Source organism: Bradyrhizobium sp. Rc2d (genome assembly GCF_900099855.1).
Taxonomy (GTDB): Bacteria; Pseudomonadota; Alphaproteobacteria; order Rhizobiales; family Xanthobacteraceae; genus Bradyrhizobium.
The window spans coordinates 56,318-110,826 of sequence record NZ_FNCU01000015.1; the positions used below are offsets into that span (position 1 = coordinate 56,318).

Here is a 54,509-nt window from a genome sequence, read left to right on the forward strand (position 1 = left end):
TTGCGTGAACGTCGCTGGGCGTTCCGTTAACCTCGCGCGTAATCACAAGCGTGCGCCATGCAACGACGTGGCGTCTGGAGGAAACCATGCAGGGATTGATGATGGACATGCCGCTCCTGATCAGCGGCCTGATCCAGTATGCCGCCGACTATCACGGCGAAGCCGAGATCGTCGCGCGCGAGATCGAGGGCGACATCCATCGCTACACCTATGCTGATGCCCATCCGCGCATCAAGCGCATGGCGCTCGCCTTGAAGCGGCTCGGCATGAGATCCGGCGACCGTGTCGGCACGCTGGCGTGGAATACCCACCGCCATTTCGAGATGTTCTATGCCGCGCCGGGCATGGGCTATGTGTTGCACACCGTCAACCCGCGGCTGTTTCCCGAGCAGCTCGTCTACATCATCAATCATGCCGAAGACCGGCTGCTGTTCATCGACCGGGCCACGCTGCCGATCGTCGAGGCGATCGCGCCGCAACTATCGAGGATCGAGGGCTACGTCGTGATGTCCTCGCGCGAGCGGATGCCGCAGACGAAGCTGGCGAACGTGCATTGCTACGAGGAGCTTCTGGACAGGGAGAACGAGGCCGGTTTCGCCTGGCCCGAGTTCGACGAAAAGTCCGCCTCCACCATCTGCTACACGTCGGGCACGACGGGCAATCCCAAGGGCGTGATCTATTCGCACCGCGCCGCGATCTTGCAGACCATGACCTGCTGCAGTTTCGACTTCCTGCCGGGCCATGTCGAAGGCGTGCGCGAGGTGATGATGCCGATGGCGCCGCTGTTTCACGGCAACGGCTGGAACATGCCGTTCACCGCGCCCTATACCGGCTCCAAGCTGGTGCTGCCCGGCCGCAACTATGAGCCCGACAAGCTCTATGAGTTGCTCGAAGGCGAGAAGGTGACGCTGTCGGCGGGCGTGCCGAGCTTTTGGCTGATCCTGCTCGACTGGCTCGGGCGCACCGGCAACAAGTTCTCGACTCTGCGCGCAACCCTATCGTCGGGCTCGGCCCCGCCGCGCGCGATGGTCGAGAAGCTCAAGCGCGATTACAACATCGACTACATCCAGGCCTGGGGCATGACCGAGGCGCTCGGCTGCTCGATGCCGGGCCTGCGGCCGGGCTCGGAGCACCTCAGCGACAAGGAGAAGTTCGACCGGCGCCAGGTGTCCGGCCGCGCTTGTTTCGGCACCGCCTTGCGCATCGTCGATGATGCCGGCAATGAATTGCCGCGTGACGGCAAGACCGTCGGCCATTTGCGCGCTCGCGGCCCGTGGGTCGCCTCCGGCTACATGAAGCTGGAGGAAGGCCTCGACCGCGACGGCTGGCTGATCACCGGCGACATGGCCGTGATCGACAGCCAAGGCCACGTCACGCTGACCGATCGGTCCAAGGACGTGATCAAGTCCGGCGGCGAATGGATCTCCTCGATCCAGCTCGAGGACGTCGCCTTGTCTCATCCCGATGTGCTTCAGGCTGCCGTGGTCGCGATCTCGCACGACAAATGGCAGGAGCGCCCCCTGCTCCTCGTCGTCCGCAAGAAGGGCGCGAGCGTCGACGGCAAGACTCTGCTCGACCACATGCGCCCGAAGATTGCGAGCTGGTGGCTGCCGGACGCCGTCGAATTCCTGGACGAATTCCCGATGACTGGGACCGGCAAGGTGCTCAAATCCGCGCTGCGCGAGAAGTTCAGGGAATACCGCGTCGCTTGAACCGCCGCGCTCGGAACAAATGCCGTCCACCGATCAAGGAGACGAAAAATGCTCTACCCGATGTCGCCAAAAGTCGTCGAGCTCAAGCGCAAGCTCGAGAGCTTCATGGACCGGCACATCTATCCGAACGAGGAACGGTTCTATCGCGAGGCGGAAGAGCTCGGACCGTGGAAGGTCTATCCGGTCGTCGAGGAGCTGAAGCCGCTGGCACGCGCCGAGGGTCTCTGGAATCTGTTCCTGCCGGAGTCGAACCGCGGTGCGGGTCTCACCAATCTCGAATATGCCCCGCTCTGCGAAGTGATGGGCCGCTCGCACCTTGCGCCCGAAGTATTCAACTGCTCGGCGCCCGACACCGGCAACATGGAGGTACTGGAACGCTACGGCACCGAGAAGGACAAGGAGCGTTGGCTGAAGCCGTTGCTCGCGGGCGAAATCCGCTCCTGCTTCGCCATGACCGAGCCGGCGGTCGCATCATCCGATGCGACCAACATCGAAAGCTCGATCATGCGCGACGGCGACCATTACGTCATCAACGGGCGCAAATGGTACACGACCAACGCGACCGACCCGCGCTGCAAGATCTGCATCTTCATGGGCAAGACCGATCCTGACAATCCGGACCGGCACAAGCAGCAATCCATGATCCTGGTGCCGATGGACACGCCGGGCATCGAGGTAAAGCGTCCCCTCCCCGTGTTCGGCTTCTACGGCGTGCCAGACCGCGCCTCCGAGGTGGTCTTCACCAACGTCCGCGTCCCGAAGGAAAACATGCTGCTCGGCGAAGGCCGCGGCTTCGAGATCGCGCAGGGCCGTCTCGGCCCCGGCCGCATCCATCACTGTATGCGGCTCATTGGGCTATCCGAACGCACGCTGGAAAAGATGTGTCGCCGCGTGCGCAGCCGCGTCGCCTTCGGCAAGCCGGTCTCGGAGCAGACCGTGACGCAGGAGCGCATCGCCGAAGCGCGCATCATGATCGAGCAGGCCCGGCTGCTGACGTTGAACGCGGCTTACGCGATGGACACTGTCGGCAACAAGGTGGCGAAGGCCGAGATCGCGATGATCAAGGTCGCCGTGCCCAACATGGCCTGCCAGATCATCGATTGGGCGATCCAGGCCCATGGCGGCGGCGGCACCTCGAACGATTTCGGGCTGACGCAAGCCTACGCCACCGCGCGCCTGCTGCGCCTCGCCGATGGACCGGACGAGGTGCATAGAAACCAGATCGCGCGGTTCGAGCTGAAGAAATACTCGAACGCCTAAGGAGGCGTTCGCTCATGGTGCTGGAGAATACGCATTGAGGATCGCAGTCTAATCGACGCTTGGCGGCTCCTGGGTGGATGCAGACGCACGCGGCTTCGAAATTCCTTCGAGTATCGCTCCGAAGATTATGATCGGCAGATAGAATGCAAGCATGATCGTATTTCCTCCTGCTGTGACAACCTTGACCTACAGGTCAAGTTCCTCAAATTGAAATTCGCCCGCGCCGGAACATTGTCGTCGTTTGCAATAGCTAGCGACCCGAACCGCAGCGAGTATCAGGAACGCATCGCATCAATCGCATGAGCGATCAGAATGACTGCGCTCGCGGCAATGAGAAACGCAAACAACCAACTCACGTCCGCCTCCAATCCCGGAAGTGAACGCGCTCATCCATGCACAGTCAAAAGCCATCGGCCTGGAACCGCTATTCAGCGGCTCGCTGATGCTTCGCAGCAACAAGTGCATCCGCTGTCGGCCCTATCGGCAGAATGCCAAAAGGAGCAACGTGCCGACGACGCAGGTTGCTAGGACTAAAAACCAAACGCCCATACAGCTTCCCCGACTCACATACGCCAGTCAGGATTAGCCCTACGATTTGGCATTGAAACGCTTGTTGCCGGTTTTTCCCCAGCCCAAACGCGATTCCCCTGCTTGCTGCCACCGCGCGATCACGCGAATTAGTCCAATACCTCTACCGTCGCCGAGCGGCCGGCGACGAGCGCCATGTTATCGGGGACATGATCCAGCGCGATGCGCACGGGGACGCGCTGGGCGAGCCGCACCCAGCTGAAGGTCGGGTTGACGTTGGCAAGCAGGCTCGCGCCCTCGGCGCGGTCGCGGTCCTCGATGCCGGCGGCGATGCTCTCGACGTGGCCGGTGAGCGTGACCTTCTCGCCCATCAGGCGGATCTGCACCTTGTCGCCGACACGGATGCGCGCAAGCTTCGTCTCCTCGAAATAGCCTTCGACATGCAGCGTGTCGGTGTCGACCAGCGCCATCACGCCCCTGCCGGCCGTGACATAAGCGCCGGGGCGCAGGTTCATGTTGGTGATCACGCCGTTCACGGAGGCGCGGACCTCGCTGCGATCGAGATTGAGCTGGGCCACCGCACGATCGGCGACGGCCTGATCAAAGGCCGCCTTGGCTTGGAGTTGGGTGGCCAGAACCTGCTCCTGCTTCTGCTGCGACACCGCGTCGGTCGTCAGCGCGCTGTAGCGCTTCAGGTCGGCGTTGGCCTGATCGAGCGTTGCCTGATGACCGGCAACCGGGGCATCGGCCTGCCGCAAGGCCAGTGCAAAACGCTCGCGATCGATGCGGAACAGGACGTCACCGCGATGGACCTTCTGGTTGTCCTTGACCAGCACCTCGGTGACGAAGCCGGACACGTCGGGGGCGACCTGAACCACGTCGGCGCGCACGCGGCCATCGCGCGTCCACGGCGACTCCATGTAGTAGACCCAAAGCTCGCGGCCGACGGCGAGCGCCGCGACGACGACAATGATGGTCAGCGCGAGGCGGGCAAGCCAACCAAGATTCCCTTTCATGGCAGAAACTCCGAGAAATAGACGACGCCGCCGAGGAGGCAGACGAACAGCGCGAAATCGAATAGCGCGCGATGCCAGACCAGCCGGTAGAGATCGAAACGCTGCATGAGCCGGCGAAGCAGTGCGCTCAGCACATAGGCGACGATGATCCACAACAGCAGCGCGGGCACCTGCACACCGTAGATGTCGATCTGATATCTCATGCAGCAACACTCTTGCCTGAGCTTGGCCGATAGGCCGGCGCGTCCGGAAACAGGCCACGCCGGATGCCGACGAGGCCGACCAACGCATCTTCTCGCGCGCGGTCATTGGGGTCCTTGACGGCGCGCGCGAGCGCCCGATCGATGCTCGTCAGCAGCTCGAACGGCATGCCACCGCCCGCATATCTGCGGCAGGCAATGGCGAGCTGATCGAGCATGTCGTCGATGACATGGATGGTCGTTGCGGCGAGGCCATAGCGGGCGCGGCGCAAATCGATGATGTTGAGCCCGATGCGGAGCTGGACCAAGCTGTCGGCGTCGCGGCGATCGCTCTCGGAGAGGAAGGCGATACGCTGCACCAGCAGCCCGAGCCGGTGCAGCATGAGACCTGCAAACTCCGCGCGGTCGCGCTTGCCGCGGCGTTCGGCAGCGACCGCAAGCGTCTTCCAGCTCGATAGCACCAGGCGATTGGCGATCCACTCCGCGCCCACGCCGCGCGCGATCCTGGTTACGAGCTCGGCGATGACCACGCCGACGAAGAAGGCGGCGGCCGAATTGGCGTAGGACGCAAAATCCGCGTTGTAGATCGACTGCAGCGCGAGCAGCGTCGCCGTATTGGCCGCGAGCGCCATGCCGGTTCCTGCCGTTGCCGGTCGTGCGATCAAAAGGCCGTAGAGCAGGAAGGTGGGCGCCAGCGCGATGACCAGGACCTCGATATGGGAGATCGCAGGCACCAGCGCGAATAGGTAGATCGCGACGACCACGATGGCGACCAGCGACCACAGGCCGAAGCTGCGGATGAAGCGTGCGGGTTCGTCCTGCGCGGCGAAGAACGAGCAGGCGACCGCCGCCATCATCGGCGCCGACGCGCCATCCGGCCAACCGGTCCCGATCCAGAACAGGCAGCAGATCAGGATGGCGATGGCCGCGCCAGCCGCCGACCACAGCGCAAGGCCGCGATCCCTGTGGCGTACGGGCGCAGCACCGGCCTCGGAATGGAACGCCACATCGACGGTCGAAATCTTGCGGCTTTCGGCGATCGCCTGGCTGAGCGCGCGGCAATCGCGCGAGAGATCGACAAGCTCGCGCAACCGCAACAACAGGCTCGTGGTGATGATCCGCTCCCAGGATGCGCTGCCGTCGAGCGTTGCCTGCCGCTCGGCGATCGTGGCGCGGATCTGGTCGGCGGGCTGCCGCGCGCTGACGTCGCTGACAATCCATTGTGCCAGATCATCGAGAAGTCGCTTCAGCTCGGGGTGCCGCCGCAAGGCCTCTTCGCCGAGCGCCGCCAGCCGGTCCTCGAGCGAGGCGATCACCGGCAGCAGCATCAGCATGCGCAGCCAGATCTCGCTGAGGCCGCTTACGGCGCTGCTGTCGGTCAACCGGTCATAGGCGAGATGGGTCGACAGCGTGTCGATCTCGACGATGTCGGTCGCAAGCTTGAGGCGCCTGGCGCGGCGCGTCTCACTCGTGCCCTCGCGCAGCAGCACGACCTGGCTGAGGCGGCGGGCATCCGCCAGCCAGGCATCGACGCGGCCGGCAACCGCGGGCGCGACGCTGCGTGGGAATATGATTGTGGAGACGAGGCTGGCGCAGACGATACCGAGGGAGATTTCCTCGAGCCTCGCCACCGCCGTATCGAAGATGTTCCCAGGCTCGGACACGGAGGGAAAGCTGATCAGCGCAACCGTGTATCCGGCCAGCATGAAGACATAGCTGCGCGGCGTGCCGTCGAGTAGCGACAGATACAGGCAGAGCCCGACCCAGAGCGCGATTGCGAGGCACAGGAGTTCGGGCGCATCGATCAGGTTGGGCACCAGCGCCACCGTCATCGTCGCGCCGACCAGCGTGCCCATCACGCGGAAGAACGCTTTCGAGCTCGTCGCGCCCGCCAGCGGTTGCGAGGTGATGTAGACAGTCGCCATCGCCCAATAAGGCCGCGGCAGGTCCATCGCGAGGGCAATGACGAGCGCCAGGATCGACGCGGCGAACGTCTTCAAAGCGAAAATGAGGTCCGCGTGGCGGACCAGGAACGGCTCTTCGGCGCGCATGACTATTTCGCCTCTGGAGCAGTCTTGGCGTCATGCAGGCGGCTGGCCCGCTGCTCGATGCGCTGGAGCGTTTCGAACGTTATCGCAAGTTCTTCAGCTCCGATATCCTTCAACAGGCTCGCCCGCACCCGGCGCAGCACCCGGTTGGTCTCCTCGACCTTGGCCTCACCCGCTTTCGTGAGATGTAGCGTTTTGGCACGCCGGTCAGTCGGATCCTCGCGGCGTTCCACGAGGCCCTCGGCCTGGAGCAGGTCGACCAGGCGGACGAGCGAAGGGCCCTCGATTCCCAATTCATCGGCGAGCACGCCCTGACGGACGTTTTCGCCCTGGCGCGACAGCACCAGCAGCGGGATCGCCGTCGCATAGGACAGGCCATGATCGGATAGCGCCTGGTCGGACTCGCGGCGCCATATACGGCCAAGGCGCGTGATGAGCCGGCCAATCTCGGCGTGGATATGAGCCTGCGAACGAGCCATGCAAATTAGATAGGACACAAACTATTAGCTTGCAACTATATAGCCTGGCATAGGTCGGACGATCACGAGAAAGCGAACGAGAAACAGCGCGATATGGGATCGGGTTCCGCGACGGAGGCACGGGCAGTGATTGCAGGCGAAAGCGCGCTGACGCTAGTCCCGACCTTCGTCGTCGTGGCCGTGGATGCCACCGGGATGGGGACCATCCTGCCGCTCCTACCGTTCTATTCGCAGCGGCTCGGCGCCACGCCGTTCCTGCTCGGCGCTCTGATCTCGGTCTATGCCGTCTGCCAGCTCATCGCCGGCCCCGTGGTCGGCATGCTCTCGGACCGCTATGGCCGGCGAAAGGTTCTGGTCGTGAGCCAGATCGGAACGCTCGTCGGCTTCGTTCTGCTCGCCGTGGCAAGCAATCTGACGATGGTGTTCCTGGCGCGCATCATCGACGGCCTGACGTCCGGCAACATCTCGGTCGCTCACGCCTATGCCGCCGAGCACAGCGGGCCCGCGACCCGCAAGCAGGCGCTTGGCATGACGAGCGGCGCGATCGGAACGGGACTCCTGGTCGGCCCTGCTCTGTCGAGCCTTCTTGTCCACTACGGGGAAACTGCGCCGGTGTGGGCCGCAGCCGCGCTCTCCTTGATCAGCATCCTGGCGACGATCGCACTGCTCCCGCCTGACCATCCGGCGTCCGAGCCGCTCTACCAGCACCGCGTGCCCCCGCCGACGCTGACCCGCTCGATGCTCGGCATGCGCTACGCATGGCGGCTGCTCGGTCTTCTCATCGTGTTCTTCTTCGTCAATTCGATGTTCCTGTCGCAGATCGGCCTGTTCCTGTCGGCGCGCTTCTCCTGGGACGGGCATCCTTTCGGCGCGCGCGAACTCGGATGGATGTTCGCCTATGCCGGCTTCATCAACATGGCGGTCCAGAGCTTTCTGATCACGCGCGCGAACCTCATCGCTTCCGACCGCGGCATCGTCACCGCGGCGTTCGCCTGCATGGGACTGGGATTTGCCGGCCTTGCGGCCGGCAACAGCATCAGCCTGCTCGCGATCGAGCTGACGCTGATCATCGTCGGCACCATGTTCGCCCGCAGCACGCTGACGGCGGAGCTGTCGCGCAGCACCGCGATCAATCGCCAGGGCATGATCATGGGCCTCAATCAGTCCCTGATGTCGGGCGCAAACATCAGCGCCCCGCTCGTGAGCGGCGCGCTGATCGGCCATCGGCTCTTTATCGCCTGGGCGCTGGTGATGGCCGCGATCGCGGCGATCGGCGCGGCGCTGGCGGGGCAGCTGCCCGACACCCCGCGGACGCGCTAGCGCCCTCGCCTCAGTTCACCACATAGACATCAGGATCGGCGCTCGAGCTCGGCTTCTTGAAGGCGTTGCGCAAAGCCGGCGACATCGGGACGTTGTGGTTGAGGCCATTCGGCGGGGTCGGCGATTGCAACCATTTCTTGTAGAGCATCTCGATCTCGGGGCTTGCATAGAGCTCCGCGGTCGCGCGATCGGCGAGCGCCTTGAACGGCGCATCCTCCCGCCGCAGCATGATCCCGTAAGGCTCCGGCTTCGAGAATGCCTCCTCGCTGATCATGTAGAGCTGCGGCTCCTTCGATCGCGCGATCGCGACCGCGAGCTGGACATCGTCGAGCGCATAGGCCTGGGCGCGGTCGGTCTCGAGCAACAGGAAGGCCTCGGCCTGATCCTTGGCCGGCATCGCATTGATGCCGAGATTGCGTTCGGTGTTGACCTTGGCGAGCTGCGTCAGGTTGACCGAGCCGGCCACCGCCGTGACGGCCTTGCCCTTGAGATCGTCGATGGTGTTGATCTTGGCCGCCTTCTTCGCCGCGAATCGCGTCGCGCTGAGGAAGTGCGTGTTGGTGAAGGCGACCTGCTTCTGGCGATCGGCATTGTTGGTGGTCGCCGAGCAATGCAGATCGAGCGTGCCGTTGACCATCAGCGGAATCCGGTTCGACGACGTCACCGCGAGCGTGTCGATGGCGATGTCGGGCATGCCGAGCTGCTTCTTCACGGCGTCGACGATCTTGAGACAGATATCCATGGCAAAGCCGACCGGCTTCTGGTTGCCGTCGAGATAGCTGAACGGGACCGAGGCCTCCTGATAGCCCAGCGTGATCTTCTTCGTCTCCTTGATCTTCTGGAGCGTGCCCGACAGGTCTTCGGCTGGTGCTGCGCCCGCAAGACATGTCAGGGCCAGGATAATTGTGGGTAGACGCATCGGGTGCTCCTCAAGGCGCTCGCGCCTCCATGCCGGGCGCAATCACGAGCGTTGATAGCGCAGGCACGCGCCAGCCGCCAGACGGGCTTGCGACTAGCAGCTATCGCGGCTTTCGATACGATGTGCGGCATTCGCCTTCGCCGAAGCGGCGTCGCCTCCGCCCCCGAGACGGACCTTACGCGTCGATGCCGCGCTGGACCAGGATGCGCTCGGCGCTGTCGTTCCAGACATCCATCTTCGTGATCTTGCCGTTCCGCACCACGAAGCGGTCGACGTAGCGGTTGCCTTCGAAGGCGGTCCCGTCCTTCCATTCGCCATACAGCGTTCCGACGCTGTACACGATGGTCTCGCCATGACCCGGACAGACGTCGAAGCGGTCCATCTTCTTCTTGACCCAGCGGTAGCGTTTGGCATTGAAGGTGGTAGGCCCCCGGGGATGGTCGAACTCGCGGCCACCCGTGAACGTGATGATCGTGCCTGGCGCGACATAGGCTGCCGCAGCATCGGGATCGGGAATCATTGATGCCGTGAGATAGGCTTTCACGATCTCGGCGTCCGACAACGATCCGGTCTGGGCTTCGGCGGTTACGGACATGGCGCGTTCTCCTGGCTTTGCCGAATACTATCGCCGACCTCTCGGAATGCATGCATATATTTTGAACATCTGCTCTGCTGCTCTGGGGCCCTCCGAGGCCTGTGTCGCGATTGACTGCGGCATTCTCCCGCCGCAAAAGTCGCTGCCATGAGCACGCAGACTGCCTTCGACCTGATCCTTCGCCGCGCGTTGTTGCGATCATCCGCCGCACCCGTCGATATCGGCGTGAAGGATGGCCGCATCGCCGCGATCGAACCGCGGCTCGTCTGCGACGCGGTCGAGGTTGATCTCGGCGGCCACCTGGCTTTGCCCGGCTTCGTCGATACCCACATCCATCTGGACAAGGCCTGCCTGCTCGGCCGCTGTGGGCACAATCACGGCAGCGTTTCGGACGCCATCCGCGCCGTTGCCGGGATGAAGCGCGATTTCACGGTCGAGGACATCTATGCCCGCGGTGCCCGGGTGCTCGAACGTGCGATCGTGCACGGCACGACGCGCATGCGCACCCATGTCGAGATCGATCCGCGCATCGCCTTGCGCGGCTTCGCGGCGGTCAAAGCGCTGAAGCGCGATTATGCCTGGGCGATCGACCTGTCGCTCTGCGTCTTCCCGCAGGAGGGCCTGACCAACGACCCCGGAGCTGAGGAGTTGCTGATCCAGGCGCTGCGCGACGGCGGCGAGGTGATCGGCGGCTGTCCCTATACGGACGCCGACCCGACCGCCCATCTCGAACGCATCTTCGATCTCGCGCAGGAATTCGACGTCGACGTCGACCTCCATCTCGACTTCGATCTCGATCCCTCCTGGTGGCACCTCGATGAGGTGTGCCGCCAGACCGAGCGGCGCAATTATGGGGGACGCGTGGCGATCGGTCACGCCACGAAGCTCTCGGCGTTGCCGCCCGAGCGAATGAGGGTTGCCACCGCGCAGCTGGCGACATCAGGCGTTGCCGTCACCGTGCTGCCCGCGACCGACCTCTATCTGATGGGGCGCGAGGCCAGCCACAATGCGCCGCGCGGACTGACGCTCGCCCACAAGCTCGCAGACGACGGCGTGTTGTGCTCGGTCGCCACCAATAACGTGCTCAACCCCTTCACGCCGTTCGGTGACGCTTCCCTGCTGCGGATGGCAAACTTCTATGCCAACGTCGCGCACGCCGCCGTGAGCGATTTCGACACCTGCCTCGATCTCGTGACCGAGCTGCCGGCCCGCCTGATGAACCTTGGCGATTACGGCATCAAGATCGGCAACCCCGCCGATCTCGTCGTGCTCGATACGCGAGACAGCCGCTTCGCCATCGCTGAGCTGCCTGACGTCGTGATGGGCTTCAAGGCGGGCCGACAGACATTTGAGCGGCAGCGGCCGAATCTGTTCCGCCCCCGGAGCTGACGTCGACAGGCAAGGCCAGCTCGCCGCTTCCAGCGGTAAGATTGTCGGGATGCGTGCCTGGCTATTGACGGCTTCCGTTCAATCATACCGCCGGTCCAGCGAGTCCGGTAGAATCCCGGACCGTAGCCCCACGCGTTGCAAGGCCCACCGCGCTGACCATAACTAGGACTTTGCACTGATCATTTGCGTGCGATCGGGAAAGTATGGATATGTTCAGCGCATTCAGCAGCATCGACTATCATTCCATCCAGGCCAGAACGCCCACCGATCGCGCGGTGAAGCGGCTCGACGGCATCGGCCTTGTTCTGTCGGATCTCGATATCTCGGGAATCCAGACTCAGGACGACGTCAACCGTACGCTCTGGACGCTCGACGCTGCCAACAAATGCGTTCGCGCGGTGCTGGCCGAATTCCGCACCCAACCGGCCACGGAGCAGCTCGCCCGCAAAGCACGAAATCTCATCGACTTGATCGAACGCGCCCGCGACCAGGTCGTGAGCTTCCAGGCCGGTGATGCGGTCGTAGGCTGATTATTTTGGGCGATTGATCTTCGCGAGGATCCGGTCCGCCTCGGTGCGCCAATCGGCGCTGCGGGCGAATTCCTTGGTGCCCCTGGCGCCGAACAGCCCTTCATCGGCGAGATCGGCCACCCAGGCCTGCCGCTCAGCCGTGCCCTGCGCGGACCACGGCGTCAGTCCCGCCTCGCGCACGGTCTCGGCGACCTCACGCACTTCTTCGGCGCGACGGCGGCCGTGCTCGATCACGCGCTGGAAGAAATAGGCACCCTGCTTCTCCCAATTGATGCCGGGAAAGGTTTCCGCGAGCGACGCCAGCACGGCATCCTCCACGCCATAGGCACGCGCCGTGGTGAAGCTCTCAATGACCATGGCTTCCAGGCCCTTGATCATGATGCTGCGGCACATTTTCACCGCCGAGGATACACCGAGCTTGTCGCTGGCAACCTTCGCCGCAAAGCCGATCGCATTCAGAAGCGGCTCGAGCTCCTTCGCGCCGGGGCCGCCGAGCAGCAGCGGCACCTTGATGCGGTACGGCGGCACCGAGGTCATGACCGCGCCCTCGACATAGCGGCCAGCAGCGCCATCGATCAGCGCAGCAGCGCGCTGCTTGGCGCCCGGTGAGGCCGAATTGAAATCCAGGAACCAGGTGCCCTGGTTGATCGCGGCCGCGCATGCTTTCGCCACCGGAACAGCCTGGCTTGCCGTGACCGCGGAGACGATGAAATCGGACTTCGCGGTCAGCTCGGCATGGGAGTCTGCAAGCACCACACCGAATTTCGCCGCATGCTCCTGCAGCGGAGCGCCCTGGTCGCCTCCGAGCTTGATATCGTAGGCCGATACCTTGATGTCCTGCTGGCGCAAATCCTCGGCCAAGATCCTGCCGACCTCGCCATAGCCGACCAGGCCGATCTGCCATCGCCTCGGATCCACCATCAGTTCAATCCTCGTGTCGTTTCGTCGAAGAGCTCCTCGACCGCGTAGCGGCGCGGGATCAGCGCCTGCTGGAACGCGTAGTCGACGATCAGCTCCAACGGCTTCCTGTTCGCTTCGATGCCAAACGGAATGAGGTCCGGCGAGGCCGCGGGCCCCGCCAGCTCCTTGTTCCGCTTGAGCAGATCATAGATGCCTGCGACGACGTCGGGACGAGATTTGGCGAGCTGCTCGGTCACGACCACGAGATGATTGACCGGCACGACGCCACGCCGGGCGTACCATTTGGCGGCTTCCGCGGCGGAATCAGGGAATAGCGGCTTCAGCTTGGGATCGTTGGAGGTCTCGCCGAGGACGGCGTCGAGCTCGCCGTCGAGCAGCATCTGCAGGATCTTCTTGTCCTTCGGGGCGCGCTCGGTGGTGTCGACATATTCGGCGACGTGCGGATCCTCGAACGTGACCCAGCGGATACTGTCGAGATTGACGCCGTAGTCGTTGGCGAGGATGCCCCTGATCCAGGCTCCGGTCGTGGTCGTGAAGGAGCGAATGCCGACGCGCTTGCCTTCGAGATCGGAGGGCCTGAGCGTTCCGCGTGCGGGATTGTGGAGCGCGTAGCCATGCTGGAAGCGGCCGAGCATCGTCGCGGGCAGCAGCACCAGCGGCTTGCCGTGCGCCTTCGCCATCAGACAGGTGACGATTGCCATCTCGCAGACGTCGAACGCCTGCTCGCGCACCATCGGTTTGAAGGCCGTGTTGGTCGGCGTGTACTCGATGAAGTCGAGGTCGAAAAGGTCGGAGCGGAATTCGCCGCTCTTCACCGCCTGGACATGGGGGTGACTGCCGAGCACGGCCTTCAGCTTGAGACGATCCATCCGCCCGCTCCCGCCGTTGCCTCAGACGTCCTCGGGATTGTCGACATAGACGAGCCCGGCTTTCGCCAGCGCCTCGCGCATGCTGTACATGTCGAGGCCGAGCTCGCCCGAGGCGAGACGCGTGCGCTTTCCGCCTTCATCCGCATTGCGCTTCTTCGCCTTCTCGGCGACTTCGGCCGCGTAGCGCTTGGGCACCACGACGACGCCGTCGTCATCGGCGACCACGATGTCACCGGGATCGACATTGATGCCGGCGCAGACCACGGGGACATTGACCGAGCCGAGCGTGGCCTTCACCGTGCCCTTGGCCGAGACCGCGCGCGACCACACCGGAAACTTCATCTCGTGCAGCGCTTTGACGTCGCGACAACCGGCATCGATGATCAGCCCCTGCACGCCGCGCGCCAGGAGCGAGGTCGCGAGCAGCTCGCCGAACATGCCGTCGGTATTGTCGGTTGTGCAGCCGACGACGAGGATGTCGCCCTTTTTGCACTGCTCGACGGCAACATGGATCATCCAGTTGTCGCCAGGCTGCGCCAGTACGGTGACGGCGGGGCCGGCAATCGACGCCCCCGCCCAGACGGGACGCAAGTAAGGCTTCATCAGGCCGAGGCGACCATAGGCCTCGTGCACGGTGGAGACGCCGTACTCCGCCATGCCGGCGGGATCGGCGCGCTTGATGTTGCGAACGACGACGGGCTTCATGCCAGCTCCTCCGCTACGGTCGGGAACAGGCGCTGATAGGCCTCGCCGTAAGTCATGGGCACGCCGGTGTTGCGGCTACCCTGGATACCGCGATTGAGCGCGACGCGCTCGTAATAGCCCCACAGATGCTTCTGCGCGGCCAGGATCTGGAACGCCTCGTACTTTTCCTTCCAGACCTCGTCGATCTTGAGGAGAAGGTCCGGCTTGTAATTGCATTGCTCCGGCTGGTGCGGCTCGAACAGGAACACCGGCGGTGCCGAATATTTGTACTGCGCGCCGGGCTTATGGCCCATCGCCTGCGCGACCACGCGGGTCTCCTGCGCGAAATGCGCCGCGTTCGGATGGTCGAAATTGTAGGGGTCTTCCAGTGCGTGCGTCAGCACGAAGCTCGGATTGAGCTCGCGGTAGATATCGACCATGCGGTCGAAATGTGCCTCGGTGAGTTTCAACGGATAGTCGCCGCAATCGAAGAACTCGATCTCGGCACCTAACAGCTTTGCGGCCCGCTCCGCCTCGTCCTTGCGACCGGCCTTGACCGATTCAAGCGTCGCCCCCTTCTCCTTCCAGGCGAATTGGCTCTCGCCGCGCTCGCCGAAGGACATGCATACGATCTTCATGCGATAGCCTTTCTTCGCATGCAGGGCGATGGCGCCGCCGGCGCGCCAGACGAAATCGCCGGGATGGGCGGTGATCACGAGACCGGTTTTCATGGGACAAACTCCCCTCTTTCGTTCGTAAGCATCATAGGCCGTCTGCCTCAGGCAGGAAGCCGGTTCGTCAAGCCGCGACGGCCGCTTGTTCCTCGCCGTCGAGCACACGCCGGAGACGCTCGCCGTCGAGCGCGCCTTCCCATTTGGCAATTGCGATCGTCGCAACCGCGTTCCCGATCAGATTGGTCGGCGTCAGCCCCTGCGACATCAGGCGATGAATGCCGAGCACCAGCGCGACGCTCGTCACCGGAATGGTGCCGGTGGCCGACAGCGTCGCCGCCAGCACGACGAAGGCCGCGCCGGCAATTCCCGCCGCGCCCTTGGAGGTCACGAGCAGGATCAGCAGCAGCTCGATCTGCTCCGCAAGGCCGAACGGCGTGTTGGTCGCCTGTGCCAGAAACACCGAGGCTGCGGCAAGGTAGAGACAGGTGCCGTCGAGATTGAAGGAATAGCCGGTCGGGATCACGAGCCCCACGACGCTCTTCTCGCAACCGGCCTTTTCCAGCTTGGTCAGCATCCGCGGCAATACCGTCTCCGACGACGTGGTGGCGATGCAGATCAGCAGCTCTTCCCAGATGTAGCGGATCAGCTTGAGCAGCGAGAAGCCGCAGAACCGCGCTACGGGGCCCAGCGCCACGATGATGAAGACTACGCAGGTGAGATAGAAGCCACCCAGCAGCTTGCCGAGCGAGGCCAGCGAGCCGACGCCGAACTTGCCGACCGTAAAGGCGATGGCGCCGAACGCGCCGATCGGCGCCGCCCACATTACGAAGCCGACGACGGCGAACACCATCTTGGCAGCGATGTCGATCAGATGGACCAGCGGCGCGGCACGCTCGCCGAGCTGTACCAGCGCGAAACCACACAGTACGGAGATGAACAGCACCTGGAGAATGTTACCCTCGGCAAAGGCGCCAATGAACGTTGCGGGCACGATGTTCATCAGGAACGGCACGAAGCCGATCGCACCGGTCTGCTTGACGTAGGGCTCGATGGCGCTGGCATTGATGCTGGCGGGATCGATGTTCATGCCGACGCCGGGCTTGAGCAGGTTCACCGCGACGAGGCCGATGATCAGCGCGATCGTGGTCATGACCTCGAAATAGACGATCGCCTTTACTGCGACGCGCCCGACGCGCGCCATGTCGGCCATGTGCGCGATGCCATGCACGACGGTGCAGAAGATGATCGGCGCGATCAGCATCCGGATCGCCTTGATGAAGGCATCGCCCAGCGGCTGCATCTTGGCGCCCGCCTCGGGGCTGGCGATCCCAAGCGCGATGCCGGCTGCCATGGCGATGAGCACCTGGATCCAGAGCTCCTTCCACCAGGCGCGGCCGCGCGGTTTGTCGATCGCGAGCGCCGTCATTGGTCGAACCCGAACAGGCGCGCGGGATTGTCGACCAGGATCTTCCGCTGGAACTCCGGCTCCGGCGCGAACAACGGGATCAGATCGACGAGGTCGCCGTCATTCGGCATCGCCTTGACATTGGGATGCGGCCAGTCGGTGCCCCAGATGACGCGGTCGGGCGCGGTCTCGACGATTTTGCGCGCGAACGGCACCGCATCCGTGAACGGCGGACCGGCCGAGGACACACGCTCCGAGCCACAGATCTTGACCCAGCATTTCTCGTCGCGCTGCATCAGCTCGATCAAAATCCTGAACGGAAGCTGATCGAGCCCATCGGAGGCCTTCACCCGTCCCATGTGGTCGATGGTGTAGCTCAGCGGCAGCCTTGTCAGCATGTCGGCATAGTCAGGCAGATCGATTGCATCGAAATGCAGATCGATATGCCAGCCGAGCGGTGCGACCATGGCGATGATGCGGTCGAACACGCCCTTATCTGGGACGCCGCCGAGGTGGCGGACGAAATTGAAACGGCAGCCGCGGAAGCCGCCGTCATGCAGATCGCGCATTCCCCGCTCGGTGATGGTGTCGTCGATGTTTGCGACGGCCCGATAGGCGCCGTTGCTCTGCGCGATGGCATCGAGCGCTACCGTGTTGTCCGTGCCGTGCACGCTGGCATTGACGATGACGGCACGCTCGACGCCGAGCTTGGCATGCAGCGCGCGGAAATCCTCCAGCGGCGCATCCGGCGGCGTGTAGGAACGGTCAGGCGCGTACGGATATTTCGCGCCGGGACCGAAGATGTGGCAATGCGCGTCACACGAAAGCTTCGGCAGCTTGAATTTCGGCGTGCGCGTGTTCGGGTCGGGCGGCGGAATGGTCGGCTTGTACATCATCGTCTCAGGTGAACTTGAACAGGCGCGCGGGATTGTCGACCAGCAGCTTCTGCTGGAGCTTTGCGTCGGCCGCGTAGAGCGGGATCAGGTCGACGATCTCGCCGTCATTCGGCATGACCTTGACATTGGGATGCGGCCAATCGGTGCCCCACAGCACGCGATCGGGCGCGTTGTCGATCAGCGCTTTGGCGAACGGCACGGCATCATGGAACGGCTTGCCGGCCGCTGATGCACGTTCGAGGCCGGTGATCTTGACCCAGCACTTCTCGTCCTTCCTCTGGAGGTCGAGCAAGGCCGTGAAGCCGAGATCGTCGAGGCCCTTCCCCGCCTGCACCGTGCCCATGTGATCAATCACATAGGGCGTCGGCAGCGCGGAGAGGATGGGCGCGAATTCGGCGATCGTACCCGGCTCGAAATAGACGTCGATATGCCAGCCGAGCTCGGCGACGCGATGCACGATGCGCTGGAATTTTCCCATGTCGCCGACGCCGCCGAGGCGCTTGAGGAAGGCAAAGCGGCAACCGCAGATGCCGGCCTTGTCGAGCGCCGCCAGCTCCTTCTCGGTCATCTCGTCATTGACGTTGGCGATGCCCTTATAGGCGCCCTCGCTCTGGGCGATGGCATCGGTGACGACGCGATTGTCAGTGCCGTGAACTGTGGCATTGACGATGACGCAGCGTTCGACGCCGATCTTCTCGTGCACGCTGCGGAATGCCTCCAGCGGCGCATCGGCCGTGTTGTAGGGGCGCTTCTCGGAGAACGGATAGCGAGACGCCGGACCGAAAATGTGGGTATGGCTGTCGCAGGATTTTGCCGGCAGCTTGAGCGACGGCGTTTTCGGACTTGGGTCCGGCGGCTCAATGGTCGGAATCGATCTCTGCTCGCCGCCTTGCGCGCGCGCTTCGCTCGCAAGCGCTGCGCCGGCCAGTCCGGTCAAGAGATGCAAGCATTCCCGCCTGTTCATGTCCTCAACACCCCATCACATGGTCCACTTGCGAGCGGAAGCGCGAGGCGCCTCCGCTCGGGCGGCTTCTTTCAAGTCTTGCTGCTGACGACCGGCCGCCGCCGCGCCGGCGCGGCTTGATCCAGTGCGGGTGCCTGGAACGCGGCAACGGTGGCCTGCACCAATTGCTCGATGGCATTGGCGGCGTCGCCGCCATCAGCTTCGCCACGCGACAGGCGCGAGACGCGCTCGGGCGTCACCAGCGAATAATAGAGTGCGCCGAGCAGGAAATGGCTGCGCCAGACGATGTCGGTGCGCGGGATATGCGGCAGGCTCTCGTGGATCGCGTCGATGAAGGCGTGGCTGGTGTCATCAAAGGTCTGCGCGATGATCTTTCGCGCGACCTCGTTGCCTTCCGCCGACATCACGGCGCGCAACCGCGTGAAGCGCGCCCCGCCGCCGGCGAGATCGCTGCCCGAGGTGAAGGCCGGCACCACATAAGCGCGCACGATCGCCTCCAGCCGGTCCTGGAGATCGCGCACGCGCTTGGCGGCCGCGAGCAGCTCGGATCGGCGCAAATTCATCGGCCCGCAATGGCGCCGGTAGATCTCCAGCAGCAGGCCGTCCTTGGTCTTGAAATGATAGGTCACGCTGCCGGGATTGGCCCCGGCAGCCTGCGCGATGTCGCGTACCGAGACGGCATTGAAGCCGTTGGTGGCGAACAGCTCCTCGGCCGCGGCGAGGATCGCCTCGCGCATGTTCGGCTTGCGGATCGTTTCCTTGCTGGTGGGCTTGCGTACCATGTGATTTGTACTATCGTACAAAAGATCAGGTCTCGTCAACAAAAACCACGGACGGCGTCCGCAATGGCCTGAAGTCCGCCGGCAGGCGCGCGAATGTCCTCAATGAGTGCTGGGAAATGCTGGGTTTGAACAAGAAGATCGGCGCTATGATGCTGGGTGCCGGTCTGCTGCTGGCGGGCGGCGCCGCGCACGCCGCCGAAAGTTACCCGAACAAGCCGGTCCACATTCTGGTCCCCTACGCCGCCGGCGGCGCGGTCGACGTGCTCGCACGCACGCTGGGTCAGGCACTGGCCAAGACCTGGGGCCAGCAGCCGGTGATCGACAACCGCCCCGGCGCCGGCGGCATCGTTGCCTCGCAGGCGCTGACACAGGCCGCACCCGACGGCTACACGCTGATCCTGGTGGCGAGTGGCCATCCGCTCAACCAGTTCATCTATCCGAGCGTGCCCTACGACACCTTCAAGGATTTCACCGGGATCACCGAGGTCGCCTCCTCGCCGCTCGCGATCGTCGTGGCCAAGGATAGCCCGTACGAGACGCTTGGCGATCTCCTGGCTGCGGCGAAGAAGGAGCCGGACAAGCTCTCCTACGGCATGTCCGGCAACGGCACCTCGGCGCATCTCGCCGGCGAGCTGCTCAAATACATGTCAGGCAGCAAGATCGTGGCGATCCCCTACAAGGGCGGCGCTCCGGCGCTCACGGCGGTGATCGCCGGCGAGATTCCGCTCAGCATCAATCCGCTCGCGGAAGCGATCGGCCAGCTCGAAGGCGGCCCGGTGCGCGCACTCGCGGTGACCTCGGCCGAACGCTCCAAGGCACTGCCCAATGTTCCGACCGTCGCGGAAGCCGGCGTGCCCGGCTACGACGTCTCGGTCTGGTGGGGTGTGCTTGGCCCGGCGAAGATGCCGCCGGAGATCGTCGCCAAGCTCGAAACCGACCTCAAGGCGGCGTTGCAGGATCCAAGTGTGCTGTCGACGCTCAGCAAGATCGGCGCCACCCCAGTCGGCTCCTCCGCCAAGGACTTCGACGCCTATATGCATGCCGAGGCGACGAAATGGGAGCCGGTGCTGAAGGCCGCCAACATCCGCGCCCAGTGAGGTTCTTCACATGAAGACCTCATCCGGACGCCTCGCGCGCACCGCCCTGCTCGCGGTCGCCATCGCCAGCCTGTTCGGTGCGCCCGTGCGCGCCGACGGCGAAGCAAAACTCCTGGCACCGGGCGGCACCTTGCGCGTCGGTATCTATCCGGGCAGCCCGACCTCGATGGTGACGGACGCGGCGGGCAAGCCGCACGGCCTCGCTTATGATCTCGGCGGCGAGCTGGCAAAACGGCTCGGCGTCGGCGTCGACTACGTCAGGTTCCAACGTGTTGCCGACGTCATCACCGCCATCCACGACGGTCAGGTCGATTTCACCGTGACCAATGCGACGCCGGCCCGCGCGAACGAGGTCAGCTTCAGCCAGCCGGTGCTGGCGATCGAGCTCGGCTTTCTCGTCCCGGCAAATTCGCCGATCGGAAAGGTCGAAGATATCGATAAGCCCGGTGTAAAGATCGGCGTCACCAAGGGTTCGACCTCCGAGCGCACGCTGCCGGCCAAGTTCAAGAACGCGACCATCATTCCTGCCGAAAGCGTCAAGGTGGCCGTCGGCATGTTCGGCCGTGGCGAGATCGATCTCTACGCGACCAACAAGCCGACCCTGTTCGAGATGTCCGACCAAATGCCGGGCGCAAGGATTCTCGACGGCAATTGGGGCGCCGAGCATATGGCGATCGCAATTCCCAAAGGACGCGAGGACGCGCTCCCGCTGCTCAACCGCTTCGTGGCGGACGAGCAGTCATCCGGCGCGCTCGACACGATCCAGCGGCAGGCCGGCTTGCGCGGCGCGATCAAGGCAAAGCGCGAATAGGCCTTCGATCCGTTGCAACGCGCGCGGGCGCACAGATTGCGACGAGACGTGGCGCGCGCGTGACTCGAATGCCGCAAGCGCATGCGGCAGCGAACTTTAATTCCGGTTGCTGCAAATCATCGCAACAACATGGACAAAGCGTCATTTGTGTTTTGCACGGCTCTGCGCGAGCACGGTCGAAAGAACACTAAGGACGACGAATGAGCCAACCCGCATTATTGAGACTCCATCGCTGGATCACTCTGATCTTCGCCCTTCCCCTGTTCGCGATCATCGTCACCGGTCTGATCCTTTCCATCGAGCCCCTTGTGCAAACGAGTGGCATTGGCGGCCCCGCGATCGAGGCCGGCCGTGTCGTCGAGCTGGTGAAGCGTTACGATCCCGACGGCAAGGCGCGCGGGCTCTCCATCAACGCGGGCAGCCGCAGCATGACGCTGCAGGGCACCAACGTGCCTGCGATTGATCTTGCAACGGGCGAGGCCGCCTCGACCAATTCAATCCTGTCGAATGCCTTCCTCTGGGCGCGGTTCACGCATGAACGTCTCATGGGGCAGGCTTGGCTGGTGACGGCATCCACGTTGGCCATGGTGATCATCCTGCTGCTCGGCATCGTCATGGGATTGCCGCGGCTGCGCAACACGCTCTCGGGATGGCACAAGGGAACCGCCTGGTTCACGCTGCCGCTGATACTGCTCAGTCCGTTGACCGGCCTTTGCATGGCGTTCGGCCTGACTTTTCAGACGGCACCTGCTGCCACCGTGGTTGGTCGCCCCCTCGCCCTGCCCGACGCGATACGCATGGTCGCGGCCTCCCATGACATGTCGCATGTGATCTCGATCGGCACACGCGGAGGCCGCGTCATGGCGCGCATCTATGACGGCGGAGAACTGCGCGCCTATGCCGTGAACTCGTCCGACGTCGCACCGCTGCCGCGCAACTGGCCGCGCCTGATCCATGAAGGAAACTGGTCGGCGCTGATCGCCTCGCCGCTCAACGTCGTGACGTCGATCGCACTGCTCACGTTGCTCTCGACCGGCCTCCTGATCTGGGCGCGGCGGAAATTGCGTAAGCGGCGACCGCGCTCCGAGCGGCAAACCGACGCGGCCGTGGTTGGTGCCGGCTGATCGGCTTCAGTCGCGTGCACTCGCCCGCATCTTCTCCGGTGGCGCGACGCGCTGGAGAAGATCGCCGTCATCGTCGGCCGACGGGATCAGGATCGCGCGATCGCGCGGCAGCGCCTCCGGCATCTCGTCGCGGATGAAGGCCACGAGCTTCTCCCTGATCTCGCAGCGCAGGTCCCAGGATTGCGGCGCATTGCGCGCGCTGACCAGCGCGCGAAGCTCGATGGTGCGCGAATCCGCGTCGATCACCTGGAGATTGACCACCGCGCCATCCCAGAGCTTGGACTGCTTCACCGCCTCCTCGAGCCAGCGTCGGATGCGCGCCACATCGGCACGGTAATCGACATGGAGCACGATGACGCCGATCAGGGAGGCGGTGTCGCGGGTCCAGTTCTGGAACGGCTTTTCGATGAAATAGGAGAGCGGCACCACCATGCGGCGCCAGTCCCATAGCCGGATCACGACATAGGTCGCGGCGATGTCCTCGACCCATCCCCACTCGTTCTCGATGATCACGGCATCCTCGATGCGGATCGGCTGAGTGATGGCGATCTGCAAGCCCGCGATCAGATTGCTCAGCAGCGGCCGCGCGGCAAGACCGACGATGATACCGGCGGCACCGGCGGAAGCGAACAGGCTGACGCCATATTGCTTCACCGAATCGAACGTCATCAACGCGGTGGACACCGAGATGATGACGATGATGGTGTCGGCGACGCGCTTGAACACGCGCACCTGCGTGACGTGCTTGCGCGCGATGAAGTTCTCGGTGACGTCGCGAAAGTTCTGGAGATAGCGCGCCGCACTCATGTCGACGATCCGGATCGAGATCCAGCCGATCAGCGCGATGACGGCCACGAAAAACAGCCGCATCAACGGCGTTCGGATCATGTCGTCGAGCGGCGCGAGCGGCAGCACAAGCGCGACGGCGGCGAGGCAAAGGGCGAGTTGGGCCGGACCGGCGGTCCGGTCGATGAATACGCTCAGAAGCGGCAGACGAGTTCCGAAGGCGCGCTTGAGCAGCCAGGCCGCGAACCGATAGAGAGAAAGGGCAAGCAGGATCGCGCCGGCAACCAGGCTGAGGCCGACAAACCAAGACGGTATCCAGCCGAACATCCCGTCGATGTCGGCCATGAGGGCCTGCCAACTCATTGTTGTCCCCATCACTGCATTCGCGTAGCCCGCTCAACGCCTGCCGGTCAGCTTGGCTCCCCCATCCCGTGCAACGCATCATTCCGCTGATGCAACCGTTGACGAATTGCGCTAGATTTGAGGCACTCATGACTCGACGTACCGGCAGCGCCGATCTTCCTCTCCACACCGGGCGGGTTCCGCCGTGGCTTGCGAGCCGCATGGCTTCCCTTGGCGCGATCGTCACCCAGGCGATCGTTCATCATTACGGCCGTGATGCGTTTCTTCAGCGGCTGTCGCATCCGTTCTGGTTTCAATCATTTGGCACCGTGATGGGGATGGACTGGCACTCCTCGGGCATCACCACCTCCGTGATCGGCGCGCTGAAGCGTGGACTCGGACCGCTCCAGGACGAGCTCGGCATCTATGTCTGTGGCGGCCGCGGCCAGCATTCGCGCAAGACGCCGGACGAGCTGTTGCAGCTCGGCGAGCGCGTCGGCTTCGACGGCGCCAAGCTGACGCGTGCCAGCCGCCTGGTGGCGAAAGTCGACAGCGCCGCCGTGCAAGACGGCTTCGACCTCTATCTCCACGGCTTCTTCGTCACCGCGGACGGCAAATGGACCGTGGTGCAGCAGGGCATGAACGGCGACAAGCGGCAGGCCCGCCGCTATCACTGGCATTCCGAGGCGCTGAAGAGTTTTGTCGACACGCCGCACAGTGCGATCGACGGTCCGCAGCAAGGCGAGATCGTCAATCTCACCGACCATCGCGCCGACGTCTCGCGCACCGCGCAGCTCGAGCTGTTGCGTGGCCTCGGCCCGGATCGCATCGTCTCCGAGTTCGAACGGCTCACCGGCCTCGAGCCGGCGCAAGCCATGCTGCCGCACCTGATCATGCCCGCGCATCACGACGTCCGTCCCAAGGACGTGTTCGCACGTCGCCTGCACGGCACCCTCGCTGCCGCGGCCGAGCGCGGCCCGGTCGATTTCCCGGAGCTGTTGCTGACGCCCGGCGTCGGTGCGCGCACGGTGCGCTCACTTGCGATGGTCGCCGAAGTCGTGCACGGCGCGCCCTATCGTTTCAAAGATCCCGCGCGCTTTTCGCTCGCCCATGGCGGTAAGGACCGGCATCCCTACCCCGTTCCGATCAAAGTCTATGACGAGACTATCCGCGTGCTGAAGGGCGCGATCCAGACCGCCAAGCTCGGGCGCGAAGAAGAGATGCAGGCGATCAAGCGCCTCGACGACCAGGCGCGGCGGCTGGAGCGGACCGCACGAGGTCCCTCGGTCGAAGCCTACATCGCCGGCGAGCGCGCCGCCTCGCCCGATCTCGACGGCCGCTCGGTGTTCGGCTGGGAGCGCGATCTCGCGCCGACAAAAAAGCGGACCGGCTGAACACCGGTCCGCGAGTTGATCGGGAGGAACGCCCCCTATCAGGTCTCGTCAGTCCCAGGCTCTTCGTCGAGCCGGTTGGCTGCGTGATCCTGATACTGCTCGGTCTGGATGAATTTGCCATCCATGCCACGAATGTCCGAATGCTGCGTCTTGTCGCGATTGGACAGCACCATGTTGTCGCCGATCTTGTCCTTGGGAATATCGGCCATGGCGCCAGTGCCATCGCCCTTGCCATGCATGCCCGATCTGAAGTGCGTCTTACTGCCGTTCCCAGCTGGCATCGGTTTCTCCTCTTGCAGTGATCGCCCCCTTTGAAGGCTCACTGTTTCTGTTGTGCCGGCATTGGCTTCGGCGGCTTGTGGCCGCTCTGGCCGGGATCGTTGTGCTTGTTGTGGTCGCTCTCCTGATTGAGGCCGCCGCGACTTACCGCGTATTCGCTGTGCCTGGCGTCCGGACGCGCGTGATGGATGGCAGCGTCCCCGGACTTGCGACCGATCGCCTGATCGAGCTCGCGCGCGTTCGGAACATCGGGCTTGCGCTCGAGGATGCGAACCTGCTGCTCGTGGGTCTTTTTGCCTTGCATGCTCGTTCTCCGAAGCTACCGACCTCTCCGGTGCGCGCCGCCATGTGCGACGTCCTTGTCGATGCCGCCGCCGATGCCGACATCGGTCTCGCGATCGCCTTCGATCGTGTTCTCGCCAAGAGCATCTTCGAGATCGTCGGGTGACACGCCCGCCATAGTGGCCCCCTTCGATCCTCCGATCAGAGGATTGTCACGCATGTCCTTTTCGCTCGGCCTGTACAATTTGGGTTGCTTGCTGCTCATGAACTACCTGCCTCCGCCCTTTCCGGCTTCATCGTGACTGTGATGAGAATCGCGCTCCCCGCCTCCGCCGGAGATCCGGCTATGGCTGCGCTGCAAATCGTCCGCCGGCGGCTTCTTCACCTCCAACGGGGCCTTCGCATTCTCATGCGAAGCGCCAGGTCCGCCCTGACGAATGCTGTTCGGTGTCTTGGTGGATGTCGACATGAATGTCGCCCTCCTCAGCGATCTTGCTGATAGCCTTGATTGGTCGTGTTCTGCTTGATGTTGCCCTGCTGTCCCTGCTGATCCGGATTTTCCACGCGCTGTTGACCGCGCGGGGTCTGATTGGGCGACTCTTGCTTGGTATCGCCGGTTCCCTTCGGGCTCTGATTTTCCGGCGGAACAGGCGGCATCTTGCTGGCCATGATCTTGTCTCCCGTTAAGACGTCGATCTGCGACATGCGGCCAAGGAACTCCCGTCGTCTCCGACGTCCTAATGACAACAGGACCAACGGCACACCGTTCCTGACTGACAGCGCTCGACGAAGATTTTCCGAAAGGAGCTGATCTCAGCCCGCCGCGGTGAGGGAACGATCAATCATCGCTTCCGCGCGCGCCGCCGGTGTTCCGCGACCCTTAGTCGAGACGGGAAGCTTCGCAATCGCGCGCAAACCCGGCCGCCTGCGCCAGCGGACCTCGGCGGGATCGACAGCCAAGCCAAGCCTCGGCCATCGCACGAACAGCGCTTCCAACGCGCACGCGGCCTCGATGCGCGCGAGCTGGTGGCCAAGGCAGAAATGGATTCCTGTTCCGAACGAGAGGTGGCGGTTAGGCTTGCGTTCGAGATCGAGCTTCTCGGGATCATCGTGCACCGTGGGATCCATGTTCGCCGCGGCGAGCATCACCATGACGCGATCGCCCTTCTTCAGGCGCACGCCGTCGACCTCGACATCCCGCCGCACATAGCGCGGCTTGGAGAATTGCACTGGCGAGACGAAGCGCAGGAACTCCTCGACGGCGAGGCCGACGCGGCTCCAGTCCTCTTCGAGCCAATCGCGCAACCCAGGATTCCTGAGCAGTTCGTAAGCCGAACCGCTGATGAGATGCGTGGTGGTCTCCGAGCCGGCCGCGAGCAGCAGAAACACCATCGAGACCATTTCATCCGGCGTGATCTGGCCACCCTCGCGCTCGACCTGGACCAGCTCCGCGATCAGGCCTTCGCCGCCCTGTACACGCGCGATCTGCAACTGCCGTTCGAGGTAGGCGCGCATCTTGCGGAACGCGAACAGCAGGCGGAAGAAGCTGACGACATTGGTCAGCGAGGACATCGCGTTGGCCCAGGCGATGAATCGCGGACGGTCCGCCGGAGGCAGGCCCAGGAGCTCGGAGATCACCGCGAGCGGCAGGATACGCGCGTAGCGCTGGACGAGATCGGCCGGACTTCCGTTCGCAAAGAGCTCGCCGGCGAGACCGTCGGCGATGGCGCGGATGCGCGGCTCCATCGCGACGATGGCGCGCCGACGAAAAGCCTCGTCCACGATGCTGCGCAGCCTGGTGTGATCCGGCTCGTCCATCGTCAGCATGTTGTTGGCGATGGTCCTGACGTATCTCGGCATCCACCAGCGCAGACCGGCGACGTCGCCATCCTCCTTTCGCAGCGTGAAGGTGGTGCTGTCCTTCAGGACCTGCGCGGTGGCGTCATGGGTCGTGGTGATCCAGACGTCGCCGATGAGAGGAAATCGCGTCGCGACTACGGGGCCGGACATGCGCAGCGTCGCGATCGCCTTGGGCGGATCGCGAAAGAAGGCCTCGCTGGTGAAATCGAGGCGCGCTGTCATGGGTTCACCGGAGTGATTGCTGGCGTCTCAACCAGATGGTGCGCGGCGCGGCCGGTGCAAGGGCGGAACGTGCACCTGCTTCGGCCGCAGACGTCGAGACGTGCCTACCCGCGTCCCGGTGAACGCTGCCCGGTCTTGCGCTGCTGTTGGCTGGTGTAGGCGTCCCAATGGCTCCAGCTGCCATTGCTGAGGCTTTGCAGGTCGGTCGCGAGCGGTCGGCGCGTGCGCTTGTCGTGATCGGCGATCACGCGCTCGGACTGCGCGATCTTGCGCTTGAGTTCCGCGATGGTCTTCTGGGTGTCGCCGTTCCGCTTCGACGAGGCGATCTCGCCCATCGTGAAGCGCGCAGTCTCCAGCGCCTTCAACTCGGCGCGGTTCTTCTTCAACTGGACCCGGTGCCAGGCGATGTTGCTGTCGCTGTCCGCAACCATGTGGGAACTCCGCTGATTCGCTCCCATATAGTATCGTGCGCCGAATCGGCGCCGCAACGGGCGGCCGGCGGCGAAAATGCGACCTTATTGGGCAGGAATTACGGGGCCTATAGCGTTTTCGAGCGAAGTGGATACCGGCTCCCGTAAAGGAAACGCGTCAAAACAAGAATCCAGAGCCCCCGTTCCGACTCATCGGAAGGGAAATGGCTCAGCGTTCGGCAAAGGCCTTTTCGACCACGAACTGGGCCGGCTCGCCGTGATTGCCCTCGATGAAGCCGCGTTCGCCCAGCAGCACGCGGGTGTCCGCGACCAGGGCCGGACTGCCGCAGATCATGACGCGGTCGTGGGCGGCTTCCAGGGCCGGCAGGCCGATGTCGGTGAACAGCTTACCCGACGTGATGAGGTCGGTAATGCGGCCGCGATTGCGGAAGGGATCGCGCGTGACGGTCGGGTAGTAGATCAGTTGGTTCTGGATGTACTCGCCGATCAGCTCGTCCTTAGGCAGCGTCTCAGTGATCATCTCGCCATAGGCGAGCTCCTTGACGTGCCGGCAGCCGTGCAGCAGCACCACCTTCTCGAAGCGCTCGTAGGTCTCGGGGTCCTTGATCACGCTCAGGAACGGCGCAAGGCCGGTGCCGGTGCCGATGAGATAGAGGTTACGGCCCTCTTCCAGGTTGTCGATCACCAGCGTGCCGGTGGCCTTGCGGCTGACGATGATCTCGTCGCCTTCCTTCAGGTGCTGAAGCCGCGAGGTCAGCGGGCCGTCCGGCACCTTGATCGAGAAGAACTCCAGCGTGTCCTCGTAATTGGCGCTGGCGACGCTGTAGGCCCGCAGCAGTGGCTTCTCGCCGACCTTGAGCCCGATCATGGTGAATTCGCCGTTGCGGAAACGGAAGGTCGGGCTGCGGGTGGTCTTGAAGGAGAACAGCGTGTCGGTCCAGTGGTGGACGCTCAAAACGCTTTCCTGATTGAAATTGCTCATCTCACCTTCCCTGTCGCTTCCAATGCGGTTCCGAGGCGGGCAGCTATGCGTCGTTTGTACACGATCATTCGTATACTAATGAATAATCCGGCTTGATCCCGCGGTCAAGGCTGCCCAAGATCGGAAGCGTTGCAGTTAGGAATAAGGAGCCCCTTCCATGGCGCATGATGCACCCCAGGCCACCGGACCCTCGAAGCTCGTAATCCGGAATATCGGCCTGATCCTGTCCGGCGCCCTGGAAAAGCCGATCCTGGACGGCGACACCATCGTTGCCGAGAACGGCAAGATCACCGCGATCGGCCGCTTCAAGGACGTCGATACCGAAGGCGCGACCACCATCGTCGACGCCCACGGCACCACGGTCGCGCCGGGCCTGATCGACAGCCACGTCCATCCCGTTGCCGGCGACTGGACGCCGCGGCAGAACCAGATCAACTGGATCGACAGCTACCTCCACGGCGGCGTCACCACCATGATCTCGGCCGGCGAAGTGCACATGCCCGGCCGCCCCCGCGACGTCGTCGGTCTCAAGGCCATGGCCGTATACGCCCAGCGTGCGTTCTGGACCTTGCGCCCTGGCGGCGTGAAGGTTCACGCCGGCGCGCCGGTGATCGAATGCGAGATGGTCGAGGAGGATTTCAAGGAGATGGCCGCCAACGGCGTCAAGCTGCTCGGCGAAGTCGGGCTCGGTGGCGTCAAGGATGGTCCGACCGCGCGGAAAATGGTCGGCTGGGCGCGTAAATACGGCATCCAGAGCACGATCCATACCGGCGGCCCGTCGATCCCCGGCTCCGGCCTGATCGACAAGGACGTGGTGCTGGAGGCCGATACAGACGTGGTCGGCCACATCAATGGCGGCCACACGGCGCTTCCCGACGACCAGATCCGCTGCATCTGCGAGGGCTGCAAGCGCGGCCTCGAGCTCGTGCACAACGGCAACGAGCGCTCGGCCCTGTTCACGCTGCGCACCGCGCGCGAGATGGGCGATCTGCACCGCGTCATCCTCGGCACCGACGCGCCGGCCGGCTCCGGCGTGCAGCCGCTCGGCATCCTGCGCATGGTCTCGATGCTGTCCTCGCTCGGCGAGCTGCCGGCCGAGATCGCCTTCTGCCTTGCCACCGGCAACACCGCCCGGATGCGCGAGCTCGATTGCGGCCTGATCGAAGTCGGCCGCTCCGCCGACTTCGTCATCATGGACAAGGCGCAACACTCGCCCGGCAAGACCATTTTGGAGAGCGTTCAGCTCGGCGATCTCCCCGGCATCGGCATGACCATCATCGACGGCATCGTCCGCACCCAGCGCAGCCGCAACACGCCGCCAGCGGGCAAGGTGCCGGAGGTGGTGGCGAAGTAGGCTCGCGAAAACACCAAACCCGTCATCCTGAGGTGCGAGTGCACGGCGCGAAGGCGCCGTGTGCGAGCCTCGAAGGATGAACGGCCGAGCTGACGCAGCGGGGCCGTCGCCCTTCGAGGGCCGCTGAAGAAGCGGCCACCTCAGGGTGACGGTGAGGCACCTTGCTCGGTATCGTAGGGTGGGCAAAGCGAAGCGTGCCCACCATTGCGCCTGCAAATGCGATGAAGATGGTGGGCACGGCGCGTTGCGCCTTTGCCCACCCTACGGCACCTTCCTCACCGGAGCTTATTGAGCAGCGCCATCAGCGTCTCGCGCTCCTTTGCGTCGAGCGGCGCCAGCGTCTCGCGGGTGATCGCGAGCGCGTTCGGCGCCAGCTTCTCGGCAAGCTGCTGCCCGGCACGCGTCAGGCTGACCAGCAAGCGCCGCCCGTCCTCGGGATCCTGGCTCGTTTCCGTCAGGCCGCGCGCCGTCAGGCGGTCGATCACGCCCTTGATGGTCGCAACGTCCATCGCCGTGAGACGTCCGAGCTGGTTCTGCGAGCACGGCCCGGTCTCGGCGAGCTTCGACAGCGCCGCCCATTGCGTCGGCGTCAAATTGGTGCCGATATCACGGGAGAAGATCGAGCTGTGGCGCTGCCAGACCTGGCGCAGGATGAAGCCAACCTGCTCGTCGAGCACGTAAGGCGGTTTTGCCGGTTTGGCGTTCTTCTTTGCCGCAACACTTCTCGCCATCCGTTCGCTGCCCTTCCCTTTGCCCTCACAACGACAGATGCGCGTCGCGGATATCCGGACGTGCGTCGAGCTCGGCCATGGTGCCGCCGAAACAGATGCGGCCGCGCTCGATAATGTAGGCGCGATCGGAAATCAGCCGCGCGAAATGCAAATTCTGCTCGGAGACGACGATGCTGACGCCTTCCTTCTTCATGGTCAGGATGGCATCGACCATCTGCTCCACGATCTTCGGCGACAGGCCCTCCGAAGGCTCGTCCAGCAGCACCAGCGACGGATTGCCCATCAGCGTGCGCGCGATGGTGAGCATCTGCTGCTCGCCGCCGCTCATGCGCCCGCCCGGGCGGTTTTTCATCTCACCCAGGTTTGGAAACAGCGCGAACAGTTTTTCGCGCGTCCAGTGCGGGGCGTTGGGACGCTTGGGCTGGCGGCCGACCTCGAGATTTTCCTCCACCGTGAGATCGGTGAAGATGCGCCGCTCCTCCGGCACATAGCCGAGGCCCTCGCGCACGATCTCATGCGTCGGGCGCACCGAGACGTCCTTGCCCTCGAACATGATGCGGCCGGTTCGCTGCGCGACGAGACCGACAATGGAGCGAAAGGTCGTCGACTTGCCGGCGCCGTTGCGCCCGAGCAGCGCGACGACCTCGCCCTCGCCGACCTCGAAGCCGATGTCGAACAGGATATGCGCCGGGCCATAATGGCTGTTGAGCGCTTCGACCGTCAGCTTCATGCCGAGGCTCCTTCGCGGTGACGGGCATCGTAGACGAGGCCCTCGCCGAGATAGACCGCCTGCACCTGCGGATTGCCGCGCACCTCGGCCGGCGAGCCCTCGGCGATCAGCGTGCCGCGGTTGAGCACGATGATGCGGTCGGCATGTTCGAACACGACGTCCATGTCGTGCTCGGTGAAGAGCACGCCGATCGATTTCTCCCGCGCGATCTGCGCGGTCAGCCGCATCAGGTCGACGCGCTCGCGCGGCGCCATGCCGGCGGTCGGTTCGTCCATCAGGAGCAGCTTTGGCTGGTTGGCGAGCGCGACTGCAAGCTCGAGCCGCTTGAGGTCGCCATAGGCGAGCTCGCCGCAGGGCCGATCCGCGTAGCCGCTCATGCCGACCAGCTCGAGCAGACGGCCGGCCTCGCCGCGGTCGAACTTCGGCGCCGAGCCGAACAGATTGAACAGCTGCTTCCCATGCGAGATCAGCGCGACCTGCACGTTCTCGCGCACGGTCATGGTGGCGAAGGTCGCGGTGATCTGAAACGTGCGCCCGACGCCGAGGCGCCAGACCTCGCGCGGTTTCCTGCCGGTGATCTCTTCACCGAGCAGGCGGACATGGCCGGAATCCGGCTTGTTCTGGCCGTTGAGCATGTCGAAGCAGGTGCTCTTGCCGGCGCCGTTCGGGCCGATCAGTGCCAGGATCTCGCCGGCGCGCAGCGAGAACGAGACACCGCGCACGGCATGGATGCCGCCATAGGATTTGGTCAGGCCTTCGACCGCGAGAAGTGGGGGTGCGACGCTCATTCGGCGGACTCGATCGGCTTGGCAAGCAAGGGGGATCCCGGCGGCGATGCTTTCTTGCGGCGCTGCGCCAGCAGCTCCAGCATGCCGACGATGCCCTTGGGGAAGACGACGACGATCAGCATGATGAAGCCGCCGAGCACGAGCTTCGACAGGTCGGTCTGGCTGACCAGCCAGATGTTCAGAGCCTTGTAGACGATGGCGCCAATCACCGCGCCCGATACAGTTTCGACACCGCCGAGCAGCACCATGACCAGCGCATCGACCGACAGCGAGATGCCGAGATTGTCAGGGAAGACGCTGCCCTTGAGGTAGGCGAACAGCGCGCCGCCGATACCGGCAGTGGTTCCTGCGATCACGAAGGCCGTCCACTGGATGCGCTTTGCGTCGATACCAATCGCCTCGCTGCGCAGCGCAGAGTCACGCGTCGCCCGGAGCGCATAGCCGAACGGCGAGAACACCATGGCCCGTAGCGCGATGGTCACCAGCGCCGCGACGCCGAGCGCGAGCCAATAGAAATGCGATGGGCTCGCGGCCCAGCTCGACGGCCAAAGGCCCAGAATACCGTTGTCACCGCCCGTCACGTTCACCCACTGGAATGCGATCGACCACACGATCTGCGCGAAGGCGAGCGTCAGCATCGCGAAATAGACGCCGGAGAGCTGCACCGCGAAGAAGCCGAACACGGCCGCGCCCAGGCAGCCGAGCAGCGGGCCGAGCAACAGACACACGATCATCGGCAGCCCCGCCATCTTGGCGAGGAAGGCGATGCCGTAGGCACCAAGCCCGAAATAGGCGGCATGGCCGAACGAGGCGAGCCCGCCGACCGACATCAGGAAGTGCAGGCTGACGGCGAAGATGGCGAAGATCGCGATCTCCGAGCCGACCGTCAGCGCGTAATTGCCGGCAAACAGCGGCAGCGTCGCTGCGATGACGAGTGCGGCAAGTGCCGCCAGCCGTTCATTCGACGTCAGCGGCCGCCAGGGATTGACGGTGAGACCCGGCGTCTTGCGCGCGGCCGCCTCGGGCTTGCCGAACAGGCCCCAGGGCCGCACGATCAGCACCACCGCCATCACCAGGAAGACCAGGATGATGGAGATCTTCGGAAAGACCAGGATGCCGAAGGCGTTGAGCTCGGACACCAGCACCGCCGCTACGAACGCGCCGACGATGCTGCCAAGACCGCCGATCACGACCACGACGAACACTTCCACGATGATCCGGAGATCCATGGCGTGATGCACGGCATCGCGCGGGATCTGGAGCGCGCCGCCGAGGGCGGCGAGGAAGACGCCGACCGCGAACACGCTCGTAAACAGCCATTTCTGGTTCACGCCGAGCGCAGCGACCATGTCGCGGTCCTGCGTCGCGGCGCGCACCAAGACGCCCCAGCGTGTGCGCTGGAACAGCAGCCAGAGAATCCCGAGCACGACGGGTCCGAGCACGATCAGGAACAGATCATAGCTCGGAATGTTCTGGCCGAAGAAATCGATCGCGCCCTTGAAGCCGGGCGCGCGGCGGCCGACGAGGTCGTCAGGCCCCCAGATCAGCACGACGAGATCTTCGACCATCAGGGTCAGGCCAAAGGTCGCGAGCAGCTGGAACAATTCGGGCGCGTGATAGATGCGCCGCAGCAGCACCATCTCGACGATAACGCCGATCAGCGCCACCGCCAGCGCCGCCAGCACGATCCCGCCCCAGAAGCCGAACGCACCCGACAGCCGCTCGGTGAGCGTGAAGGCGATGTAGGCGCCGATCATGTAGAAGGCGCCATGCGCGAAATTCACGATCCGCGTCACGCCGAAGATGATCGACAGGCCCGAGGCCACCAGGAACAGCGACGCTGCGCTGGCGAGACCGGTCAGAAACTGTACGACATAAAAGGCCATCGGCGGTCCGGGTTAGGTTTGAAGTCACCTCTCCCCGCTCTTGCGGGGAGAGGTAGGGGATAAAGAGAGATCAATCCTTCGGACGCAGCTTCTCAACTTCGGCGTCGCCAGGCAGGTAGTCCGCGCCCTTCTTGTAGGACGAGTCCACCATCACACCCTTGCCGTCCTTCAGCGCGGTCTTGCCGACATAGGCACCGAGCGTCGACTGATGGTCGATCTTGCGGAAGGTGATCTCGCCGAACGGCGACGGCATCGACAGCCCCTCCGCCGCCGTGATCAGCTTCTCCGGATCGGTCGAGCCGGCCTTCGCCAGGATTGCCGCCGCCGACTTGATGGTCTGATAGCCGACGATCGAGCCAAGGCGCGGATAGTCGTTGTACTTGGCTTGGTAAGCCTTCAGGAACGCGTCATGCTCGGGGGTCTTGATCGAGTACCAGGGATAACCGGTGACGATCCAACCCTCGGGCGTCTCGTCCTTGAGCGGATCGAGATATTCGGGCTCGCCGGTCAGGAAGGAGACGACCTCGCGTCCCTTGAACAGGCCGCGGGTGTTGCCTTCGCGCACGAGCTTCACGAGATCGGCGCCGAAGGTGACGTTGAGGATTGCCTCCGGGTTGGCCGCGGCAACCGCCTGCACCACCGGGCCCGCATCGATCTTGCCCTGCGGCGGCCATTGCTCGTCGACCCACTGGATGTCCGGGCGCTTCTCCGACATCAGTTTCTTGAACACCGCGACCGCCGATTGGCCGTATTCGTAGTTCGGCGCGATCGTCGCCCAGCGTTTCGCCGGCAGCTTGCTGGCTGCCTCCACCAGCATCGCTGCCTGCATATAGTTGGAGGGACGCAGGCGGAAGGTGTATTTGTTGCCCTTCGACCAGGTAATCGCATCCGTGAGCGGTTCGGCCGCGAGGAAGAACACCTTCTTCTGGTTGGCGAAGTCGCTGACGGCGAGGCCGATGTTCGACAGGAACGTGCCCGTGAGCATCGCAACGCCCTCGCTCGAGACGAGCTCATTGGCCGCGGTCTGCGCATCCGCCGGCTTGCCGCCATCGTCCTTGGAGATGACGACGAGCTTCTTGCCGTTGATGCCACCGGCCGCGTTGATCTGTTCGACCGCGAGCTGCCATCCCTTGCGATAGGGCTCGGTGAAGGCCGGCAGCAGCGAATAGCTGTTGATCTCGCCGATCTTGATGTCCTGCGCCAGGGCCGAATGGGCCATGCCGCCGGCCAGAAGCGCGAAGGCCGCGCCGACAAAAACGTTTCTTGCTCGCATCCCAACCTCCAGTTTTGAACTTCTCTGTCGTTCGCACACGATTTGATCGGAGAACCCGTGCCCGGCTCTCCGGATCGCGTTATCTCAAACCGTCTTCGCCCTTGATCTCCGCAACCGTCAGCCCGCCGACGCGCGGCAGCGGTCGGCCGCTGTCGGTGACGGCAACGGCGACCATGATCTCGTTGGCGCGCGGCGCATCGTTGATCTGTACCTCCATGCCGTCAAAATGGCTGCGTACGAAGGCTGCGTCCTTGTGCCCCAGAGGGATGTCCAGCGTCGTGCCGGGACCGCTGCGCTTCTTCGACGATGGGATCAGCGCCGCGCCCTTGCTCAGCACCTTCCGTACCGGCGCTCCCATCTTCGGGTGAAGGATCGCGGCGGCATGCTCCAGCTCGCCGTTCTCGCCGACGGCTGCGGCCTTGCCATAGCTCTGGGCCTTCGCGCCATCGATGCCGAGCGCCGCCACCGCGCGCTTCGACAGCAGCTCGCCCAGCTCCTCGCCGATCGCAATCAGCGGCGAAAGGTCTTCGACATACTTCCCCGCAAAGGGGTTCTCGATCACGGCGATCGCCGCGGCGCGTCGGGTCGGCGGCGACACCTGACGCCCCATCTCCATCTGGGTCTCTTCGACGACCGTGACGATCTTGCGGATGATCGCGCTCATGATTGCTTCCTCAGGCTCTTCCCTGTTCAGGCATGAATCGCGTTCTCCAGCATAGGCCGGCGCGATCGTTGCCGTTCAATATCTTTCGGTCCGATGACAAGCATATCACCACAAAGCTGCAACACGGCACCCTCGATCAATCCGCGATCGAATAATTGCCGTGCACATTCCGCGCCAGATTCCAGCGCGGCCGCGATCTCATTGTGCGACAATTCACCGACATCGCGGGTGACAAGGCGCACTCCGAGATCGCTGTCGGGCTGAAGCTCGTTGGCGGGCTTGCGGATGATGGCCGGATGTCCCGGCAGATCCACCGCGTTGGCGATGATCGTGGCCGCCGCATCGGCCTCCGATGCCGATGCAGCCAACACAGTCACCGCGTCGGCGATCCCAAGCGAAAAACTGCGACCGTGGCGTCCACTGGTCGCGATCCCGCGTACGGGGTCGGCTGAATCGACCCTCAGGGTCCGCATCACGCCGGAGCGATCGGGCCGATCCATCAGACCGACAGAGAAATGCTCGCCTTCGCCGAGATGAAGCGCGATATCGCCGCCATTGTTGACGTAGGCGTGATTGAGCGTCGCGGCTCCGAGCATTGCGCTAAGGATCTCCTCCGCCACGCTGCCGGCTACCGCGGCCATCGGCGTGATGAAGCAATCGGCGGCATAGGGCGCGACAGCGGCGTGCATGCGCCGCGCCACCACGCCCCTCAGCGAAGTCCGCCCCTCAGCGGCCGTCCGCAGCTCCGGCAATTCCGCGCAGAGCTCGTCGAGCAGCCCGGTGAACCGCCGCGCTGCCGCCTCGTAGGCGGCACGCACGTCGTCCGCGCGGCCCCTCGCCTCCACGATCAAATCAATCGGTCCATCCTGCAAATGCAGTCGCCGGCCATCAGACAGCAATGCGATCTGCGGGAGCCGTGTCATGCCCGACGTCCCGGAATCGGGTTCTGCCAGGGCAGCTGGCGGACATCGTCACCGCCCTTCACCTCCGAGAGCGGCTTCACATAATCCATGTGCCCGCCGAGCGCGGCATAGTCCGACAGCTTCATCGTGAACTCGATCGGCGCGACCAGCGCCGGCGTCGGCACGTAGCCGAACGCGCCCGCCGGCATCTGCGTCACGTCGACCATGTAGGTGATGCCGCCACCGGGCCAGACATAGACCGGCGCACCGCCGCTGGTGACGCGCGTCAGCGCGTCCTTCACCGAGCGCGTCAGCCGCACCGGATTGTCGGTGACACCCGCGCGCAGCGAGCCGCCGGCGCCCGCCATGAACAGCACCGTGCACAGCGCCGGCTCGCAATTCTCCTGGATGCGCTCGACCGAAAACTTCAGATCATCAGGCATCTCGGTCTCGACCGGCTTCAAGGCCTCGTCGAGCACATAATAGGACGAATGCTCGCCGGTGGTTGAGACCATCAGCATGGTCAGACCGGGCTTGGCTTCCTTGGCATCAAACGGGCCGAGGATCGAGAGCGGATCCGAGATATTGGTGCCGCCCCAGCCCGTGCCGGGATCGGCGACCTGGAAATAGCGGCCGGGCGTCGAACGGCGGCCCTTCATCTTGATGCCGGTATCGGCGATGTCGAGCAGCTTGCCGGCCTGATGTTCCGAGAGCACGCCGGTGATGTGGTCGTCGACCACGACGACCTCGTCGACCTTGTCGTGCCATTGCTTGGCGAACATGCCGATGGTCGCCGAGCCGCAGCCGACCCGCATGCGCTCTTCCTTCACGCCGTTGACGACCGGCGGCTGGCCGGCCTGCACCACCACGCTCGCGCCGCCGTCGATGGTGAGCTCGACCGCCTTGCAATTGGCGAGATCCATCAGCGTGTCGCAGGTGACGCGGCCCTCCTTCTTGGAGCCGCCGGTGAGATGATGCACGCCGCCGAGCGAGAGCATCTGCGAGCCGTATTCGCTGGTGGTGACGTGGCCGACCGCCTCGCCTTGCGCGCGAACGGTCGCGGTCTCCGGCCCGAGATAGCGGTCGGTGTCGATCTTCACCTTGATGCCGCAATAGGAGAAGATTCCCTCGGTGACGACAGTCACCATGTCGACGCCGTCGACCTCCGCGGAGACGATGAAGGGCGCCGGCTTGTAGTCGGGATAGGTCGTGCCCGCTCCGATCGCCGTCACAAAGGTTGAAGGCTCGTGGACGATCTTGCCGTCCCAGTCTTCCGTGCGGCTGAACGGGACGAGCTTGCCGCCGTGCGAGACGGTGCGCTCCAGGATCACGTGCGGATCGACGCGGACGAGCTTGCCGTCGTGGTTGGCGTAACGGTCGCAGGCGCCCGCCGCGCCTGGCTTGATGTAGCACATCACCGGACAGGCATCGCAGCGGATCTTGTCGACGGCAGCGCTCGTTGTTTCCATCACCATGTCAGAGCCAGCGGAGACCGCGGTTATCATTCGTATACGAACGATGTTGCGCGCGGTCCCGATAGCTGTCAAGCGGCGGTGCATCGCAAAAGATGCGCCTGCCGCATAAAAGCTCATATGCCTATCCGCTCTGTCCACAAAGAAGGCAGTCGCGCTGCAGTGCGGCATGACGGCTTGCACGTTTGTGTACAAACGGTATCGTCGCGACTTACAAATCGCGCGCTGACAGGGCTTGGGAACGAGGATGACGCAGACACCGATCCGCCTCACCGTAAACGGCAGGATCCACGAGGTCACTGCGGCGCGAGACACGCCGCTGCTCTATGTGCTGCGCAACGACCTCGCACTCAACGGGCCGAAATATGGCTGCGGCCTCGGTGAATGCGGCACCTGTACTGTCCTGATCGACGGGGCCGCGGCGCGGTCCTGCGTGATCCCCGTAAGCGGCTGCGCCGGCCGCGACATCGTGACGCTCGAAGGCCTCGGTACGCGCGACAAGCCTGATGTCGTGCAACAGGCCTTCATCGACGAGCAGGCCGCGCAATGCGGCTACTGCCTCAACGGCATGATCATGACCACCAAGGCGCTGCTCGCGATCAACCCGCGTCCGACCGAGCAGGAGGCGCTGGCGGCGCTGCGCTACAATCTCTGTCGCTGCGGCACGCATGTCGAAATCCTGCGCGCCGTGATGCGCGCCTCCGGCCAGCTCACCGAGGCCGTTGATTGATGGCCTCCCCGCATCCGAATGGAGCTGAGCGGCCATCCGGTTCGCTCGTCGTCATCAGCACCGTGGACGAGGTCACGACCGAGACCTATGTCCGCATCACCGCCGACGGCGCGGTCACTGCCTATAACGGCCATGTCGATCTCGGCACCGGCATCCGCACGGCGCTGGGCCAGATCGTCGCCGAGGAGTTGGATGTGTCCTTTGCGCGCGTCGTCGTCGTGCTCGGCGATACCGCATTGGTGCCGAACCAGGGCGCGACGATCGCAAGCGAGACGATCCAGATCACGGCCGTGCCCTTGCGCAAGGCCGCAGCCCAGGCGCGGCACTTCTTGATCGCACGCGCGGCCGAGCGGCTCGAACTGCCGGCGGCCGACCTTAGGATCGACGACGGTCTCGTCCGGGGGCCCGACAATCGCAGCGTGAGCTATGGCGAACTGATCGGCGACGAGACGATCAGCCTCGAGCTTGCCGACGTCGTCGCGGTCAAGGCGGCCAGCGATTATGCCATCGTCGGCCAGTCGATGCCGCGGGTCGACGTGCCGGCCAAGGCCACGGGCGAGCTGACTTTCGTGCACGACGTCCGGGTATCAGGCATGCTGCACGGCCGCGTGGTGCGTCCGCCCTATGCCGGCGTCGATGCCGGTCCGTTCGTCGGCACCAGCCTGATCGCCGTCGATGAGGCGTCGGTGCGCGACATTCCCGGCCTGGTGGCCGTGGTGCGCATCGGCGATTTCGTCGGAATCGTCGCAGAGCGCGAGGAGAATGCGATCCGCGCGGCAGAGCAGCTCAAGGTGAGCTGGAAGCCGACGCCTGCTTTGACCGATCTCGCCGATGTCGAGACCGCGCTGCGCGCCAATCCATCGACGCCGCGCACGCTGATCGACAAGGGCGACGTCGATGCGGCGATATCAGGCGCGGCCAAGCCGATGCAGCGCACTTATGTCTGGCCGTATCAGATGCACGCCTCGATCGGGCCGTCCTGCGCCGTCGCCGATTTTCAGGACGGCAACATCCGGGTCTGGTCCGGCACGCAAAACCCTCACGTGCTGCGCAGCGACCTTGCACTCCTCCTCGAGCGTCCCGAGAGCGAGATCGAGGTCATCAGGCTGGAGGCCGCCGGCTGCTATGGCCGCAACTGTGCCGACGACGTCACGGCCGACGCCCTGCTGCTGTCGCGCGCGGTCGGCCGGCCCGTCCGCGTGCAATTGACGCGCGAGCAGGAGCACGCCTGGGAGCCCAAGGGCACCGCGCAGCTCATCGATGTCAATGGCGGGCTGAATGCGGACGGCGGCGTCGCTGCCTACGATCTCGCCACGCGTTATCCGTCGAACGCCGCACCGACGCTGGCGCTGCTGCTGACGGGGCGGATCTCGCCCGATCCCGCCGTGCTCCAGATGGGCGACCGCACCGCGATCCCGCCTTACGACTACGACAACATGCGTGTCGTCGCCCACGACATGCCGCCGATCGTGCGCGCGTCCTGGTTCCGCGGCGTCTCGGCGCTGCCGAACACCTTTGCGCATGAATCCTACATCGACGAGGCCGCGACCGAGGCTGGCGTCGACCCGATCGAGTATCGCCTGCGCTACCTGAAGGACCAGCGCGCCGTCGATCTCGTCAATGCGGTCGCCGAGCGCGCTGGCTGGACGCCGCGACCGGTCCGCGAGGAGAAAGACGGCGAGGTCGTGCACGGGCGTGGCTTTGCCTATGCGCTCTATGTCCACAGCAAGTTCCCCGGCTATGGCGCGGCGTGGTCGGCCTGGGTCGCCGACGTCGCGGTGAACAAGACCACCGGCGACGTCAGCGTCACGCGCGTGGTCGCCGGCCAGGATTCCGGCTTGATGATCAATCCGGACGGCGTGCGCCACCAGATCCACGGCAACGTCATCCAGTCCACCAGCCGCGCGCTGATGGAGGAGGTCTCGTTCGAGCGCGGCGCGGTAGCGGCGCGCGAATGGGGCGCTTATCCGATCATTCCCTTCCCGGACGCGCCCAAGATCGACGTGTTGATGCTGCCGCGTCAGGACCAGCCGCCGCTCGGCGTCGGCGAGTCCGCCTCGGTGCCGAGCGCGGCGGCGATTGCGAATGCAATCTTCGATGCCACCGGCGTGCGCTTTCGCGAGCCGCCGTTCACGCCGGAGCGCATTCTGAAGGGGCTGCACGGCGATGCAGCGGCCACGCCGCAGGCCCTGCCCGCGCCCGCCACCCCGCCGCCATCACGCATCTGGGAGAACCCGTTCGCCAAACGCGCCGGCATCTTCGCGACAATCGCGGCCGTCTGCACCGCCGCAATCGGCATCGGCGCGGCGCTTCTGCCGGGGCGCGCAATTCCCCCGATCGCCCGGCCCGACGCATCGGTCTATTCCGCAGCGACGATCGCGCGCGGCCAGCAGCTTGCAGCGCTCGGCAACTGCGCGGAGTGCCACACCACGGTTCGAGGCGCGCTCAATGCCGGCGGTCGTGCGCTGCAAACGCCGTTCGGCACGATCTACTCGACCAACATCACGCCCGATGTCGAGACCGGCATCGGCGCCTGGTCCTACCCCGCCTTCGAGCGCGCGATGCGCGATGGGCTGCATCGCGACGGACGGCAGCTCTATCCTGCCTTCCCCTACACGCATTTTTCGAAGACCAGCGAGGCCGACCTGCAGGCGCTCTATGCCTACCTGATGGCGCAGCCAGCGGTGCGCGCGACACAGCCTGCGAACACGCTTACCTTCCCTTTCAATCTTCGGCCGCTGCTCGCGGGATGGAACGCGCTGTTTCATGAGGCGGGTGAATTCAAGCCCGATCCCGTGAAGTCGGAGCTTTGGAATCGCGGCGCCTATCTGGTCGAGAGTCTCGGCCATTGCAGCGCCTGCCATTCGCCGCGCAATGCGCTCGGTGCCGAGCAGCGCGGGGCCTATCTCGCCGGCGGCTTTGCCGAAGGCTGGGACGCGCCGGCCCTGACCTCGCTCTCCCGCGCACCGATCCCGTGGAGCGAGGACGAGCTGTTCGCGTACTTGCGCACCGGCCATTCCCGCTATCACGGCGTCGCGGCCGGCCCGATGGCGCCGATCGTCCGGGACCTCAAGGCGCTACCCGACCAGGACATCCGCGCGATGGCGGTCTATCTCAATTCGCTCAATGACACCGCGAGCGACCGAGAAACGCAAGACGCGCTCGCAACGAAACTCGAGAACGCGACGCAAGTCACCGTCGCCGCTTCCACCGGCGCGCGGCTCTATCAGGGCGCCTGCGCCGTCTGCCACGAGGTCGGCGGCCTGCCGCTGTTCGGCACCAGGCCCCCGCTCGCGCTCAACAGCAATCTGCACAGCGCGACCGCGGACAATCTGGTGCAGGTCATCCTGCACGGCATCACCGAACCCGTCTCCAGCGATCTCGGCTACATGCCCGCCTTCAAGGGCAGCATGAGCGACGCGCAGGTCGAGGAGCTCGTCGCCTTCCTGCGCAAGCAGTTCGCGCCGGACAAGCCGGCGTGGACCGGCGTGCGCGAGACGATCGCGCGCGCACGCGCATCCGCAAATTAGCCGTGCTTCTTGATCTCCACCGGCGGCGTGCCGTGGGTGTGGAATGACTCGATCGTCTTCAGGCCCCAGGCCTGGCCCTTCTTGCGCTCCTCCTCGGTCCACACGATCGGCTTCCAGTCCGGCGCGAGGATGAGACGCGCGCCGGCATTGGCGACCTCGACGCGGTTGCCGCCGGGCTCGTAGACATAGAGGAAGAAGGTCTGCTGGATCGCGTGCTTGTGCGGGCCGGTCTCGATATGCACGCCGTTCTCCAGGAAGATATCTGCCGCGCGAAGAATCTCCTCGCGGCTGTCGAGCGCGTAGGTGACGTGGTGGAATCGGCCGGGCGTGCCGGAATGATCGAGTGAATAGGCGAAGTCGTAGCTCTTGTTCGACATCGTCAGCCACATCGCGGCTTCACGGCCGTCGTTGAGCACGATCTGCTCGGTGAGACGGCAGCCGAGATAATTCTCGAAGAACTCGCGGTTGGCCTTGATGTCGACCGCGAGGCAGTTGAGATGGTCGAGCCGGCGGACGTTGACGCCGCGCGCCGGAAAACGCTGGGCCTGGTTCTTCAGTGCAGGCTTCAGCTCCGGCGGCGCCTGATACCATTCGGTCTCGTAATAGAGCTCGACGATGTGGCCATCAGGATCGCGGCAGCGGAAAGTCGGCCCCTGTCCCATGTCGCCGTCGATCCAGCCGATGTCGAAGCCGGAGCCTTTCAATGCAGCGACGCGGCGTTCCAGCGCCTGCTGGCTGCGCGCGCGTAGCGCCATGTGCTCCATGCCCGACGTCTTCGACGCCGTCAGCTTGAGCGAATAGCGCTCGTAATCGTCCCAGCCGCGCAAATAGACCGACTCGCCCTTCTGCCCGCTGACGGTCATGCCCATGACATCGACGAAGAACTTCAGGCTTTCGTCAGGCTTGGGCGTCAAGAGCTCCATGTGGCCGAGATGGGCGAGATCGAGGATTGGTTCGGGCTGCATGGTTTCCTCCAAACGTGGCCGCCAAGCGTGGCTACGATCAAGCGTGGCTACAATCCGCGGGACCGGATCGCGCAATCGGGACGCAAATGGCGCGCTCGGGGTGGCCTATTTGTACTAATGTACAAATGATTAGGTCTCGTCAACAAACCTGAGTCGTCGCCCGAACCGGATGACCCGACATGCAGGATGACAATTGTTCCCCGCGCGTCGCGCCTCATGCCCGAATGGTAAAATATTCCCTAAGGCGCCGCGCCATCCCAACGGACTTAGAAATTACAGCATTTTCCCGAGGATGCCGCCCATAACTATGTATTGGCGACAAGGCTCCCGGCCGAATTACGGCGGATTTAACGAAGCGGCCGCGCCTGCGGCTTAACCGTTTGTGCAGCGACGGCCCCGCATAGTCCGGATCAAATCCCTTGCTCTTGCCAGGTTCATTGATCGTGACATCCTTTGGACGCGTGATTTCGGTTCGCGGATCGCTCGCCCGGGTCGGGCTTCTGGCGGAAGGCCGGATGCCGATCTCGGAGGTTCGGGCGACCGTCGGCCGTTTCGTCAGTATCCGCTGCGCCAGCTCGGTCATCGTCGCGATGATCACCGAGGTCTCCTGCGAAAACCTGTCGAGCACCGACAATTATATCGCGATCGCCTCGGTCGACCTGCTCGGCGAGATCCTCAACGCCGCCGACAAGGCCAAATTCCAGCGCGGCGTGACCAACTATCCGACCATCGGCGATGCCGTTGACCTGATCACGAGCCAGGAGCTGCGCACGATCTATGCTCCGACCGGGTCGGACCAGATCAATGTCGGCTTCCTTCAGCAGGACCGCTCGGTCGTCGCTTATGTCGATGTCGAGGAAATGCTGTCCAAGCACTTCGCCGTGCTGGGATCGACCGGCGTCGGCAAATCGACCGGCGTGTCGCTCCTGCTCAACGAGATCCTGAAGGCGCGCCCGAACCTGCGCATCTTCCTGCTCGACGTGCACAACGAATATGGCCGCTGCTTTGGCGATCGCGCGCTGGTGCTCAACCCACGAAACCTGAAGCTGCCGTTCTGGCTGTTCAACTTCGAGGAAATCGTCGACGTGCTGTTCGGCGGCCGCGCCGGCGTGCCCGAGGAGCTCGACATCCTCGCCGAGGTGATCCCGCTCGCCAAGGGCGTCTACACCCAGTACCAGAACGCCGACCGCATCGGCCTCAAGCGCATCGATCCCAAGCAGATCGGCTACACCGTCGATACGCCGGTGCCCTATCGCCTGGTCGACCTGCTGTCGCTGATCGACGAACGCATGGGCAAGCTCGAGAACCGCTCGTCGCGCATCATCTATCACAAGCTGATCTCGCGCATCGAGGCCGTCCGCAACGACCCGCGCTACGCCTTCATGTTCGACAACGCCAATGTCGGCGGCGACACCATGGCGGAGGTGATCAGCCATTTGTTCCGCCTGCCGGCCAACGGCAAGCCGATGACAGTGATGCAGCTCGCCGGCTTCCCGGCCGAGGTGATCGATTCCGTCGTCTCGGTGCTGTGCCGGATGGCCTTCGACTTCGGCCTGTGGAGCGACGGCGTGTCGCCGCTGCTGTTCGTCTGCGAGGAAGCGCACCGCTACGCCTCCGCCGACCGCAACATCGGCTTCGGCCCGACCCGCAAGGCGGTGTCGCGCATCGCCAAGGAGGGCCGCAAATACGGCGTCTATCTCGGCCTCATCACGCAGCGCCCCGCAGAGCTCGACGCCACCATCATCTCCCAGTGCAACACGCTGTTCACGATGCGTCTTGCCAACGATCGCGACCAGGCGCTGCTCCGCGCCGCAGTGTCGGACGCGGCCGCGAACCTCCTGTCCTTCGTGCCCTCGCTCGGCACCCGCGAGGTGCTGGCGTTCGGCGAAGGCGTCGCGCTGCCAACGCGGCTGCGCTTCAAGGAGGTGCCGCCGCATCAATTGCCGCGCGGCGAAGCCACCATCAGCAGCGTGCCCTCGGTCACCTCCGGTCACGACATGCATTTCGTCAGCGCCGTGCTCGAACGCTGGCGCGGCGCCACCTCGCAGCGCGACGTGCCGAACGATCCGGTGTTCGCGGCACCGCCTGCCAAGACGATGTCCAGCCTCGAAGCCCCGATGCTGCAACCCTCGATGGGGCTCGATCCCGACCGCTTCTCCCTGCTGAAGAAGCCGTTGCGGTAAGGCCGCGCTCACGCCTCAAGCACACTTTCATGCCCCGCGACCCGGCTACGCCAAGGCTTCGCCGAGGTTGTGGTCTAGGGGCGCCGAAGCTTTAGCGTAGGCGGCAGGCGGGGCATCCCGTACGCCGCAGCTTCTCGGTTCAATCACACCCGCCTCTGGAATACTGGATCGCCCGATTAAATCGGGCGATGACAGCCAGGATGTGGCACGTTGAGACGGCCGCGCGCATCGATTATGTTTGCCGGCCCAAGCCGCGCTGTCGTACCGGCTGGCAAATTTCACGGGCATGCGACCGAACGGGGACGACTGCCGAGGAAGTGATCGACAGGCTATGACCGAACTCGACTGGCCCGAAATTCTGCTGCGTCTCGGCAGCGCCACGCTCGCCGGCGGCGCGATCGGCCTGAACCGCGATCTGCAAGGTAAGCCGATCGGACTGAAGACGCTCGGCATCGTCGGGCTCTCCACCGCGGCCGTCGTGCTGCTCGCCGTCGAGTTCGCCGAGCCCGGCAGGATCAACGATGCGGCAAGTCGGGTGATCCAGGGCATCCTCACGGGGATCGGCTTCCTCGGTGCCGGCGTCATTGTCCATGAGAGCAAAGGTTTTCGCGTGAGCGGCCTGACCAGTGCGGCCTGCACGTTCCTCGCCGCCTGCCTCGGCATTATCTGCGGCGCCGGACAATGGAAGATCGTCGCAGCAGCTCTGGCGCTCGCCTTCGTTCTGCTGACGGTCGGCCGCCGCGTCGAGAGCTGGCTGCACCGGATCCTCGGTGGCAAGGACGAGTCGCACAAAGCGGCCTCAGAACAGGGGCCTGAGCAGCGCCTAGGCGGGTCCGACTAACCTCGCGCTCTTCGCGCCGCTCACGTCTTCCGCCGCAGGCTCCAGAGACTCCCGGCGAGCAGGACGGCGGTCACGAGCAGGATGGCGACGAAGGTCTGGATGATGGTGAAGTTCAGCGCATCCCGCGCGACGAATAGCGCGGTGATGGCTCCGGCTAGAACAAACAGAATGCGAAGGATCAGGCTCATCGCCGCGTCTCCGGGTCGGCATGATCCGGAGCCCACTAGCCTTCCGCATTGGACACAATGCGTGTTCGCCCCTCATGCATCGTGACCCTAGCGGCCTGCGCCAGACAGGATTTGCGACATATCAAGGACCCGCGCGCCGTCAGGACGCAGGACCTGAGAACCCGCGGATGCGGCTCGCCGCCGCTCTCCAGCGCGCAAGGCCCGAACTGATCGCGCGACCGATGCGTTGCGTGCGACTGCGAAGCGCTATGCCGCTAGTGCTTTGCCATCAACTCGAGTGCCGGAGCGAAGCGCTCGGCGAACGTCAATGTCTTGGCGTGGTGAACTGCGGCAAACGAGGCCGAAACCCCTGCTGACGCGAGGGCGAGCAAGGCAATAGCGAAAAACAGACGGCGCATTCCTGCCTCCTGTGTGAGCCCGATTACCCCAAAAGATGGGACGGCTCTGTTTCAGGAGCGCTTCATGCGGGCGGAAAATGATTTCGCTCAAGAGGCTGTGATGAGGTCCGGATTGCGGTACCGCATGCGGTACAGGTGCGCCCCTAATCATCGTCCGCCGGACCGCACCAGCCGGGCAGATAGATCGCATCCTTGCTTCTCGCCGAGGACAGGGCCTTCTCGAGCGCCTTGTCGAAATCGGCATCGATCACCTTGCGCGAGAGTTTTCGGCGCAGATAGTCGGCCCACAGGAATTCGGAGAACGGCGTCGTATCCTTGGCGAAGCCGCCGATGCGGCGGAGTTCGCCGGCGAGGCTGCGGAACGGGTCATCCTTGAGGTCGGCCACCGATTTCGGCAGGTCGCGGAACGGCCGCCTTTCGCCCTTGGCGTCGTAGGGATAGACCCAGCGTTTGTTGTCCATGACGCCCCAGAAGGCCTCGCGCTCGACCATTCTGAGGTCGCCAACGATGGTCACCAGCACGTCCTTGACGCCCTCGTCATGCAGCGCGCGGCCGAGATGATGATGGTCGATCACGTAATAGCGCAGGTCCGGACCGTAGACGACGGGGATCATGTGCTTGCCGAGCAGGTCGGCCTGCTTGTTGCTGTCGCGCTGGCGCCAGCGCTTCCGCTTCTCCTTGACCTCTCGCATGCCGACCGTCATCTGCGTCGGCCGAAGCGACAGGATCGGGACCGGATGCACTCTCGGCTCGCGCGTATTGGTCATGGTCGAACGGTCCCTTCATGGTTGCAAATGGGTGGAAACAGGTTCCCTGGACTATGCCATGGTCCGTGGGGAGGCAAAATGCGTCGGGCTGCAGGCGGAGATCACAAGCCGATGTGGACGCGGGCATGAGCTCCGCGACCGTTGTTGCAACGCAATCCGCGCATTCCTGACCGCGTCGCGGCCGGCTGTTTGACAGCGCCTATGCAGAATAGTGCGAACAGGAAATGCAGCTACGCGTTGAGAAGATTTTCTGCAACAGGTTCGTCGCGTGTGCTATCTAAAAATCGCTGCTTCGGAGTGATCCCCGCCCCATGACAACCCAGCGGCCCATAAGCTCTGATGACGAGCACCGGGTGCTCCAGTTCAGGCCGCGCACCTCGCCTTCCCCGGTGGTTCGCCGGGGCAACGGCACCGTGCAGCAATTGCGCGCACCCGAGCCACTCGACCTGACGCGCTACGAGCAGCCTCGCACCGAACCGGACGATTTCCGCCACCGCATGCTCGCCAATATCGCGGCGCTCGCCTTCACCATCGCGCTGACCGCGATCGGAATCTGGCTCGCCGTGAGCATCGCGGACCTGCGCCGGACCCAGGATTGCGTGCTGATGGGCCGCCGCGACTGCGTCAAGATCACGACACCGCACATCTAGACCCGGCTCGCCACCCGTCCCTCGGCGGACGGGCTGTGGCGGGCATCCCCAGCCCTGTCTGCTCGCCTACCCGGCTCCATTGAACTCAGGGCGGCGCTCCGATATACGGGCTTTCGACCCGGCCAGAGGGGGGTTTGAGGGCGTCATCAGGGGCGCGATGCCCACCCACCGCGCCACTCTGGAAATCTGACAAATACCTGCAATATATCAAAGGCTTAGTGATGTCTTCCACATTCGATCAGGTCGCCACGATCATCGCTGAAACCTGCGACATCCCGCGCGACACGATCACGCCGGATAGTCATGCCATCGATGATCTCGGCATCGACAGCCTCGATTTCCTTGATATCGCCTTCGCAATCGACAAGCAGTTCGGCATCAAGCTGCCGCTGGAAAAGTGGACCCAGGAGGTCAACGACGGCAAGGCGACCACTGAGCAGTATTTCGTGCTGAAGAACCTGTGCGCGCGCATCGACGAGCTCGTCGCGGCCAAGGGCGCGAGCGCCTAAGCGCGCGGCCATGCAACTCGAATACTTCCACATGATCGATCGTATCGTCGACCTCAAGGTCGACGAAAAGACGATCGTCGTCGAGGCCCAAGTCCCGAAGGAGAGCACCGTCTTCGAGGGGCACTTCCCAGGTTATCCCTTGATGCCCGGCGTGCTCCTGATCGAATCGATGGCGCAAGCCTCCGGCTGGCTTCAGCTCGGCGTGTTCAAGTTCGAGCGCATGCCGATCCTGGCCGCCGTGAAGGAGGCCAAGGTCCGCGGTTCGGTCTACCCGGGCGATCTCATGAGCATCGAAGCGAGCCTTACCCATGAAGGCTCGGGCTATGCCATGACCGAAGCCAAGATCAGGGTCGGCGGCAAGCTACGCGCAAACTCGGCACTCACCTTCACGCTGATCCCCTTCCCCAATGCGGATATGCGCGGCTACATGGACGCGTTCGCCAAGCGAATCGGCTTTCCGCAACAGACTGTATCGCCATGACTGAGACTGCTTCGAAGCCCGCCCAGACGGAAGTCTGGATCACCGGCATTGGCCTTGCCACCTCGCTCGGCGAAGGGCTCGACGCCAACTGGGCCGCGCTCCAGGAGAAGCGCATCAATGTCGACGAGAAGGGATTTGCGCCCTACATCGTGCATCCCTTGATGCCGGTCTCTTTCGACAGCCAGATTCCGAAGAAGGGCGACCAGCGCCAGATGGAAGCCTGGCAACGTATCGGCACCTATGCCGCGGGCCTTGCGCTCGACTCCGCCGGGATCAAGGGCAACAAGGACATCCTGTCGAAGATCGACATGGTGATCGCCGCAGGCGGCGGCGAGCGCGACCTCAACGTCGACACCGGCGTGCTCACGGCCGAGGCCAAGGGCGCCAACGCGCCCGGCTTCCTCAACGAGCGGCTGATGAGCGATCTGCGCCCCACCCTGTTCCTGGCCCAGCTTTCCAACCTGCTCGCCGGCAACATCGCCATCGTCCATGGTCTCGGCGGCACCTCGCGCACCTTCATGGGTGAAGAGGTCGCCGGCGCCGACGCCGCCCGCATTGCGCTCGCGCGCATTGCCTCGGGCGAGAGCGACATCGCGCTCGTCGGCGGCTCGCACAATGGCGAGCGCAAGGACCTGCTGGTCCTCTACGAATTCGGCGACTTCAACCTGAAGGACAAGTTCGCTCCGGTGTGGGCGCGCAAGGAGCATCCCGGCTTCGCGCTCGGTTCGGCCGGCGCCTTCCTAGTGCTGGAATCGCGGGCGCATGCAGAGGCGCGCGGCGCCAAGCCGTTCGCGAAGCTGTCGAGCGTCGTTGCCGACCTCGCCCGGCGCAAGCAGGGTGGCGACATGACTGCGACGCTGGAGAAGCTTTGGGAAAAGCTGCCCAAGCGCGCGGGCAAGGGCGCGATCATATCGGGCGCGACCGGCGCCGAGCCTGCGACCTCGGAAGAGCGCAGCTTCCTGAAGAGCAATGCCGATCTCCCGGTGCGCTCGACCGGCACGATGTTCGGCCATACCATGGAAACGCAATTCCCGCTCGGCATTGCCCTCGCCGCACTGTCGATCTCGCGCGGCGCGCTGTTCCCGCCGAATGATTCGACGGGGACCGAGATTGAAATGCAGGGCGCACCCACCCAGATCGTGGTGGTAGGGGCCGGACACTGGCGCGGCGAAGGCATGGCGCTGGTCGAGGCAGTGAGCTAGCTGAAGCGGGGAACGACATGACTGCACCACGCGACAAATTCGGGCGTCCCGTCGTCGTCGTCACCGGCATGGGCATCATGACCTCGCTCGGCGCCGGCAAGGCCGACAATTGGGCGAAGCTGGTCGCCGGCGAATCCGGTATTCGCACCATCACGCGCTTTCCGATCGATGGCCTCAGGACCACGATGGCCGGTACTGTGGATTTCGTCAGCGTCGATCCGTTCTCCTCCACCGCCCTGTCCGAGCGGATGGCCGACCTGGTGACGCAGGAAGCGCTGGAGCAGGCTGGCATCGGCGCCAAGGCCGATTTCCCGGGTCCCCTTTTCCTCGCGGTTGCACCGGTCGAGGTCGAATGGCCGCAGCGTCGCGAACTCGGTCGCGCCGTCGGCCAGCTCGACATCACCTATGACGATCTGCTGCGCATTTCCGGCGGCGGCAAGTACAGCGCCTACCATCATCGCTTCATGTTCGGCTCTGTCGCCGCGCATCTCGCCGAGACGTTCGGCACCAAGGGCTCGCCGATCTCGCTGTCGACGGCCTGCGCCTCGGGCGCGACCTCGATCCAGCTCGGCGTCGAGGCGATCCGCCGCGGCGAGACAGACGCCGCGCTGTGCGTCGCGACCGACGGCACCGTGAACCCGGAAGCGCTGGTGCGCTTCTCGCTGCTTTCGGCGCTGTCGACCCAGAACGATCCGCCGCAGGCGGCCTCCCGCCCCTTCTCCAAGAACCGCGATGGTTTTGTGATGGCGGAAGGGGCCGGCGCGCTGGTGCTCGAAAGCTACGAGGCGGCGACTGCGCGCGGCGCAAAGATCCTCGGCGTGATCGCCGGCTGCGGCGAGCTCACCGATTCCTTCCATCGCACCCGCTCCTCGCCCGACGGCAAGCCGATCATCGGCTGCATGAACAAGACGCTGGCCGATGCCGGCATGACGCCGGACCAGATCGACCACATCAACGCGCACGGCACCTCGACACCCGAGAACGACAAGATGGAGTTCAACACGACATCGGCGGTGTTCGGCGAGCTCGCGCAGAAGATTCCGGTCACCTCCAACAAGTCGATGGTTGGCCACACCATCTCGGCTGCCGGTGCGGTCGAGGCGATCTTCTCGCTGCTCACGCTCGAGCATCAACGCATTCCGCCGACGATCAACTACGAGACCCCGGATCCCACGATCCTGTTCAACGTCGTCGGCAACAAGGCGCGCGATGCCCGCGTCACTGCGGTGATGTCGAACTCGTTCGGCTTCGGCGGCCAGAACGCCTCGCTGATCCTGACTCGCGAACCGGCCTGACCGGACGCATGGCGCTGCTGACTGCGAGGACGAAAGCCCGCGCGCGGGAGGCTGCCAAATCGCTCGGAGGCAGCCTGATCGGCGCCGCCACGGTCGGCCTGCTGCGCACCACGCGCTATTTCGATCCGGTCAAGACCTCGGATTTTTTCGCACGCGTCGTGAAAATGATCGGGCCGCGCCTGCGCGAGCATCGCATCGGCCGCGCCAACCTCACCGCGGCCTTCCCCGAGAAGTCGCCGGAAGAGATCGAAAACATCCTGATGGGCGTCTGGGACAATCTCGGCCGCGTCGGCGCCGAGTTCGCCCATATTGACCATGTCTGGGATTATGACCGCGATCACCCGGAGAAGAGCCGGATCGAATTGTCGCCGCGCAGCATCGAGCTGTTCGACCAGATCCGCGACGACGGCAAGCCTGCGCTGATCTTCGCCGCGCATCTCGCCAACTGGGAATTGCCGGCGCTCGCCGCCGTCGCGCATGGGCTGGATACCGCGATCCTCTATCGCCGGCCGAACATCGCCTCTGCCGACCGCATCATCCAGGAGATGCGTCAGGTCAACATGGGCACGCTGATCCCTGCGGGGCGCGACGCGCCGCTTCGCCTTGCGCAGGCGCTGAAGGACGGCAAGCACGTCGCCATGCTGATCGACCAGTACCTCACCGCCGGCGTCGAGGTCACCTTCTTCGGGCGCAAGACCCGCGCCAACCCGATGCTGGCCCGCCTGCTGCGCCAGATCGAATGCCCGATCCACGGCGTCCGCATCATACGCCTGCCCGGTGGCCGCTTTCGCGGCGAGCTGACCGAGGAGATCAAACCGGTCCGCGATGCCGACGGCAAGATCGACATCCAGGGTACGACGCAGGCGATCACGAGCGTCGTGGAAAGCTGGGTGCGGGAGCATCCCGAGCAGTGGCTGTGGTTGCATAGAAGGTGGCGGTAGGCGCGGACGTTACTTGGCAAGAGGTCGCATTCGGACTCGACCGGGCTCGATCACCGAGAAATGTCCCGCCCAATCGTCACGACCCAAGACCAGATCGGCGATCACTTTGCCGATCCGCCCAGGAGCAGGCGGAGGAACACGCAAGAGCACGATGCCGCATGTGGACGGAAGCGAAGACGCTTTCGCCAGCTCCCCAAAATCCTTGTCGAAGGTGAGCAAGATTCGTCTTTCTTTCGACGCTTGCGCCAACACTTCGTGGTCGCTGCTGCCGGGTGCAGACGTCCTGATCCAGACGACATCATGACCAGACGCACGAAGTGCGGCTACTGCGGAACCAGGAAAATTCTCATCGGCCAGGAAGCGCATCTCAGGCAGCGCTTGGATGAACCCTTTCGACACTCAGCGAATCGCGTGCGTAAGCCAGGCACGCAAGAATGTCGTCGCGTGAAATGCCGGGGTAATTGGCCAAGATGTCGGCCTCGCTCCAGCCGTCCGCCATCAACCCAATGATGAACTCCACCGCAATGCGCGTCCCGGTGATCACCGGCTTGCCGGCAAGCACATCAGGCGCAAGCGAGATGCGAGGATGATCCGTCATTGCTCAAGGCCTAGTCTGTTCAGCTGAGGCAGATAATACACCAATTCGGGCGGGATAGCGAATTTGGAACCTGCCTTTCGATCTACCTTCCCGTCTTCACCTTGGTCCAGAGCCTATTGATGATGCGCTGGGTCGCCGGCTCGCGCGCCGTGATGACGAAGAGTTTTGCGAGCGTCGCCTCGTCCGGATAGATGTTCTTGTCGTTCAGGATCTTCGGATCGACCAGCTTCTGGCTGGCGAGGTTACCGTTAGCGTAGGACAAAAAGTCCGAATTCTTGGCGGCGACGTCGGGCCGGTAGAGATAGTTGATCAGCGCGTAGGCCTCATTGACGTTCTTGGCATCCGCGGGGATCGCAAGATTGTCGAAAAACATCTGCGCGCCCTCCTTCGGGATCGTGTAGCCGATCTCGATGCCGCTCTTGGCTTCCGCAGCGCGGGCGCGAGCCTGCATGATGTCGCCGGACCAGCCGACCACGAAGCAGATCTCGCCGGTCGCGAGCGCGCTCAGATATTCGGACGAGTGAAATTTTCGCACCGAGGGACGAACCTTCGCCACGACGTCGGCGGCCTTCTCGAGGTCCGCCTGCTTGGTCGAGTTTGGATCGAGCCCGAGATAGTTTAGCGCCGCCG

Annotated in this window: 58 protein-coding genes (1 of these 58 cut by a window edge); 20 read left to right on the top strand and 38 right to left on the bottom strand. The window is 64.3% G+C overall.

The features are described 5' to 3' along the window. Positions 1 to 86 precede the first annotated feature (86 nt). Both BLV07_RS19665 and BLV07_RS19670 read left to right on the top strand, forming a co-directional pair. Positions 87 to 1,712, top strand: a complete 1,626-nt coding sequence (locus BLV07_RS19665) for a long-chain fatty acid--CoA ligase (protein ID WP_091888580.1) — start codon at positions 87 to 89, stop codon at positions 1,710 to 1,712. 48 nt (positions 1,713 to 1,760) lie between these two features. Next, positions 1,761 to 2,972 carry an acyl-CoA dehydrogenase family protein gene (locus BLV07_RS19670; protein WP_091888582.1) on the top strand — a complete coding sequence of 404 codons (1,212 nt, stop codon included), beginning with the start codon at positions 1,761 to 1,763 and terminating at the stop codon, positions 2,970 to 2,972. Positions 2,973 to 3,649: 677 nt separating this feature from the next. On the opposite strand, the gene BLV07_RS19675 is transcribed toward BLV07_RS19670, so the two are convergent. Genes BLV07_RS19675 through BLV07_RS19690 form a run of 4 tightly spaced genes read right to left on the bottom strand, consistent with a single transcriptional unit; the run spans position 3,650 to position 7,243 of the window. Next, positions 3,650 to 4,516 carry an efflux RND transporter periplasmic adaptor subunit gene (locus BLV07_RS19675; protein WP_091888584.1) on the bottom strand — a complete coding sequence of 289 codons (867 nt, stop codon included), beginning with the start codon at positions 4,514 to 4,516 and terminating at the stop codon, positions 3,650 to 3,652. Then, positions 4,513 to 4,719 (bottom strand): DUF1656 domain-containing protein, encoded by a 207-nt coding sequence (locus BLV07_RS19680; protein WP_091888586.1) that lies wholly within the window; start codon positions 4,717 to 4,719, stop codon positions 4,513 to 4,515. Before BLV07_RS19680 ends, BLV07_RS19675 begins: the two co-directional genes overlap by 4 nt. Continuing rightward, on the bottom strand, positions 4,716 to 6,767 hold the full coding sequence (locus tag BLV07_RS19685; RefSeq protein ID WP_091888588.1) for an FUSC family protein: 2,052 nt from the start codon (positions 6,765 to 6,767) through the stop codon (positions 4,716 to 4,718). Before BLV07_RS19685 ends, BLV07_RS19680 begins: the two co-directional genes overlap by 4 nt. Positions 6,768 to 6,769: 2 nt before the next feature. Then, positions 6,770 to 7,243, bottom strand: a complete 474-nt coding sequence (locus tag BLV07_RS19690; RefSeq protein WP_176945642.1) for a MarR family winged helix-turn-helix transcriptional regulator — start codon at positions 7,241 to 7,243, stop codon at positions 6,770 to 6,772. Positions 7,244 to 7,282: 39 nt separating this feature from the next. Here BLV07_RS19690 and BLV07_RS19695 point away from each other — a divergent pair, with 39 nt between their 5' ends. Next, the gene (locus tag BLV07_RS19695; protein WP_349525191.1) at positions 7,283 to 8,563 is read left to right on the top strand and encodes an MFS transporter; all 1,281 of its coding nucleotides are present in this window, start codon (positions 7,283 to 7,285) and stop codon (positions 8,561 to 8,563) included. Between the two features lie 10 nt (positions 8,564 to 8,573). On the opposite strand, the gene BLV07_RS19700 is transcribed toward BLV07_RS19695, so the two are convergent. Then, positions 8,574 to 9,482 carry an amino acid ABC transporter substrate-binding protein gene (locus BLV07_RS19700; protein WP_091888594.1) on the bottom strand — a complete coding sequence of 303 codons (909 nt, stop codon included), beginning with the start codon at positions 9,480 to 9,482 and terminating at the stop codon, positions 8,574 to 8,576. Positions 9,483 to 9,657: 175 nt separating this feature from the next. Beyond that, positions 9,658 to 10,077: a nuclear transport factor 2-like protein gene (locus BLV07_RS19705; protein WP_091888596.1), complete on the bottom strand. Its 420-nt coding sequence runs from the start codon at positions 10,075 to 10,077 to the stop codon at positions 9,658 to 9,660. A gap of 147 nt (positions 10,078 to 10,224) precedes the next feature. Here BLV07_RS19705 and BLV07_RS19710 point away from each other — a divergent pair, with 147 nt between their 5' ends. Beyond that, complete coding sequence (locus tag BLV07_RS19710) at positions 10,225 to 11,466, top strand: amidohydrolase family protein (RefSeq protein WP_091888598.1); 1,242 nt, start codon at positions 10,225 to 10,227, stop codon at positions 11,464 to 11,466. Positions 11,467 to 11,675: 209 nt separating this feature from the next. Continuing rightward, on the top strand, positions 11,676 to 11,996 hold the full coding sequence (locus BLV07_RS19715) for a hypothetical protein (protein WP_176945643.1): 321 nt from the start codon (positions 11,676 to 11,678) through the stop codon (positions 11,994 to 11,996). Here BLV07_RS19715 and BLV07_RS19720 read toward each other — a convergent pair whose 3' ends face one another. The 8 genes from BLV07_RS19720 to BLV07_RS19755 form a co-directional block, all read right to left on the bottom strand. Further along, positions 11,997 to 12,917 carry a DUF1932 domain-containing protein gene (locus tag BLV07_RS19720; protein WP_091888601.1) on the bottom strand — a complete coding sequence of 307 codons (921 nt, stop codon included), beginning with the start codon at positions 12,915 to 12,917 and terminating at the stop codon, positions 11,997 to 11,999. Continuing rightward, a complete protein-coding gene (locus BLV07_RS19725; protein WP_091888603.1) occupies positions 12,917 to 13,786 on the bottom strand; it encodes an ABC transporter substrate-binding protein in 870 nt (289 codons plus the stop codon). The genes BLV07_RS19720 and BLV07_RS19725 overlap by 1 nt, the downstream gene beginning before the upstream one ends. A 21-nt stretch (positions 13,787 to 13,807) precedes the next feature. Further along, positions 13,808 to 14,491: a 4-carboxy-4-hydroxy-2-oxoadipate aldolase/oxaloacetate decarboxylase gene (locus BLV07_RS19730; protein WP_091888605.1), complete on the bottom strand. Its 684-nt coding sequence runs from the start codon at positions 14,489 to 14,491 to the stop codon at positions 13,808 to 13,810. Beyond that, positions 14,488 to 15,201: a PIG-L deacetylase family protein gene (locus BLV07_RS19735; protein WP_027517331.1), complete on the bottom strand. Its 714-nt coding sequence runs from the start codon at positions 15,199 to 15,201 to the stop codon at positions 14,488 to 14,490. The genes BLV07_RS19730 and BLV07_RS19735 overlap by 4 nt, the downstream gene beginning before the upstream one ends. Before the next feature lie 67 nt (positions 15,202 to 15,268). Continuing rightward, complete coding sequence (dctA, locus tag BLV07_RS19740; protein ID WP_091888607.1) at positions 15,269 to 16,570, bottom strand: C4-dicarboxylate transporter DctA; 1,302 nt, start codon at positions 16,568 to 16,570, stop codon at positions 15,269 to 15,271. Beyond that, positions 16,567 to 17,445, bottom strand: a complete 879-nt coding sequence (locus tag BLV07_RS19745) for an amidohydrolase family protein (protein ID WP_091888609.1) — start codon at positions 17,443 to 17,445, stop codon at positions 16,567 to 16,569. The genes dctA and BLV07_RS19745 overlap by 4 nt, the downstream gene beginning before the upstream one ends. A gap of 4 nt (positions 17,446 to 17,449) precedes the next feature. Continuing rightward, positions 17,450 to 18,409, bottom strand: a complete 960-nt coding sequence (locus tag BLV07_RS19750; protein ID WP_091888611.1) for an amidohydrolase family protein — start codon at positions 18,407 to 18,409, stop codon at positions 17,450 to 17,452. A 71-nt stretch (positions 18,410 to 18,480) separates the two neighbouring features. Beyond that, positions 18,481 to 19,191, bottom strand: coding sequence for a TetR/AcrR family transcriptional regulator (locus BLV07_RS19755; protein ID WP_091888613.1), 711 nt, complete (start codon positions 19,189 to 19,191; stop codon positions 18,481 to 18,483). Positions 19,192 to 19,307: 116 nt separating this feature from the next. On the opposite strand from BLV07_RS19755, the gene BLV07_RS19760 reads away from it, so the two are divergent. The 3 genes from BLV07_RS19760 to BLV07_RS19770 all read left to right on the top strand — a co-directional run bounded on the left by BLV07_RS19760 (position 19,308) and on the right by BLV07_RS19770 (position 22,223). After that, positions 19,308 to 20,288 carry a tripartite tricarboxylate transporter substrate binding protein gene (locus BLV07_RS19760; RefSeq protein WP_091888820.1) on the top strand — a complete coding sequence of 327 codons (981 nt, stop codon included), beginning with the start codon at positions 19,308 to 19,310 and terminating at the stop codon, positions 20,286 to 20,288. Positions 20,289 to 20,298: 10 nt separating this feature from the next. Further along, positions 20,299 to 21,099 (top strand): ABC transporter substrate-binding protein, encoded by an 801-nt coding sequence (locus BLV07_RS19765; RefSeq protein ID WP_091888615.1) that lies wholly within the window; start codon positions 20,299 to 20,301, stop codon positions 21,097 to 21,099. Positions 21,100 to 21,299: 200 nt separating this feature from the next. Continuing rightward, on the top strand, positions 21,300 to 22,223 hold the full coding sequence (locus BLV07_RS19770; protein WP_091888616.1) for a PepSY domain-containing protein: 924 nt from the start codon (positions 21,300 to 21,302) through the stop codon (positions 22,221 to 22,223). Between the two features lie 6 nt (positions 22,224 to 22,229). On the opposite strand, the gene BLV07_RS19775 is transcribed toward BLV07_RS19770, so the two are convergent. Then, a complete protein-coding gene (locus BLV07_RS19775; RefSeq protein WP_091888618.1) occupies positions 22,230 to 23,372 on the bottom strand; it encodes a mechanosensitive ion channel family protein in 1,143 nt (380 codons plus the stop codon). Between the two features lie 128 nt (positions 23,373 to 23,500). Here BLV07_RS19775 and BLV07_RS19780 point away from each other — a divergent pair, with 128 nt between their 5' ends. Continuing rightward, entirely contained in the window at positions 23,501 to 24,745 is a 1,245-nt protein-coding gene (locus BLV07_RS19780) for a DUF763 domain-containing protein (RefSeq protein ID WP_091888620.1), read from the top strand. 38 nt (positions 24,746 to 24,783) lie between these two features. On the opposite strand, the gene BLV07_RS19785 is transcribed toward BLV07_RS19780, so the two are convergent. The 8 genes from BLV07_RS19785 to BLV07_RS19820 all read right to left on the bottom strand — a co-directional run bounded on the left by BLV07_RS19785 (position 24,784) and on the right by BLV07_RS19820 (position 28,801). Then, on the bottom strand, positions 24,784 to 25,026 hold the full coding sequence (locus BLV07_RS19785) for a hypothetical protein (protein ID WP_165405375.1): 243 nt from the start codon (positions 25,024 to 25,026) through the stop codon (positions 24,784 to 24,786). 38 nt (positions 25,027 to 25,064) lie between these two features. Further along, positions 25,065 to 25,328: a hypothetical protein gene (locus BLV07_RS19790; RefSeq protein WP_091888624.1), complete on the bottom strand. Its 264-nt coding sequence runs from the start codon at positions 25,326 to 25,328 to the stop codon at positions 25,065 to 25,067. A gap of 15 nt (positions 25,329 to 25,343) precedes the next feature. Continuing rightward, entirely contained in the window at positions 25,344 to 25,526 is a 183-nt protein-coding gene (locus BLV07_RS19795) for a hypothetical protein (protein WP_244551152.1), read from the bottom strand. Positions 25,527 to 25,574: 48 nt separating this feature from the next. Continuing rightward, entirely contained in the window at positions 25,575 to 25,775 is a 201-nt protein-coding gene (locus BLV07_RS48905; RefSeq protein WP_091888628.1) for a hypothetical protein, read from the bottom strand. Between the two features lie 14 nt (positions 25,776 to 25,789). Continuing rightward, positions 25,790 to 25,975 (bottom strand): hypothetical protein, encoded by a 186-nt coding sequence (locus BLV07_RS19805; protein WP_091888822.1) that lies wholly within the window; start codon positions 25,973 to 25,975, stop codon positions 25,790 to 25,792. Positions 25,976 to 26,119: 144 nt separating this feature from the next. After that, positions 26,120 to 27,388, bottom strand: a complete 1,269-nt coding sequence (locus tag BLV07_RS19810; protein WP_091888630.1) for a cytochrome P450 — start codon at positions 27,386 to 27,388, stop codon at positions 26,120 to 26,122. A 104-nt stretch (positions 27,389 to 27,492) separates the two neighbouring features. Continuing rightward, positions 27,493 to 27,819, bottom strand: a complete 327-nt coding sequence (locus BLV07_RS19815; RefSeq protein ID WP_091888632.1) for a hypothetical protein — start codon at positions 27,817 to 27,819, stop codon at positions 27,493 to 27,495. Between the two features lie 208 nt (positions 27,820 to 28,027). Continuing rightward, on the bottom strand, positions 28,028 to 28,801 hold the full coding sequence (locus tag BLV07_RS19820; protein WP_091888634.1) for a ferredoxin--NADP reductase: 774 nt from the start codon (positions 28,799 to 28,801) through the stop codon (positions 28,028 to 28,030). Positions 28,802 to 28,958: 157 nt separating this feature from the next. Here BLV07_RS19820 and BLV07_RS19825 point away from each other — a divergent pair, with 157 nt between their 5' ends. After that, positions 28,959 to 30,155, top strand: a complete 1,197-nt coding sequence (locus BLV07_RS19825; RefSeq protein WP_091888636.1) for an amidohydrolase family protein — start codon at positions 28,959 to 28,961, stop codon at positions 30,153 to 30,155. 275 nt (positions 30,156 to 30,430) lie between these two features. Here the strand turns inward: BLV07_RS19825 and BLV07_RS19830 are convergent, their stop codons facing one another. From BLV07_RS19830 to BLV07_RS19865, 8 genes are all read right to left on the bottom strand, one after another. Then, a complete protein-coding gene (locus BLV07_RS19830; RefSeq protein WP_091888638.1) occupies positions 30,431 to 30,886 on the bottom strand; it encodes a MarR family winged helix-turn-helix transcriptional regulator in 456 nt (151 codons plus the stop codon). A 25-nt stretch (positions 30,887 to 30,911) separates the two neighbouring features. Next, on the bottom strand, positions 30,912 to 31,616 hold the full coding sequence (locus tag BLV07_RS19835) for an ABC transporter ATP-binding protein (protein WP_091888640.1): 705 nt from the start codon (positions 31,614 to 31,616) through the stop codon (positions 30,912 to 30,914). Then, the gene (locus BLV07_RS19840) at positions 31,613 to 32,404 is read right to left on the bottom strand and encodes an ABC transporter ATP-binding protein (protein ID WP_091888642.1); all 792 of its coding nucleotides are present in this window, start codon (positions 32,402 to 32,404) and stop codon (positions 31,613 to 31,615) included. The genes BLV07_RS19835 and BLV07_RS19840 overlap by 4 nt, the downstream gene beginning before the upstream one ends. Further along, complete coding sequence (locus BLV07_RS19845; protein ID WP_091888644.1) at positions 32,401 to 34,290, bottom strand: ABC transporter permease; 1,890 nt, start codon at positions 34,288 to 34,290, stop codon at positions 32,401 to 32,403. Before BLV07_RS19845 ends, BLV07_RS19840 begins: the two co-directional genes overlap by 4 nt. A gap of 70 nt (positions 34,291 to 34,360) precedes the next feature. Then, entirely contained in the window at positions 34,361 to 35,563 is a 1,203-nt protein-coding gene (locus BLV07_RS19850) for an ABC transporter substrate-binding protein (RefSeq protein ID WP_091888646.1), read from the bottom strand. 79 nt (positions 35,564 to 35,642) lie between these two features. Further along, on the bottom strand, positions 35,643 to 36,227 hold the full coding sequence (locus tag BLV07_RS19855) for an amino acid synthesis family protein (RefSeq protein WP_084803796.1): 585 nt from the start codon (positions 36,225 to 36,227) through the stop codon (positions 35,643 to 35,645). Between the two features lie 26 nt (positions 36,228 to 36,253). Next, on the bottom strand, positions 36,254 to 37,150 hold the full coding sequence (locus BLV07_RS19860; protein ID WP_091888648.1) for a UPF0280 family protein: 897 nt from the start codon (positions 37,148 to 37,150) through the stop codon (positions 36,254 to 36,256). Further along, positions 37,147 to 38,604: a 6-hydroxynicotinate reductase gene (locus tag BLV07_RS19865; RefSeq protein WP_176945644.1), complete on the bottom strand. Its 1,458-nt coding sequence runs from the start codon at positions 38,602 to 38,604 to the stop codon at positions 37,147 to 37,149. The genes BLV07_RS19860 and BLV07_RS19865 overlap by 4 nt, the downstream gene beginning before the upstream one ends. A 244-nt stretch (positions 38,605 to 38,848) precedes the next feature. On the opposite strand from BLV07_RS19865, the gene BLV07_RS19870 reads away from it, so the two are divergent. Then, positions 38,849 to 39,331, top strand: coding sequence for a (2Fe-2S)-binding protein (locus BLV07_RS19870; protein ID WP_091888651.1), 483 nt, complete (start codon positions 38,849 to 38,851; stop codon positions 39,329 to 39,331). Then, entirely contained in the window at positions 39,331 to 42,861 is a 3,531-nt protein-coding gene (locus BLV07_RS19875; RefSeq protein ID WP_091888653.1) for a molybdopterin cofactor-binding domain-containing protein, read from the top strand. The genes BLV07_RS19870 and BLV07_RS19875 overlap by 1 nt, the downstream gene beginning before the upstream one ends. Here BLV07_RS19875 and BLV07_RS19880 read toward each other — a convergent pair. Beyond that, complete coding sequence (locus tag BLV07_RS19880) at positions 42,858 to 43,826, bottom strand: catechol 2,3-dioxygenase (RefSeq protein ID WP_091888655.1); 969 nt, start codon at positions 43,824 to 43,826, stop codon at positions 42,858 to 42,860. The genes BLV07_RS19875 and BLV07_RS19880 overlap by 4 nt on opposite strands. Positions 43,827 to 44,269: 443 nt before the next feature. Here BLV07_RS19880 and BLV07_RS19885 point away from each other — a divergent pair, with 443 nt between their 5' ends. After that, complete coding sequence (locus tag BLV07_RS19885) at positions 44,270 to 46,009, top strand: ATP-binding protein (RefSeq protein WP_164939471.1); 1,740 nt, start codon at positions 44,270 to 44,272, stop codon at positions 46,007 to 46,009. A 331-nt stretch (positions 46,010 to 46,340) separates the two neighbouring features. After that, the gene (locus BLV07_RS19890; RefSeq protein WP_091888659.1) at positions 46,341 to 46,850 is read left to right on the top strand and encodes an MgtC/SapB family protein; all 510 of its coding nucleotides are present in this window, start codon (positions 46,341 to 46,343) and stop codon (positions 46,848 to 46,850) included. A 20-nt stretch (positions 46,851 to 46,870) separates the two neighbouring features. Here the strand turns inward: BLV07_RS19890 and BLV07_RS47655 are convergent, their stop codons facing one another. The 3 genes from BLV07_RS47655 to BLV07_RS19895 form a co-directional block, all read right to left on the bottom strand. Continuing rightward, positions 46,871 to 47,038: a hypothetical protein gene (locus BLV07_RS47655; protein ID WP_165405372.1), complete on the bottom strand. Its 168-nt coding sequence runs from the start codon at positions 47,036 to 47,038 to the stop codon at positions 46,871 to 46,873. 254 nt (positions 47,039 to 47,292) lie between these two features. Next, positions 47,293 to 47,436: a hypothetical protein gene (locus tag BLV07_RS47660; protein WP_176945645.1), complete on the bottom strand. Its 144-nt coding sequence runs from the start codon at positions 47,434 to 47,436 to the stop codon at positions 47,293 to 47,295. A 143-nt stretch (positions 47,437 to 47,579) separates the two neighbouring features. Continuing rightward, positions 47,580 to 48,203 carry a ParB-like protein gene (locus tag BLV07_RS19895; RefSeq protein ID WP_091888661.1) on the bottom strand — a complete coding sequence of 208 codons (624 nt, stop codon included), beginning with the start codon at positions 48,201 to 48,203 and terminating at the stop codon, positions 47,580 to 47,582. 311 nt (positions 48,204 to 48,514) lie between these two features. Between BLV07_RS19895 and BLV07_RS19900 the strand changes: the two genes are divergently transcribed. From BLV07_RS19900 to BLV07_RS19925, 6 genes are all read left to right on the top strand, one after another. Further along, positions 48,515 to 48,853, top strand: coding sequence for a hypothetical protein (locus BLV07_RS19900; RefSeq protein WP_091888663.1), 339 nt, complete (start codon positions 48,515 to 48,517; stop codon positions 48,851 to 48,853). 221 nt (positions 48,854 to 49,074) lie between these two features. Next, positions 49,075 to 49,362 (top strand): acyl carrier protein, encoded by a 288-nt coding sequence (locus BLV07_RS19905; protein ID WP_007592476.1) that lies wholly within the window; start codon positions 49,075 to 49,077, stop codon positions 49,360 to 49,362. A 10-nt stretch (positions 49,363 to 49,372) separates the two neighbouring features. Next, entirely contained in the window at positions 49,373 to 49,843 is a 471-nt protein-coding gene (locus BLV07_RS19910; protein ID WP_091888665.1) for a 3-hydroxyacyl-ACP dehydratase FabZ family protein, read from the top strand. Then, the gene (locus BLV07_RS19915) at positions 49,840 to 51,045 is read left to right on the top strand and encodes a beta-ketoacyl-ACP synthase (protein WP_091888667.1); all 1,206 of its coding nucleotides are present in this window, start codon (positions 49,840 to 49,842) and stop codon (positions 51,043 to 51,045) included. The genes BLV07_RS19910 and BLV07_RS19915 overlap by 4 nt, the downstream gene beginning before the upstream one ends. Before the next feature lie 17 nt (positions 51,046 to 51,062). After that, positions 51,063 to 52,340, top strand: coding sequence for a beta-ketoacyl-ACP synthase (locus BLV07_RS19920; RefSeq protein WP_091888670.1), 1,278 nt, complete (start codon positions 51,063 to 51,065; stop codon positions 52,338 to 52,340). An 8-nt stretch (positions 52,341 to 52,348) separates the two neighbouring features. Beyond that, positions 52,349 to 53,281, top strand: a complete 933-nt coding sequence (locus tag BLV07_RS19925) for a lipid A biosynthesis lauroyl acyltransferase (protein WP_091888672.1) — start codon at positions 52,349 to 52,351, stop codon at positions 53,279 to 53,281. A gap of 9 nt (positions 53,282 to 53,290) precedes the next feature. On the opposite strand, the gene BLV07_RS19930 is transcribed toward BLV07_RS19925, so the two are convergent. The 3 genes from BLV07_RS19930 to BLV07_RS19940 form a co-directional block, all read right to left on the bottom strand. Then, on the bottom strand, positions 53,291 to 53,680 hold the full coding sequence (locus BLV07_RS19930; RefSeq protein WP_244551153.1) for a DUF5615 family PIN-like protein: 390 nt from the start codon (positions 53,678 to 53,680) through the stop codon (positions 53,291 to 53,293). Next, on the bottom strand, positions 53,649 to 53,879 hold the full coding sequence (locus BLV07_RS19935; protein WP_091888676.1) for a DUF433 domain-containing protein: 231 nt from the start codon (positions 53,877 to 53,879) through the stop codon (positions 53,649 to 53,651). The genes BLV07_RS19930 and BLV07_RS19935 overlap by 32 nt, the downstream gene beginning before the upstream one ends. 82 nt (positions 53,880 to 53,961) lie before the next feature. Continuing rightward, positions 53,962 to 54,509 carry the final stretch of a polyamine ABC transporter substrate-binding protein gene (locus BLV07_RS19940; protein ID WP_091888678.1) on the bottom strand. Its footprint extends 565 nt past the window's final position, so only the last 548 of its 1,113 coding nucleotides appear in the window; its start codon lies beyond the right edge, outside the window; it ends in the stop codon at positions 53,962 to 53,964.

What these genes read in the sequence shown, in the direction of transcription:
- BLV07_RS19910 (WP_091888665.1), top strand. Translation starts at nt 49,373, where the DNA reads ATGCAACTCGAATACTTCCACATGATCGATCGTATCGTCGACCTCAAG.
- BLV07_RS19935 (WP_091888676.1), bottom strand. Translation starts at nt 53,879, where the DNA reads ATGACGGATCATCCTCGCATCTCGCTTGCGCCTGATGTGCTTGCCGGC.
- BLV07_RS19750 (WP_091888611.1), bottom strand. Translation starts at nt 18,409, where the DNA reads ATGAACAGGCGGGAATGCTTGCATCTCTTGACCGGACTGGCCGGCGCA.
- BLV07_RS19680 (WP_091888586.1), bottom strand. Translation starts at nt 4,719, where the DNA reads ATGAGATATCAGATCGACATCTACGGTGTGCAGGTGCCCGCGCTGCTG.
- BLV07_RS19710 (WP_091888598.1), top strand. Translation starts at nt 10,225, where the DNA reads ATGAGCACGCAGACTGCCTTCGACCTGATCCTTCGCCGCGCGTTGTTG.
- BLV07_RS19850 (WP_091888646.1), bottom strand. Translation starts at nt 35,563, where the DNA reads ATGCGAGCAAGAAACGTTTTTGTCGGCGCGGCCTTCGCGCTTCTGGCC.
- dctA (WP_091888607.1), bottom strand. Translation starts at nt 16,570, where the DNA reads ATGACGGCGCTCGCGATCGACAAACCGCGCGGCCGCGCCTGGTGGAAG.
- BLV07_RS19865 (WP_176945644.1), bottom strand. Translation starts at nt 38,604, where the DNA reads ATGGTGATGGAAACAACGAGCGCTGCCGTCGACAAGATCCGCTGCGAT.
- BLV07_RS19890 (WP_091888659.1), top strand. Translation starts at nt 46,341, where the DNA reads ATGACCGAACTCGACTGGCCCGAAATTCTGCTGCGTCTCGGCAGCGCC.
- BLV07_RS19690 (WP_176945642.1), bottom strand. Translation starts at nt 7,243, where the DNA reads ATGGCTCGTTCGCAGGCTCATATCCACGCCGAGATTGGCCGGCTCATC.
- BLV07_RS19820 (WP_091888634.1), bottom strand. Translation starts at nt 28,801, where the DNA reads ATGAGCAATTTCAATCAGGAAAGCGTTTTGAGCGTCCACCACTGGACC.
- BLV07_RS19905 (WP_007592476.1), top strand. Translation starts at nt 49,075, where the DNA reads ATGTCTTCCACATTCGATCAGGTCGCCACGATCATCGCTGAAACCTGC.
- BLV07_RS19915 (WP_091888667.1), top strand. Translation starts at nt 49,840, where the DNA reads ATGACTGAGACTGCTTCGAAGCCCGCCCAGACGGAAGTCTGGATCACC.
- BLV07_RS19665 (WP_091888580.1), top strand. Translation starts at nt 87, where the DNA reads ATGCAGGGATTGATGATGGACATGCCGCTCCTGATCAGCGGCCTGATC.
- BLV07_RS19790 (WP_091888624.1), bottom strand. Translation starts at nt 25,328, where the DNA reads ATGCAAGGCAAAAAGACCCACGAGCAGCAGGTTCGCATCCTCGAGCGC.
- BLV07_RS19875 (WP_091888653.1), top strand. Translation starts at nt 39,331, where the DNA reads ATGGCCTCCCCGCATCCGAATGGAGCTGAGCGGCCATCCGGTTCGCTC.
- BLV07_RS19720 (WP_091888601.1), bottom strand. Translation starts at nt 12,917, where the DNA reads ATGGTGGATCCGAGGCGATGGCAGATCGGCCTGGTCGGCTATGGCGAG.
- BLV07_RS19765 (WP_091888615.1), top strand. Translation starts at nt 20,299, where the DNA reads ATGAAGACCTCATCCGGACGCCTCGCGCGCACCGCCCTGCTCGCGGTC.
- BLV07_RS19880 (WP_091888655.1), bottom strand. Translation starts at nt 43,826, where the DNA reads ATGCAGCCCGAACCAATCCTCGATCTCGCCCATCTCGGCCACATGGAG.
- BLV07_RS19685 (WP_091888588.1), bottom strand. Translation starts at nt 6,767, where the DNA reads ATGCGCGCCGAAGAGCCGTTCCTGGTCCGCCACGCGGACCTCATTTTC.
- BLV07_RS19760 (WP_091888820.1), top strand. Translation starts at nt 19,308, where the DNA reads ATGCTGGGTTTGAACAAGAAGATCGGCGCTATGATGCTGGGTGCCGGT.
- BLV07_RS19900 (WP_091888663.1), top strand. Translation starts at nt 48,515, where the DNA reads ATGACAACCCAGCGGCCCATAAGCTCTGATGACGAGCACCGGGTGCTC.
- BLV07_RS19920 (WP_091888670.1), top strand. Translation starts at nt 51,063, where the DNA reads ATGACTGCACCACGCGACAAATTCGGGCGTCCCGTCGTCGTCGTCACC.
- BLV07_RS19785 (WP_165405375.1), bottom strand. Translation starts at nt 25,026, where the DNA reads ATGCCAGCTGGGAACGGCAGTAAGACGCACTTCAGATCGGGCATGCAT.
- BLV07_RS19670 (WP_091888582.1), top strand. Translation starts at nt 1,761, where the DNA reads ATGCTCTACCCGATGTCGCCAAAAGTCGTCGAGCTCAAGCGCAAGCTC.
- BLV07_RS19725 (WP_091888603.1), bottom strand. Translation starts at nt 13,786, where the DNA reads ATGGATCGTCTCAAGCTGAAGGCCGTGCTCGGCAGTCACCCCCATGTC.
- BLV07_RS19775 (WP_091888618.1), bottom strand. Translation starts at nt 23,372, where the DNA reads ATGAGTTGGCAGGCCCTCATGGCCGACATCGACGGGATGTTCGGCTGG.
- BLV07_RS19745 (WP_091888609.1), bottom strand. Translation starts at nt 17,445, where the DNA reads ATGATGTACAAGCCGACCATTCCGCCGCCCGACCCGAACACGCGCACG.
- BLV07_RS19840 (WP_091888642.1), bottom strand. Translation starts at nt 32,404, where the DNA reads ATGAGCGTCGCACCCCCACTTCTCGCGGTCGAAGGCCTGACCAAATCC.
- BLV07_RS19735 (WP_027517331.1), bottom strand. Translation starts at nt 15,201, where the DNA reads ATGAAAACCGGTCTCGTGATCACCGCCCATCCCGGCGATTTCGTCTGG.
- BLV07_RS19805 (WP_091888822.1), bottom strand. Translation starts at nt 25,975, where the DNA reads ATGGCCAGCAAGATGCCGCCTGTTCCGCCGGAAAATCAGAGCCCGAAG.
- BLV07_RS19705 (WP_091888596.1), bottom strand. Translation starts at nt 10,077, where the DNA reads ATGTCCGTAACCGCCGAAGCCCAGACCGGATCGTTGTCGGACGCCGAG.
- BLV07_RS19855 (WP_084803796.1), bottom strand. Translation starts at nt 36,227, where the DNA reads ATGAGCGCGATCATCCGCAAGATCGTCACGGTCGTCGAAGAGACCCAG.
- BLV07_RS19825 (WP_091888636.1), top strand. Translation starts at nt 28,959, where the DNA reads ATGGCGCATGATGCACCCCAGGCCACCGGACCCTCGAAGCTCGTAATC.
- BLV07_RS19895 (WP_091888661.1), bottom strand. Translation starts at nt 48,203, where the DNA reads ATGACCAATACGCGCGAGCCGAGAGTGCATCCGGTCCCGATCCTGTCG.
- BLV07_RS19700 (WP_091888594.1), bottom strand. Translation starts at nt 9,482, where the DNA reads ATGCGTCTACCCACAATTATCCTGGCCCTGACATGTCTTGCGGGCGCA.
- BLV07_RS47655 (WP_165405372.1), bottom strand. Translation starts at nt 47,038, where the DNA reads ATGAGCCTGATCCTTCGCATTCTGTTTGTTCTAGCCGGAGCCATCACC.
- BLV07_RS19730 (WP_091888605.1), bottom strand. Translation starts at nt 14,491, where the DNA reads ATGAAGCCCGTCGTCGTTCGCAACATCAAGCGCGCCGATCCCGCCGGC.
- BLV07_RS19675 (WP_091888584.1), bottom strand. Translation starts at nt 4,516, where the DNA reads ATGAAAGGGAATCTTGGTTGGCTTGCCCGCCTCGCGCTGACCATCATT.
- BLV07_RS19830 (WP_091888638.1), bottom strand. Translation starts at nt 30,886, where the DNA reads ATGGCGAGAAGTGTTGCGGCAAAGAAGAACGCCAAACCGGCAAAACCG.
- BLV07_RS19925 (WP_091888672.1), top strand. Translation starts at nt 52,349, where the DNA reads ATGGCGCTGCTGACTGCGAGGACGAAAGCCCGCGCGCGGGAGGCTGCC.
- BLV07_RS19815 (WP_091888632.1), bottom strand. Translation starts at nt 27,819, where the DNA reads ATGGTTGCGGACAGCGACAGCAACATCGCCTGGCACCGGGTCCAGTTG.
- BLV07_RS47660 (WP_176945645.1), bottom strand. Translation starts at nt 47,436, where the DNA reads ATGCGCCGTCTGTTTTTCGCTATTGCCTTGCTCGCCCTCGCGTCAGCA.
- BLV07_RS19860 (WP_091888648.1), bottom strand. Translation starts at nt 37,150, where the DNA reads ATGACACGGCTCCCGCAGATCGCATTGCTGTCTGATGGCCGGCGACTG.
- BLV07_RS19770 (WP_091888616.1), top strand. Translation starts at nt 21,300, where the DNA reads ATGAGCCAACCCGCATTATTGAGACTCCATCGCTGGATCACTCTGATC.
- BLV07_RS48905 (WP_091888628.1), bottom strand. Translation starts at nt 25,775, where the DNA reads ATGTCGACATCCACCAAGACACCGAACAGCATTCGTCAGGGCGGACCT.
- BLV07_RS19870 (WP_091888651.1), top strand. Translation starts at nt 38,849, where the DNA reads ATGACGCAGACACCGATCCGCCTCACCGTAAACGGCAGGATCCACGAG.
- BLV07_RS19835 (WP_091888640.1), bottom strand. Translation starts at nt 31,616, where the DNA reads ATGAAGCTGACGGTCGAAGCGCTCAACAGCCATTATGGCCCGGCGCAT.
- BLV07_RS19845 (WP_091888644.1), bottom strand. Translation starts at nt 34,290, where the DNA reads ATGGCCTTTTATGTCGTACAGTTTCTGACCGGTCTCGCCAGCGCAGCG.
- BLV07_RS19810 (WP_091888630.1), bottom strand. Translation starts at nt 27,388, where the DNA reads ATGACAGCGCGCCTCGATTTCACCAGCGAGGCCTTCTTTCGCGATCCG.
- BLV07_RS19755 (WP_091888613.1), bottom strand. Translation starts at nt 19,191, where the DNA reads ATGGTACGCAAGCCCACCAGCAAGGAAACGATCCGCAAGCCGAACATG.
- BLV07_RS19795 (WP_244551152.1), bottom strand. Translation starts at nt 25,526, where the DNA reads ATGCGTGACAATCCTCTGATCGGAGGATCGAAGGGGGCCACTATGGCG.
- BLV07_RS19780 (WP_091888620.1), top strand. Translation starts at nt 23,501, where the DNA reads ATGACTCGACGTACCGGCAGCGCCGATCTTCCTCTCCACACCGGGCGG.
- BLV07_RS19715 (WP_176945643.1), top strand. Translation starts at nt 11,676, where the DNA reads ATGTTCAGCGCATTCAGCAGCATCGACTATCATTCCATCCAGGCCAGA.